This is a genomic window from Streptomyces sp. NBC_01142, assembly GCF_026341125.1.
Classification (GTDB): domain Bacteria; phylum Actinomycetota; class Actinomycetes; order Streptomycetales; family Streptomycetaceae; genus Streptomyces.
The window spans coordinates 1,657,646-1,715,316 of sequence record NZ_JAPEOR010000001.1; the positions used below are offsets into that span (position 1 = coordinate 1,657,646).

50 protein-coding genes and 1 pseudogene (2 of these 51 running past the window's edge) are annotated in these 57,671 nt (G+C 69.7%); 31 read left to right on the plus strand and 20 right to left on the minus strand.

The features are described 5' to 3' along the window. Positions 1–325: pseudogene (recX, locus tag OG883_RS07710) on the plus strand (recombination regulator RecX) (its annotated part extends 380 nt beyond the left edge of the window); the annotation flags it as partial. Between the two features lie 318 nt (positions 326–643). Here the strand turns inward: recX and OG883_RS07715 are convergent. From OG883_RS07715 to OG883_RS07745, 8 genes are all read right to left on the minus strand, one after another. After that, complete coding sequence (locus OG883_RS07715) at positions 644–1,051, minus strand: rhodanese-like domain-containing protein (RefSeq protein ID WP_266541337.1); 408 nt, start codon at positions 1,049–1,051, stop codon at positions 644–646. Then, positions 1,042–1,647 carry a cysteine dioxygenase gene (locus OG883_RS07720; protein ID WP_266536758.1) on the minus strand — a complete coding sequence of 202 codons (606 nt, stop codon included), beginning with the start codon at positions 1,645–1,647 and terminating at the stop codon, positions 1,042–1,044. Before OG883_RS07720 ends, OG883_RS07715 begins: the two co-directional genes overlap by 10 nt. A gap of 69 nt (positions 1,648–1,716) precedes the next feature. Continuing rightward, positions 1,717–1,803 (minus strand): putative leader peptide, encoded by an 87-nt coding sequence (locus OG883_RS46990; protein WP_311605579.1) that lies wholly within the window; start codon positions 1,801–1,803, stop codon positions 1,717–1,719. Between the two features lie 32 nt (positions 1,804–1,835). Then, a complete protein-coding gene (locus OG883_RS07725) occupies positions 1,836–3,431 on the minus strand; it encodes an FAD-dependent monooxygenase (protein WP_266541338.1) in 1,596 nt (531 codons plus the stop codon). Between the two features lie 235 nt (positions 3,432–3,666). Then, the gene (locus tag OG883_RS07730) at positions 3,667–4,608 is read right to left on the minus strand and encodes an amino acid ABC transporter permease (protein WP_266536760.1); all 942 of its coding nucleotides are present in this window, start codon (positions 4,606–4,608) and stop codon (positions 3,667–3,669) included. Then, positions 4,605–5,252: an amino acid ABC transporter permease gene (locus OG883_RS07735; RefSeq protein ID WP_266536763.1), complete on the minus strand. Its 648-nt coding sequence runs from the start codon at positions 5,250–5,252 to the stop codon at positions 4,605–4,607. Before OG883_RS07735 ends, OG883_RS07730 begins: the two co-directional genes overlap by 4 nt. Positions 5,253–5,340: 88 nt before the next feature. Continuing rightward, positions 5,341–6,258 carry a glutamate ABC transporter substrate-binding protein gene (locus OG883_RS07740; RefSeq protein WP_266536766.1) on the minus strand — a complete coding sequence of 306 codons (918 nt, stop codon included), beginning with the start codon at positions 6,256–6,258 and terminating at the stop codon, positions 5,341–5,343. Positions 6,259–6,292: 34 nt separating this feature from the next. Continuing rightward, positions 6,293–7,078, minus strand: a complete 786-nt coding sequence (locus OG883_RS07745) for an amino acid ABC transporter ATP-binding protein (RefSeq protein ID WP_266536769.1) — start codon at positions 7,076–7,078, stop codon at positions 6,293–6,295. 263 nt (positions 7,079–7,341) lie between these two features. Here OG883_RS07745 and OG883_RS07750 point away from each other — a divergent pair, with 263 nt between their 5' ends. Next, positions 7,342–8,049, plus strand: coding sequence for a response regulator transcription factor (locus OG883_RS07750; RefSeq protein ID WP_266536772.1), 708 nt, complete (start codon positions 7,342–7,344; stop codon positions 8,047–8,049). 15 nt (positions 8,050–8,064) lie between these two features. Next, on the plus strand, positions 8,065–9,459 hold the full coding sequence (locus OG883_RS07755; protein WP_266536775.1) for a HAMP domain-containing sensor histidine kinase: 1,395 nt from the start codon (positions 8,065–8,067) through the stop codon (positions 9,457–9,459). Here OG883_RS07755 and OG883_RS07760 read toward each other — a convergent pair. After that, the gene (locus tag OG883_RS07760) at positions 9,449–10,447 is read right to left on the minus strand and encodes a TAXI family TRAP transporter solute-binding subunit (protein WP_266536777.1); all 999 of its coding nucleotides are present in this window, start codon (positions 10,445–10,447) and stop codon (positions 9,449–9,451) included. The genes OG883_RS07755 and OG883_RS07760 overlap by 11 nt on opposite strands. A gap of 98 nt (positions 10,448–10,545) precedes the next feature. Here OG883_RS07760 and miaB point away from each other — a divergent pair, with 98 nt between their 5' ends. Then, entirely contained in the window at positions 10,546–12,066 is a 1,521-nt protein-coding gene (gene miaB, locus OG883_RS07765) for a tRNA (N6-isopentenyl adenosine(37)-C2)-methylthiotransferase MiaB (protein WP_266536779.1), read from the plus strand. Positions 12,067–12,083: 17 nt separating this feature from the next. Further along, positions 12,084–12,785, plus strand: a complete 702-nt coding sequence (locus OG883_RS07770) for a class III extradiol dioxygenase subunit B-like domain-containing protein (protein ID WP_266536782.1) — start codon at positions 12,084–12,086, stop codon at positions 12,783–12,785. Positions 12,786–12,874: 89 nt separating this feature from the next. Here OG883_RS07770 and OG883_RS07775 read toward each other — a convergent pair whose 3' ends face one another. Continuing rightward, entirely contained in the window at positions 12,875–13,111 is a 237-nt protein-coding gene (locus OG883_RS07775) for an antitoxin (RefSeq protein WP_266536785.1), read from the minus strand. 23 nt (positions 13,112–13,134) lie between these two features. Next, positions 13,135–13,419, minus strand: coding sequence for a hypothetical protein (locus tag OG883_RS07780; RefSeq protein ID WP_266536788.1), 285 nt, complete (start codon positions 13,417–13,419; stop codon positions 13,135–13,137). A 181-nt stretch (positions 13,420–13,600) separates the two neighbouring features. On the opposite strand from OG883_RS07780, the gene miaA reads away from it, so the two are divergent. The 6 genes from miaA to hflX all read left to right on the plus strand — a co-directional run bounded on the left by miaA (position 13,601) and on the right by hflX (position 21,536). Next, positions 13,601–14,539, plus strand: coding sequence for a tRNA (adenosine(37)-N6)-dimethylallyltransferase MiaA (miaA, locus tag OG883_RS07785; protein ID WP_266536790.1), 939 nt, complete (start codon positions 13,601–13,603; stop codon positions 14,537–14,539). Positions 14,540–14,646: 107 nt separating this feature from the next. After that, complete coding sequence (locus OG883_RS07790) at positions 14,647–15,087, plus strand: hypothetical protein (protein ID WP_266541341.1); 441 nt, start codon at positions 14,647–14,649, stop codon at positions 15,085–15,087. 97 nt (positions 15,088–15,184) lie between these two features. Further along, positions 15,185–16,111 carry a diaminopimelate epimerase gene (gene dapF, locus OG883_RS07795; RefSeq protein ID WP_266536793.1) on the plus strand — a complete coding sequence of 309 codons (927 nt, stop codon included), beginning with the start codon at positions 15,185–15,187 and terminating at the stop codon, positions 16,109–16,111. 139 nt (positions 16,112–16,250) lie between these two features. Next, positions 16,251–18,347, plus strand: coding sequence for a bifunctional (p)ppGpp synthetase/guanosine-3',5'-bis(diphosphate) 3'-pyrophosphohydrolase (locus OG883_RS07800; RefSeq protein WP_266536796.1), 2,097 nt, complete (start codon positions 16,251–16,253; stop codon positions 18,345–18,347). Between the two features lie 66 nt (positions 18,348–18,413). Continuing rightward, a complete protein-coding gene (locus OG883_RS07805) occupies positions 18,414–19,877 on the plus strand; it encodes a M1 family metallopeptidase (protein ID WP_266536798.1) in 1,464 nt (487 codons plus the stop codon). Between the two features lie 168 nt (positions 19,878–20,045). Continuing rightward, complete coding sequence (gene hflX, locus OG883_RS07810; protein WP_266536800.1) at positions 20,046–21,536, plus strand: GTPase HflX; 1,491 nt, start codon at positions 20,046–20,048, stop codon at positions 21,534–21,536. A 96-nt stretch (positions 21,537–21,632) separates the two neighbouring features. Here the strand turns inward: hflX and OG883_RS07815 are convergent, their stop codons facing one another. Both OG883_RS07815 and OG883_RS07820 read right to left on the minus strand, forming a co-directional pair. Next, positions 21,633–22,817, minus strand: a complete 1,185-nt coding sequence (locus OG883_RS07815) for a serine protease (protein ID WP_266536803.1) — start codon at positions 22,815–22,817, stop codon at positions 21,633–21,635. Positions 22,818–23,135: 318 nt separating this feature from the next. Then, on the minus strand, positions 23,136–24,311 hold the full coding sequence (locus OG883_RS07820; RefSeq protein WP_266536806.1) for a serine protease: 1,176 nt from the start codon (positions 24,309–24,311) through the stop codon (positions 23,136–23,138). Positions 24,312–24,613: 302 nt separating this feature from the next. On the opposite strand from OG883_RS07820, the gene OG883_RS07825 reads away from it, so the two are divergent. The 5 genes from OG883_RS07825 to OG883_RS07845 are packed head-to-tail and all read left to right on the plus strand — an operon-like array spanning position 24,614 to position 32,673. Further along, positions 24,614–25,990: a diaminobutyrate--2-oxoglutarate transaminase family protein gene (locus tag OG883_RS07825; protein WP_266536809.1), complete on the plus strand. Its 1,377-nt coding sequence runs from the start codon at positions 24,614–24,616 to the stop codon at positions 25,988–25,990. A gap of 30 nt (positions 25,991–26,020) precedes the next feature. Beyond that, on the plus strand, positions 26,021–27,922 hold the full coding sequence (locus tag OG883_RS07830) for an IucA/IucC family siderophore biosynthesis protein (RefSeq protein WP_266536811.1): 1,902 nt from the start codon (positions 26,021–26,023) through the stop codon (positions 27,920–27,922). Between the two features lie 41 nt (positions 27,923–27,963). After that, on the plus strand, positions 27,964–28,713 hold the full coding sequence (locus OG883_RS07835; RefSeq protein WP_266536814.1) for a GNAT family N-acetyltransferase: 750 nt from the start codon (positions 27,964–27,966) through the stop codon (positions 28,711–28,713). Positions 28,714–28,772: 59 nt separating this feature from the next. Next, the gene (locus OG883_RS07840; protein WP_266536816.1) at positions 28,773–30,650 is read left to right on the plus strand and encodes an IucA/IucC family siderophore biosynthesis protein; all 1,878 of its coding nucleotides are present in this window, start codon (positions 28,773–28,775) and stop codon (positions 30,648–30,650) included. A gap of 52 nt (positions 30,651–30,702) precedes the next feature. Then, on the plus strand, positions 30,703–32,673 hold the full coding sequence (locus OG883_RS07845) for an ATP-dependent DNA helicase (protein ID WP_266536819.1): 1,971 nt from the start codon (positions 30,703–30,705) through the stop codon (positions 32,671–32,673). A gap of 136 nt (positions 32,674–32,809) precedes the next feature. On the opposite strand, the gene lexA is transcribed toward OG883_RS07845, so the two are convergent. Continuing rightward, positions 32,810–33,595 (minus strand): transcriptional repressor LexA, encoded by a 786-nt coding sequence (gene lexA, locus OG883_RS07850; RefSeq protein WP_142213283.1) that lies wholly within the window; start codon positions 33,593–33,595, stop codon positions 32,810–32,812. A 522-nt stretch (positions 33,596–34,117) separates the two neighbouring features. On the opposite strand from lexA, the gene nrdR reads away from it, so the two are divergent. Both nrdR and OG883_RS07860 read left to right on the plus strand, forming a co-directional pair. Next, positions 34,118–34,630 (plus strand): transcriptional regulator NrdR, encoded by a 513-nt coding sequence (nrdR, locus tag OG883_RS07855; protein WP_266536822.1) that lies wholly within the window; start codon positions 34,118–34,120, stop codon positions 34,628–34,630. A 170-nt stretch (positions 34,631–34,800) separates the two neighbouring features. Next, positions 34,801–37,686 (plus strand): vitamin B12-dependent ribonucleotide reductase, encoded by a 2,886-nt coding sequence (locus tag OG883_RS07860; RefSeq protein WP_266536825.1) that lies wholly within the window; start codon positions 34,801–34,803, stop codon positions 37,684–37,686. Positions 37,687–37,767: 81 nt separating this feature from the next. Here the strand turns inward: OG883_RS07860 and OG883_RS07865 are convergent, their stop codons facing one another. The 3 genes from OG883_RS07865 to OG883_RS07875 all read right to left on the minus strand — a co-directional run bounded on the left by OG883_RS07865 (position 37,768) and on the right by OG883_RS07875 (position 40,054). Then, positions 37,768–38,187, minus strand: coding sequence for a nuclear transport factor 2 family protein (locus tag OG883_RS07865; protein ID WP_266536828.1), 420 nt, complete (start codon positions 38,185–38,187; stop codon positions 37,768–37,770). A 276-nt stretch (positions 38,188–38,463) separates the two neighbouring features. Further along, on the minus strand, positions 38,464–38,994 hold the full coding sequence (locus tag OG883_RS07870; protein WP_266536830.1) for a TerD family protein: 531 nt from the start codon (positions 38,992–38,994) through the stop codon (positions 38,464–38,466). A gap of 100 nt (positions 38,995–39,094) precedes the next feature. Further along, positions 39,095–40,054 (minus strand): DUF1152 domain-containing protein, encoded by a 960-nt coding sequence (locus OG883_RS07875; protein WP_266536832.1) that lies wholly within the window; start codon positions 40,052–40,054, stop codon positions 39,095–39,097. A 59-nt stretch (positions 40,055–40,113) separates the two neighbouring features. Here OG883_RS07875 and OG883_RS07880 point away from each other — a divergent pair, with 59 nt between their 5' ends. The 5 genes from OG883_RS07880 (at position 40,114) to OG883_RS07900 (ending at position 43,867) form a co-directional block, all read left to right on the plus strand. Beyond that, complete coding sequence (locus OG883_RS07880) at positions 40,114–40,935, plus strand: arylamine N-acetyltransferase (protein WP_266536835.1); 822 nt, start codon at positions 40,114–40,116, stop codon at positions 40,933–40,935. Positions 40,936–40,968: 33 nt separating this feature from the next. Then, complete coding sequence (locus tag OG883_RS07885; protein WP_266536839.1) at positions 40,969–41,574, plus strand: YdbC family protein; 606 nt, start codon at positions 40,969–40,971, stop codon at positions 41,572–41,574. Between the two features lie 144 nt (positions 41,575–41,718). Continuing rightward, the gene (locus OG883_RS07890; RefSeq protein WP_266536842.1) at positions 41,719–42,378 is read left to right on the plus strand and encodes a histidine phosphatase family protein; all 660 of its coding nucleotides are present in this window, start codon (positions 41,719–41,721) and stop codon (positions 42,376–42,378) included. A gap of 12 nt (positions 42,379–42,390) precedes the next feature. Beyond that, entirely contained in the window at positions 42,391–43,299 is a 909-nt protein-coding gene (locus OG883_RS07895) for an ADP-ribosylglycohydrolase family protein (protein WP_266536845.1), read from the plus strand. Between the two features lie 334 nt (positions 43,300–43,633). Then, positions 43,634–43,867 (plus strand): hypothetical protein, encoded by a 234-nt coding sequence (locus tag OG883_RS07900; protein ID WP_266536848.1) that lies wholly within the window; start codon positions 43,634–43,636, stop codon positions 43,865–43,867. Positions 43,868–43,936: 69 nt separating this feature from the next. Here the strand turns inward: OG883_RS07900 and OG883_RS07905 are convergent, their stop codons facing one another. Then, complete coding sequence (locus OG883_RS07905; protein WP_266536850.1) at positions 43,937–45,490, minus strand: MFS transporter; 1,554 nt, start codon at positions 45,488–45,490, stop codon at positions 43,937–43,939. Between the two features lie 120 nt (positions 45,491–45,610). Between OG883_RS07905 and OG883_RS07910 the strand changes: the two genes are divergently transcribed. From OG883_RS07910 to OG883_RS07920, 3 genes are all read left to right on the plus strand, one after another. Next, positions 45,611–46,237: a TetR/AcrR family transcriptional regulator gene (locus tag OG883_RS07910; RefSeq protein WP_266536852.1), complete on the plus strand. Its 627-nt coding sequence runs from the start codon at positions 45,611–45,613 to the stop codon at positions 46,235–46,237. Between the two features lie 73 nt (positions 46,238–46,310). After that, on the plus strand, positions 46,311–47,012 hold the full coding sequence (locus OG883_RS07915; protein ID WP_266536854.1) for a ribonuclease HII: 702 nt from the start codon (positions 46,311–46,313) through the stop codon (positions 47,010–47,012). Between the two features lie 83 nt (positions 47,013–47,095). Then, positions 47,096–47,716: a hypothetical protein gene (locus OG883_RS07920; RefSeq protein WP_266536857.1), complete on the plus strand. Its 621-nt coding sequence runs from the start codon at positions 47,096–47,098 to the stop codon at positions 47,714–47,716. Between the two features lie 89 nt (positions 47,717–47,805). On the opposite strand, the gene OG883_RS07925 is transcribed toward OG883_RS07920, so the two are convergent. Both OG883_RS07925 and OG883_RS07930 read right to left on the minus strand, forming a co-directional pair. Beyond that, the gene (locus OG883_RS07925; RefSeq protein WP_266536859.1) at positions 47,806–48,435 is read right to left on the minus strand and encodes a hypothetical protein; all 630 of its coding nucleotides are present in this window, start codon (positions 48,433–48,435) and stop codon (positions 47,806–47,808) included. Between the two features lie 229 nt (positions 48,436–48,664). Beyond that, a complete protein-coding gene (locus OG883_RS07930) occupies positions 48,665–50,836 on the minus strand; it encodes a RecQ family ATP-dependent DNA helicase (protein WP_266536862.1) in 2,172 nt (723 codons plus the stop codon). Between the two features lie 110 nt (positions 50,837–50,946). Here OG883_RS07930 and OG883_RS07935 point away from each other — a divergent pair, with 110 nt between their 5' ends. The 5 genes from OG883_RS07935 to OG883_RS07955 form a co-directional block, all read left to right on the plus strand. Next, complete coding sequence (locus tag OG883_RS07935; RefSeq protein WP_266536865.1) at positions 50,947–52,257, plus strand: DUF4192 domain-containing protein; 1,311 nt, start codon at positions 50,947–50,949, stop codon at positions 52,255–52,257. A gap of 283 nt (positions 52,258–52,540) precedes the next feature. Then, on the plus strand, positions 52,541–54,457 hold the full coding sequence (locus OG883_RS07940; RefSeq protein ID WP_266541343.1) for a glycogen debranching N-terminal domain-containing protein: 1,917 nt from the start codon (positions 52,541–52,543) through the stop codon (positions 54,455–54,457). A gap of 96 nt (positions 54,458–54,553) precedes the next feature. Beyond that, positions 54,554–55,318, plus strand: a complete 765-nt coding sequence (locus OG883_RS07945) for an NUDIX domain-containing protein (protein WP_266536867.1) — start codon at positions 54,554–54,556, stop codon at positions 55,316–55,318. Positions 55,319–55,443: 125 nt separating this feature from the next. Then, positions 55,444–57,204, plus strand: coding sequence for an ABC transporter ATP-binding protein (locus tag OG883_RS07950; protein ID WP_266536870.1), 1,761 nt, complete (start codon positions 55,444–55,446; stop codon positions 57,202–57,204). A gap of 159 nt (positions 57,205–57,363) precedes the next feature. Continuing rightward, positions 57,364–57,671: the beginning of a FadR/GntR family transcriptional regulator gene (locus OG883_RS07955; protein WP_266536873.1), read on the plus strand. 580 nt of this gene lie beyond the right edge of the window; the window shows 308 of its 888 coding nt (coding positions 1–308); the start codon lies at positions 57,364–57,366; the stop codon falls past the right edge of the window.

The following is a 57,671-nucleotide window of genomic DNA, read 5'->3' on the forward strand; positions in this document are numbered from 1 at the left end:
ATGGGTGGAGTCCCGGCACCACGGCCGGGGCCTCGCACGGCGCGCTCTCGCACGGGAACTGCGTACCAAGGGCGTGGACTCCGCCCTGATCGACGAGGCGGTCGGGCAGCTCGACTCCGATCAGGAAGAGGAGACCGCGCGCGAGCTGGTCGCACGCAAGCTCCGCTCCACCCGCGGCCTCGACCGCGACCGCCGACTGCGCCGCCTCGCCGGCATGCTCGCCCGCAAGGGCTACCCCGAGGGCATGGCGCTGCGGGTGGTCAAGCGTGCACTGGAGGAAGAGGGCGAAGACACGGAGGACCTCGACGAGGGCGGCGGCTTCTAGCGGGGGCGGGGCGGGGGAGTGGCCCGAGGTCGGCCGACTACGGGCTGAACCAGATGACTTGAGGGCGGGTGAGTGTCCTCGGGAAGACCGCCCTCCCGGGCCGCACGGCGCTCCGAGGGCCACACGGCGGAGGCGGCTGCGCCAAACGGAGACAGTCGCCTGCGCGTGAGCCACGGAGCCGGGCGTGCGCCCCGCCCCTCGTCCTGGGGCCGAGGCGCCACCGCATCCCCGCCACCGCATCCCCGTTGCCGCGGGCGGCGGTCCCGGCAGTCCCGGCAGTCCCGGGGTGCTACTCGGGCAGGGGGCCGGGGGCCGGGGCTACGCCGGCTCGGGCGGCGCCGACACCGGCAGTCCCGCGGCCTTCCACGCCTGGAAGCCACCGACGAGGTCGGTCGCGCGGTGCAGTCCCAACTGGCGCAGGGACACGGCCGCGAGAGACGACGCGTACCCCTCGTTGCAGATCACCACGACCCGCAGATCGTGACCGACCGCCTCGGGCGCGCGGTGGCTGCCCTGCGGGTCGAGACGCCACTCGAGCTCATTGCGCTCCACGACCAGCGCATCGGGAATCAGGCCGTCCCGTTCGCGCAGGGCCGCATACCGGATGTCCACCAGGAGCGCGCCGTCCGCCGCCGCATCGAAGGCCTCCTTCGGCTCGACGCGGTCGAGGTCCTCGCGCACCCGTTCCAGAAGTGCGTCGATCCCGGTCGGCTCGCTCACTGCCAGTCCTCCGGACGCTCGACCTGCTCAAGACGGAGCACCGCGCCGCTGCGGCTGAAGCGCCTCATCAGCGGCAGCGGCGGATAGTAGGCATGCACCGAGACGACGTGCTCGGCGACCGACTCGTTCAGCACCTCGTGCACATGGTGCTTCCCGAAGGCGCGCCCCTGACCCGGCCCCAGCTGCCGCTCGCGATCGACGCCGTCCTTCAGCTCCAGGGTCTTCCATCCGCTCGCGGGGAGCCGCACGGAGAGGGAGTTCTCCTTCAGCTCGCCGGAAGCCGTGGCGAACGCGCCGTGCGACTCGGCGTGGTCGTGCCAGCCGGTGCCCGTGCCGGGCGGCCAGCCGATCAGCCAGGCCTCACTGCCGGCCGGGCCTTCGAGGCGTACCCAGGTACGGCCCTCGGGGTCGAGCGGGAGCGAGGCGATGAGCTCGGTGTCGGCGGCCGTTTGCCGGACGAAGTCGAGCAGCTCGGCGGCGGTCGGCGGCGCCGGCGCTTCCGTCTGCTCAGGGGTGACCAGGGCAACAGGGGCAGCCTGGGCAACAGGGACTGAGGGAGCCGCTGAGGCACCAGTGACAGGGATGGAGGCAGGCTGGGACACGGAAACCGTCCTGGACGTTCGCTGGAAGGCGCGTGGGCACATCGGGCCACAGCGCGAGGAAAGGCGAATTCAGCAGGACGGGCGACACACGCAGCCCGCATAGCGGACGAGGTCCATATGGACCCTCCGCCACAGGCGCACATCGGTGTCGGTCACGCTCCGGAGTACACCATGCGGACCCCCGAGGGTCAATTGATGTCCGCAGTGCGGTCACTGCGTACCGCGGAGGGGGCGCCACCGCGCGCCGCGTCCGCCGCCGAGTACAGCTCAGCGGGCCGCACCCCCGCGAACGACGCGACAAGGTGCCCGTCCGGCCGCACCAGCAGCACGGTGTGCGCCGACGCTCCCGGATAGCTCTCGGTCACCAGCAGCTCGGCCCGTACCGGCAGTGCGGTGACGGCCGCCGCCAGCCGGGGCATCACACCCGCACTCACCCAGTGCCGCCGGTCCCACACCCCCGTCCCCGGCGCGACCAGCACCACCAGCAGCTGTCCCCGTCCCATGCGGTCCCGCAGCCGTGCACTGGTCCCGTCGGGTGCGGTCACCCACACATCCGCGACCGGCGCGCCCGCCGCCGTGCCGACGAGTGTCTGCGACGGGGCGTACTCGGGTGCGAGGGGGGAGTGCGTGTATGCGGGGGGCGCGCCGAGCGGACCGTGCCCCAGATGCCCGTCGGTCAGCAGGGCGTCGTGCCCGCGCGCGGCGCCCGGGAGGTAGGTACGCAGTGCGCTGCTGCCGCGCAGTATCGGCAGCGACTGGTCGGCGGCGCGCAGCCGAGCGGCGACCGCGGCACGCCGCTCCGCCTGATAGCTGTCGAGCAGCGGCTCGGACGGCCCGTGGTGCCAGACCTGCGCCAGCTTCCACGCCAGGTTGTCGGTGTCCCGCAGTCCCTCGTCGAGCCCCTGGGTGCCGAGCGCGCCGAGCAGATGGGCCGCATCACCCGCGAGGAAGGCCCGGTCCACGCGCCAGCGCCGGGCGAGCCGGTGGTGCAGGGTGTAGACGCCGGTGTCGAGGAGGTCGTACGGAGGTGTCTCGCCGCACCAGCCGGCCAGGGTGTCCCGTACCCGCGCCACCAGGGCGTCGGGGGTGACCAGCTCACCGCGGGGCGGCAACAGCCAGTCCAGCCGCCACACGCCGTCCGGCAGAGGGCGGGCCGTCACCTCGTCGCCGCCCGTGCGCCAGGGCGGCTGACGGTGCAGCAATGCCTCGTCGGGCCAGGGGAGTTCGGTACGCAGGGCGGCCACGGCATGCCGTTCGACGGCCGTACGTCCCGGGAACCGGATGCCGAGGAGTTTGCGGACCGTCGACCGCGCGCCGTCGCAGCCGACCAGATGACTTCCGCGCCACCAGGTCGGCTTGGGCCCGCGAGTGTGCACGCTGATCCCGCTTGCGTCCTGCTCCAGCGAGTCGAGGCGGCTGTCGGTGACAACCCGGACCAGTTGCTGCCTGCCGACGGCCTCCCGCAGTCCGCGGGCAAGAGCGTGCTGAGGGATGTGCAACGGCGCGGGAGCACTGTCGTCGCCGAGGGCGAGCTGCCGTACGTCCTGCCTGCGCCGCATCGAGCGCCAGCCTGCCCAGCGGGCCCCTTCGTCACGGACAGTGGCGCAGTCGAGCCGTTCCACCAGCGCCGCCGTGTCGGGCCGCAGCACGACGGTGCGGGCGGGGCGCACCTCGTCCTTGCCGCCGCCTTCGTCGAGCAGGACGGAGGGGACGCCCTGCGCCGCAAGGGTGAGGGAGAGAGCGAGACCGACCGGCCCCGCGCCGACGACGATCACCGGGTCCACGTCGTGACTCCTCATGCCCATGGGGTCGTGCGGGAGGGTGGGGACGGTCGGGAAGGTGCGGTGGGAGGCCGGTGCGCGATCACAGAACGTATGCAACCCACTGCGGTTGCTTGCGTCAAGTGACGGAGGCAGCGGAGCGCGCCGTTTTGGCCCCCCACCTGTCGATTCTGCGGCAGGGATCACAGCACGGCGGGCGGCATCGTGGATGCCGCCCGCCGTGTTTGCCGATGAACCGTCAGTCGGTCTGATTCCGGGGGCCGCCGGGCTCCTCGGACTGAGCCGTGCCGCCGTCGGCATGCGGTGCGAGCGGGCCGGAGGCGTCGAGGACGCCCGGCGCCTCGGCAGGCTCGGCGGCCGCGGCCACCGCGATACCGGTCTTGGCGCGCCGCCCCCGCTTCTCGATCCAGGTGGCGAGTGCGGAGAGGACCAGACACATCGCGACATAGATGGTGCCGATGACGATGATCGTCGAGACGTACGGGTACTGGCCGTTGACCTTGGTGTTGCTCGCGATCAGACGTGCCGTCTGGAGCAGCTCCGGGTACAGGATGATGAAGCCGAGCGAGGTGTCCTTGAGGGTCACCACCAACTGGCTGATGATCGTCGGCAGCATCGCGCGGATGGCCTGCGGCATCAGCACGCTGGCCATCACCTGGGTCTTGCTCATGCCCAGGGCGTACGCGGCCTCGCGCTGTCCCGTCGGCACGGAGTTGATCCCGGCCCTCAGCACCTCGGCCTGGACACAGCCGTTGTAGATCGACAGACCCAGCGCCAGCGCCCACATCGAATAGTCGGTGAGGAAGCCAACCCATACGGCGTAGATCGTGATCAGCAGCGGGATGGAGCGGAAGAGCTCGATGAAGCCGGTGGCCAGCCACCTGACCGGCTTGTGGTCGGAGAGCCGGCCGACGGCCAGGATCACGCCCAGCACCAGCGAGCCCACCGCGGCCAGGCCGAACGCCTTGAGCGTGGCGACGATGGCGTCGGCGATGTTCTGCCGGATGCCCGCGTAGTTGAAGATGTCCCACATCTCGGGGGCGAGATGCCCCTTCTCGGACAGCCGCAGCATGCTGATGACGATCAGGCCCAGGATGGCGAGGCTGCCGATGACGGCGTAGATCCGGTTGCGTACGACGGCCTTGGGACCCGGGGCGTCGTAGAGAACGCTGGCACTCATCGGGCGACCTCCATGCGGCGCTCGAGCAGCCGGAAGATGCCGCTGATGGTGAAGGTGATGACCAGGTAGCCGAGGGCGACCCAGATGAAGATGGGGACGATGTCGTAGCCCTGGTCGCTCAGCACCTTCTGCCAGCCGAACAATTCGGTGACGCTGAAGGCGCCCGCGATCGCGGAGTTCTTGGTGAGCGCGATGAAGATGCTGCTCAGCGGCGGGAGCACGGTCCGGGTCGCCTGCGGCAGCACGATCATCCGCAGTGTCTGCGCGAAGGTCATCCCGATCGAGCGGGCGGCCTCTGCCTGGCCGAGCGGCACGGTGTTGATGCCGGACCTGACGGCCTCGCAGACGAAGGCCGAGGTGTAGAAGCCGAGCGCCAGCGAACCGAGGACATAGGCGCTCATCCCCGGGAAGAGGATCTCCGGCACGACGAAGGCGGAGATCAGGAAGAGCAGGGTGAGCGGGGTGTTGCGCAGCAGCGTGACCCAGGCCGTGCCGAAGTAGCGCAGCGGCGGAACGGGAGAGACTCGGAATCCGGCGATGACGATGCCGAGTACCAGCGCGATGGCCGAGCTGAAGAGGGTGATCGACAGGGTTCCTATGAAGCCGTCACGGAATGCTGGGAAGTTGTCGAGCAGTACGTTCATGAGGTCTCCGCGTCGGCGGTCAGCGGCTGGAGGGCAAGGGGCGCAGCGCCCCGTACTCGCGTACGGGGCGCTTCACAGAGCGGGATGCTCAGTAGCGGACGAGCGCCGGCGGCTCGACGTACGTGGAGCCGGACAGGCCCAGCGTCGCCTCGTAGATCTTCTTGTACGTGCCGTCCTTGATGTGCTTGTCCAGCGAGTCGGTGATCGCCTTGCGCAGCGTCGCGTCGTCCTTGTTCATGCCGATGCCGTACGGCTCCTTGGTGAACGGGTCACCGACCACCTTGAGCTTCTCCGGGTTGTCGGCGGCGTAGCCCTTGAGGATCGCGTCGTCGGTGGTGACCGCGTCGACCTGCTTGGTCAGCAGCTGCTGGACGCAGTCGGAGTACTTGGCGAGCTCGACGACCTTCGCGCCGTACTCCGGCTTCTTGATCTCCTGGAGCGGGGTGGAGCCGACGATCGAGCAGACCTTCTTGCCCTTGACGGCGTCCTTGCCGGTGATCGAGGTGTCGTCCTTGCGGACCAGGAGGTCGGCGCCGGCCAGGTAGTACGGACCGGCGAAGCCGACCTGCTTCTTGCGCTTGTCGTTGATCGTGTAGGTGCCGACGTAGTAGTCGACCTGGCCCTTGGAGATCGCGGTCTCGCGGACACCGGAGTCGACGGTCTTCCACTCGATCTGGTTCTCGGCGAAGCCGAGGTCGGCGGCGACCATCTTGGCGAGCTCGACGTCGAAGCCGGAGCGCTTCTTGGTCGCCTGGTCCTCGAAGCCGAGGAACGGCTGGTCGGCCTTGGAACCGATGATGATCTTGCCGCGCTCCTTGGCTTCCTTGAAGGTCGGCGAGTCCAGGTTCACGTCCTTGGCGACCGTGTAGGTGGGCAGCTTGGGCGCGCCCGCCTCGCCGGGCTTCTTCGAGGACTTGTCGCCGGCCGAGCCTTCCTTGCCACCACAGGCGGTCGCGGTCAGCGCGAGCACAGCAACGGCCACTGCGGCCGTCTTGCGGAGCTTCATGGTGAACATCCCTTATGTCGTGGTTCGTTGGTCGTCAGTGGTGAAGGATCTTCGACAGGAAGTCCTTGGCCCGGTCGCTGCGCGGGTTGCTGAAGAACTGGTCAGGTGTGGCCTCTTCGACGATCTTGCCGTCCGCCATGAACACCACCCGGTTCGCGGCAGACCGCGCGAAGCCCATCTCGTGGGTGACGACCACCATCGTCATCCCGTCACGAGCCAGCTGCTGCATGACCTCGAGCACCTCATTGATCATCTCGGGGTCGAGCGCCGACGTGGGCTCGTCGAAGAGCATGACCTTGGGGTCCATCGCCAACGCCCGCGCGATGGCGACACGTTGCTGCTGCCCCCCGGAGAGCTGTGCGGGGTACTTGTCGGCCTGCGAACCCACGCCCACCCGGTCGAGCAGCGTGCGCGCCTTGCTCTCGGCGGCCTTCTTGTCCGCCTTGCGGACCTTGACCTGGCCCAGCATCACGTTCTCCAGCACAGTCTTGTGTGCGAAGAGGTTGAACGACTGGAAGACCATGCCGACATCGGCGCGCAGCCGGGCGAGCTCCTTGCCCTCCTGGGGCAGCGGCTTGCCGTCGATCGATATCGCGCCCGAGTCGATCGTCTCCAGTCGGTTGATCGTGCGGCACAGCGTGGACTTTCCGGACCCGGAGGGTCCGATGACGACCACGACTTCGCCACGGGCGATCGTCAGGTCGATGTCCTGGAGCACATGCAGCGCGCCGAAGTGCTTGTTGACGTTGCTCAGCACGACCAGGTCGCCCGCCGCAGGTACAGCGTCCTCGGCGCCCTTGGTCACTGAAACTCCGCTCATCGGCTTTTTGCTCCGTCCTCCTCGGTTGGGAGGACACTAATCACGCGGTTCGACCAGCGTCATTACATCTGAGCGGAAATTGAGCATAACGATCCGGCTGCAACCGGACACTATGCGTGAACAGGACGGCGCTCGGCGTACCGGGTGGGTAACGGAAACCCCGCTGTAACGGGAAGCCCCTTGACTGCTTGGGCGAGCATCGGCCTAGATGCCCTGGTACGTACGTCACACAACTGTCACGACCGCACGACCGGAGGGGGGCCATGAGACTGCTGCTCGTCGAGGACGACGACCATGTCGCCGCTGCCCTTTCCGCGGTGCTGGCCAAGCACGGCTTCGAAGTGGTGCACGCCCGCAACGGCGAGGAGGCGCTGAAGGCCGTCCTGCCCGCGACACAGCCGCAGAAGCAGCCGTTCGGCTGCGTACTCCTGGATCTGGGCCTGCCCGACCAGGACGGCTACCAGGTGTGCGGCAAGATCCGTAAGCTCACCTCGACCCCCGTGATCATGGTGACCGCGCGGGCCGACGTCCGCTCGCGGATACACGGGCTCAACCTCGGGGCCGACGACTATGTCGTCAAGCCGTACGACACCGGGGAGCTGCTCGCGCGTATCCACGCCGTCAGCCGCCGCACGACCACCGGTGAGGACGCCGCAGCGACCGCCGCCGAGGACGCCCTGCGGCTCGGTCCTGTCACCATCGAACTGCCCACCCGCCGCGTCAGCGTCGACGGTGAGGCGGTGCAGCTGACCCGCAAGGAGTTCGATCTGCTGGCGCTGCTCGCCCAGCGGCCGGGCGTCGTCTTCCGCCGGGAGCAGATCATCAGCGAGGTGTGGCGCACCAGTTGGGAAGGGACCGGGCGTACACTCGAGGTCCACGTGGCGTCCCTGCGCTCCAAGTTGCGGATGCCCGCCCTGATCGAGACCGTGCGCGGCGTCGGCTACCGGCTCGTCGCCCCTGCCGGCGCGTAAGGCCCGTTATCCCCGGTGCGTACCCGACTTCTCCCGCTTCTCATCGTCCTCATGGCGGGCGTGCTGCTTGCGCTCGGCTTCCCGCTCGCCGTGAGCGTCGCAGCCGCACAGCAGCAGCGGGTCGTCGTCGACCGGATCGACGACACGGTGCGCTTCGCGGCGCTCGCCCAGTTCGTCACCGAACGGGGCGCGTCGCAGGACGAGCGACGGGCCACGCTCCAGGAGCAGCTCAACCGCTACCACGACACGTACGGCATCAGGGCGGGCCTCTTCTACCGCGACGCCGACTCCATGGCACGCGCGCCCCGAACCTGGTCGGTGCCGGACACCGGCCAGGGCCGCGAGGCCTTCAAGGAAGCGCTCTCGGGGCGGCGCAGCCAGGACCCGCCGCAGGTCTGGCCGTGGCAGCAGGGCGGCCGGCTCGTCGTCGCCTCTCCGGTCGTACGGGACGGGGACGTCGTCGCCGTCGTGTTCACCGACTCACCCACCAGCGAGCTGCGCTGGCGTGTTCTGCGGGGCTGGCTGCTGATCGCGGCCGGTGAGGCCGCGGCGATGCTGGTCGCCGTCGGCGCGGCCTTCCGCCTCACGGGCTGGGTGCTGCGGCCCGTACGGATCCTGGACGCGGCCACTCACGGCATCGCGACGGGGCAGATGAACTCCCGTGTCGCCGCGGCGAGCGGTCCCCCGGAACTCCGGCGCCTGGCTCGTTCGTTCAACGAGATGGCGGACAACGTCGAGGAAGTCCTCGAACAGCAGCGGGCCTTCGTCGCCGACGCCTCCCACCAGCTGCGCAACCCGCTCGCCGCACTGCTGCTCCGTATCGAGCTCCTCGCTCTCGAACTCCCCGCCGGGAACGAGGAGATCGCCTCGGTCCGCACCGAGGGCAAGCGCCTCGCCCAGGTCCTGGACGACCTGCTGGACCTGGCGCTGGCCGAACATGCCTCCTGGGACCTCCAGCTCACCGACATCGGGGCGCTGGCGGCCGAGCGGGTCGCCGCCTGGCGTCCCCTCGCCGACGAGAAGGGCGTCCGGCTGACCGAACACCGTGCCGCGGTCACCGCGTGGGCCGACCCGGTCGCGCTCTCCAGCGCCCTGGACGCAGTGATCGACAACGCCCTGAAGTTCACACCGCAGGGGGAGGAGGTCACCGTCTCGGTCGCCTCCAACGGCGACACCTCGCGCATTGTGATCACCGACGGCGGGCCGGGCCTGACCGACGAGGAACTCTCCCGTATCGGCGACCGCTTCTGGCGCAGTGGCCGTCACCAGAACATCAAGGGCTCGGGCCTGGGCCTGTCCATCTCGCGGGCGCTGCTGCTGGCGGGCGGCGGCTCGATCGCGTACGGACATCGCGAGCCGCACGGTCTGAAGGTCACCGTCACGGTCCCGCGTACGGCTCCTACGGCTTGACCGAGCGGTAGTAGCGCCGGGCCCCTTCGTGCAGGTCCAGCGGGGCGGTGTAGACCGCGGTCCGCAGATCCACCAGCTGGGCCGGGTGCACCGTGTTGCCGATGCGGTCCCGGCTGTTGATCACCGTGCGAGTGAAGCCCTCGGTCATCGCCGGATCCATCCGGTCGGTGGTGACCAGCAGATTCGCTACCGCCATGGTGGGCACCGGTACCCCGCCCTGGGCCTTGAGGTAGGCGTCGGCAGGCATCACCGCCGAGCGGTAGTAACTGGTCGTCCCGCCGGTGGCGTGCAGCTTCTCGACGAGTTCGGACTCCAGCGGCACCAGCCGGATCTCGAAGCGCTCGGACAGCTCCTCCACGGTGTTGGTCGGCAGTCCGCCCGACCAGAAGAAGGCATCGAGCTCGCCCGCCTCCAGCCGCCGCGGCATCGTGTCGATCCCGGCCGGGACCGGGTTGATGTCCCGCACCGGATCGATCCCCGTGGCCGTCATCAGCCGGTCGGCGACCAGACGCACCCCGGACCCCTTCTGCCCCACGCCCACCGTCTTGCCGCGCAGATCGCGGGCCGACCGCACGGGAGAGTCCTTGGGCACGATCAGCTGCACATAGTCGTCGTACAGCCGGGCGCAGCCGCGCAGCCGGTCGGCGCCGGGCCTCCCGTCCCGCTTGTACTTGGCGACGGCGTCGGCGGTGGCGATGGTGAAGTCGGCCTCCCCGGCCGCCACCCGCTCGAGGTTCTGCTGCGACCCCTCACTGGTCCGCAGATCTATCGTCACCTCCGGCAGATCACGGGCGAGTGCCTGCTTCAGCAGTACGCCGTAGCGCTGGTAGACGCCGCTCTTCGAGCCCGTACTGAAGGTGAGCTTTCCGCGCGGCGACGACTCGCCAATGGGCAGCAGCCACCACATCAGCAGCCCGAACACCACCAGGGCGGCGGCCGAGCCCTGCAGGGCATGGCGGCGGCTGATACGGGAGAGGGCCGGGAGCATGGCGCGATCCTGCCAGCTCACTCCCCGTAATGGCCAGGCCCTGCCGCACGGAAGCCAGGGGCGGAGGGCCGGTGCGACCCCGTACCCTGGTGGGCGCGATGAGTGCCAAAACCTACGAGGTGCGCACCTACGGGTGCCAGATGAACGTCCACGACTCCGAGCGGCTGTCGGGCCTGCTGGAGGGCGCCGGCTATGTGCGCGCGCCCGAGGGCGCCGACGGTGACGCCGATGTTGTCGTCTTCAACACCTGCGCGGTGCGGGAGAACGCCGACAACAAGCTGTACGGCAATCTCGGCCGGCTTGCGCCGATGAAGACCAAGCGGCCCGGCATGCAGATTGCCGTCGGCGGCTGCCTGGCCCAGAAGGACCGCGACACCATCGTGAAGAGGGCGCCGTGGGTCGATGTCGTCTTCGGTACCCACAACATCGGCAAGCTGCCGGTGCTGCTCGAGCGCGCACGCATTCAGGAAGAGGCGCAGGTCGAGATCGCGGAGTCGCTCGAGGCCTTCCCGTCGACGCTGCCGACCCGCCGTGAGTCCGCGTATGCCGCATGGGTCTCCATCTCGGTCGGCTGCAACAACACCTGCACCTTCTGCATCGTCCCGGCGCTCCGCGGCAAGGAGAAGGACCGTCGGCCCGGCGACATCCTGGCCGAGGTCGAGGCGCTGGTCGCCGAGGGGGTCTCGGAGATCACCCTGCTCGGCCAGAACGTCAATGCGTACGGCTCCGACATCGGTGACCGCGAGGCGTTCTCCAAGCTGCTGCGCGCCTGCGGCAAGGTCGAGGGCCTGGAGCGGGTCCGTTTCACCTCGCCGCACCCGCGCGACTTCACGGACGACGTGATCGCGGCGATGGCCGAGACGCCGAACGTCATGCCGCAGCTCCACATGCCGCTGCAGTCCGGCTCGGACACCGTCCTGAAGGCGATGCGCCGCTCCTACCGGCAGGAGCGTTTCCTCGGAATCATCGAGAAGGTGCGCGCCTCGATCCCGCACGCCGCCATCTCCACCGACATCATCGTGGGCTTCCCCGGCGAGACCGAGGAGGACTTCGAGCAGACGATGCACACGGTGCGTGAGGCGCGCTTCGCGAATGCCTTCACCTTCCAGTACTCCAAGCGCCCCGGGACCCCGGCCGCGGAGATGGAGGGGCAGATCCCCAAGGAGGTCGTCCAGGCGCGCTACATGCGCCTCGTCGCCCTCCAGGAGGAGATCTCCTGGGAGGAGAGCAAGAAGCAGGTCGGCCGGACGGTCGAGGTCATGGTCGCCGAGGGGGAGGGCCGCAAGGACGGCGCCACCCACCGGTTGTCGGGCCGCGCGCCCGACAACCGCCTGGTGCACTTCGAGCCGAGCCTGCGGGGATCGGACGACCAGCACGGCGGGAAGCCTGACAAGGAGGTACGCCCGGGCGATGTGGTGACGGTCGAGATCACCTACGCCGCCCCGCACCACCTGCTGGCCGAAGGGGCCGCCCTGGCCGTACGCCGCACCCGTGCCGGCGACGCCTGGGAGAAGCGCAACGCGGCTCCCCGGCCGGCACCCGGCGTGATGCTGGGGCTGCCCTCCGTCGGGGTGCCCGCACCCCTGCCGTCGGCTACGGGCGGCTGCGCCATCGGCTGACGGCTAGGCTGCCGATCATGCTTGTCGCCGCCGCCATGTGCCCGTGTCCGCCGCTGCTGGTCCCCGAGGTCGCCTCCGGTGCCGCTGCGGAGCTCGATTCTCTGCGCGCGGCGTGCGACGAGGCGTTGCGCACCGTGCTGGCGGCCGGGCCGGACCTCATCGCTGTGGTCGGCACGGGCGCTTCGACCGCGGTGCATGAGCAGGGCACCCCGGGCTCGTTCCGGCCGTACGGCGTGGACCTGGACGTGCGCCTCGGCCTGGGCGACGCCGCGGGGGAGCTGCCTCTCTCGCTCACCGTGGGCGCCTGGCTGCTGGAGCGGGCCGGCTGGACCGGCGCCGTGCGCGGCCTGGAGGTGCCCGACGGTAACGACTGGCCCGCCAACGGCGAGCACGGCGTCCATGTCTCTGAGTGGGCGCCCCGCCTGGGGATGCTGGTCATGGGCGACGGCAGCGCCCGCCGCAGCCTGAAGGCGCCGGGCTATCTCGACGACCGGGCGGAGGCGCTCGACGCCGAGATCGCCGCGGCTCTCGCGAACAACGACTCCGACGGCTTCTTCCCGGATCTCGATGCGACCACTGCCCGCGAGCTGATGGTGTCGGGCCGATCGCCCTGGCAGGTTCTGTGCGGAGCCGCACGGGAGGACTTCCGGTGCCGACTGCTCTACGAGGACGCCCCGTACGGAGTCGGCTACTTCGTCGCCACCTGGTCGGGGCAGTAGCAGTAGCAGGGGCGGAGCAGGGGCAGTAGTCGGCAGGGCGACGGCGGACGGCCGCAGAACAGAGTGTTCCGCGGCCGTCCGCCGTGATCTCAGGAAGCCGGCGGCGCAGTGCCGTCGTCCTTGTGGGCGACGCGGTCCAGGGCCTGCTTGGCCCTGCCGGTGCCAGACTCGATCTTGCTGCTGTACTTGCCCTTGGTCTTTGTGTCGACCGTCTTCGCGGCTTTGTCCAGACCGTGCTCGATCTTCTCGCCATGCTGCTGTGCGAGGTCAGAGACCTTTTCCTTGGCCGGGGCGAGCTTGGCCTTCAATGTGTCCATGAAGCCCATGGGTCACCTTCCCTCGTACGGCACTACTTCCGGGCGCCCTCGCCGGCCTCGTTGTCCGCCGCTTCGTCGGCCGACTGCTGCTTCGGAATCTCCACGCCTTCGGCCGCAGCAGCCTCGCCCGCCTCGGCCCCTTCGGCTTCGGTGACCTCGGCCGCCGCTTCCTTCGACGCCTCGGACTCCGACCCCGACTCCGACCCCGACTCAGAATCAACCGGGGACTCGGCCGTCAGAGTGCTGCCGGTCGCCTCCTCGGTTGACGCCTCGGCAGTCGCCTTGGACTTGCGACGAAACCGTGCAAAAACGCCCATATCTACTCCATAGCCTACTCGTGTGGGCGAAGTCCCGCGCCGCCCGGAGCGTCCCATTGCGCCGCCCGCGGGCCCCGGTCCACAACCGGCGCTCGAAACCTCGCAACAGCCAACGAACCCGCCCCTGTGCCGTTACCTCGCTCGTTCGGGGACGCGTCCTGAGGTTTGCGAGACTGGGGCAGTGAGAACAGCAGCTCCCGCACCGCGGGTCATCGCCGTCGTCGGTCCCACCGCAGCCGGAAAGTCCGATCTGGGGGTCTTCCTTGCCCAGCGGTTGGGTGGTGAAGTCGTCAACGCCGACTCCATGCAGCTCTACCGGGGGATGGATATCGGCACCGCCAAACTGACGGCCGACGAACGCGGCGGTATCGCGCACCAGCTGCTCGACATCTGGGACGTCACCGAGACCGCGAGCGTTGCCGAGTACCAGAAGCTGGCCAGGGCGGAGATCGACCGGTTGCTGGCCGAAGGTCGTACACCCGTCCTCGTCGGGGGCTCCGGGCTCTATGTGCGCGGCGCCATCGACGCCCTCGAATTTCCCGGCACCGACCCCGAGGTGCGTGCCCGGCTCGAGGAGGAGCTGACGGCAGACGGCTCCGGAGCCCTGCATACCCGGCTCGCCGCCGCGGACCCGGAGGCCGGGAAGGCCATCCTCCCCAGCAACGGCCGGCGCATCGTCCGGGCGCTCGAGGTCATCGAGATCACCGGCAAGCCCTTCACCGCAAACCTCCCCGGTCATGACGCCGTGTACGACACCGTCCAGATCGGTGTCGATGTCGCCCGTCCCGAGCTTGACGAGCGCATTGCGCTGCGCGTGGACCGGATGTGGGGAGCGGGCCTCGTCGACGAGGTGCGCGCACTGGAGGCGCAGGGCCTGCGCGAGGGGCGCACGGCCTCGCGCGCGCTCGGGTACCAGCAGGTGCTCACGGCGCTCGCGGGGGAGTGCAGCGACCAAGAGGCGCGCGAGGAGACCGTGCGCGCCACCAAGCGCTTCGCGCGCCGCCAGGACTCCTGGTTCCGGCGCGACCCGCGGGTGCACTGGCTGAGTGGAGCGGCTGAGCACCGGGGGGAACTTCCGCACCTGGCGCTGGCGTTGGTCGAACGAGCGGTCACAGCCTGATCACGTGATGGCATCGGGACGCCCTGGCCGTCATTCCGGCACCCGGGAGCGTGCCATCATCGAGCATCGATCGACCAGTGGAGTCCGAATTGGGAGGGCGCGTGGCGATGGAGGCCGGCCCTCGCGACAGAGAACAGGACAGAAGGGACGCAGCGGAGAGCGCGTCCCGGCTGAGTCCGGACGGTCCTGACGACCAGGACCTGACCGCGGACGAGGTGGAGGTCGAACTGCGCCCGCAGCGACGGCTGCGGATCTGGCAGCTCGCCCCCATCGTGGGACTGGCCGCGGTCGGCTCCCTGATGTTCGCTTTCCCCCTCGCCTTCGGCACCGGCGACGGCGGAGCGGTCGTCGCCATGCTGGGGCTGCTGATCAGCTGCTGCGCCGCGGGCTGGGGTGTGATGGCCGCCCGACGCGTCGGCCACACCTGGCCCGGCCTGCCGCCCCGCGGCTCCGGAGAGCGGCCCGACTGGCGCGTCATCGCCCTGTACGTCGGCGTGGGCGCGTTGCTGGTCGGGCTCGCCGTCTGGCGAGTGGCCCGCCTCCGCTGAACCCTGGCTCCCGGCTCCGTCCCGTCGGCGCCCGCTTTCGCCCATCCCGTTCTTCTCCGGCGCCCGCCTCCGCAGACTGTCGGACCGTCCTCGTACGATGGACGACGTGAGCACCTCGCAGACCGCCCAGACCGCACCGCACACCGCGCCGATCGCCTTCCTCAAGGGTCACGGGACCGAGAACGACTTCGTGATCGTCCCCGACCCGGACAACGCCGTCGAGCTGCCCGCCTCCACTGTCGCCCGGCTCTGCGACCGCCGGGCCGGCATCGGCGGTGACGGTCTGCTGCACGTCGTACGGTCCGCGGCGCACCCCGAGGCGCAGCTCATGGCGGACGAGGCCGAGTGGTTCATGGACTACCGCAACGCCGACGGCTCGATCGTCGAGATGTGCGGCAACGGCGTACGCGTCTTCGCCCGCTACCTCCAGCGCGTCGGCCATGTCGAGGCCGGAGACCTCACCGTGGCGACCCGCGGTGGTGTCAAGAAGGTGCACATCGCCAAGGACTCGAACGGAGACATCACGGTCTCCATGGGCCGGGCGCTGCTCCCCGAGGCCGGTGTCACGGTCGCCGTCGACGGCCGCAGCTGGCCTGCCAGGAACGTGAACATGGGCAATCCGCACGCGGTCGCCTTCGTCGAGGACCTGGACCACGCGGGTGACCTGTTCACGATGCCGCCGTTCACCCCGGCCTCGGTCTACCCGGACGGGGTGAACGTCGAATTCGTCGTCGACCGCGGCGAGCGGCATGTCGCGATGCGCGTGCACGAGCGTGGCTCCGGCGAGACCCGCTCCTGCGGCACGGGCGCGTGCGCCGTCGCCGTCGCAGCGGCCCGCAGGGACGGCGACGACCCCTCGGTCACCGGCGTCCCTGTCACCTACACCGTGGATCTTCCCGGCGGGCGTCTGCTGATCACGGAGCGGCCGGACGGTGAGATCGAGATGACAGGACCGGCCGTCATCGTCGCCGAGGGGTACATCGATCCCGCTCTCCTCGTACAGCCCGAAACCGTGATCGCATAGAGCTTCGCTCGAATGGGTGATCCGGTTCACGCTGAGCGAGAGCCGGACTGCGCCACGTGGTGGGCTCGGTAGCATCAAGCACCGGCCCGGAGGGCATGCCTGCCCTTCCACCGCCGGTCGAAGCTGCCGGAGGTGCCCCATGAGTGCAGAGGCCACCAACCCAGGTGCCCACAGCCGCAGGCGCGGCCGTCCCAGGATCGACCTCCGCAGGCTGGGCCGCGCCGCACTGATGGGCCCCGCGGCCCGGGACCGGCTGCCCGACGCGATCGGCCATGTCGCCGAGGCGCATCGCGCGCACCACCCCGACGCCGACCTCACCATCCTCCACAAGGCCTACGTCCTGGCAGAGTCCTCCCACCGCGGACAGTCCCGCAAGAGCGGCGAGCCGTACATCACGCATCCGCTCGCCGTCACCCTGATCCTCGCCGAACTGGGCGCGGAAACGACCACGTTGACCGCCTCTCTCCTCCACGACACCGTCGAGGACACGGAGGTGACACTTGATCAGGTCCGGAGGGAGTTCGGCGCCGAGGTCTGTTATCTGGTCGACGGCGTCACCAAGCTGGAGAAGGTCGACTACGGCGCGGCCGCCGAGCCCGAGACCTTCCGCAAAATGCTCGTCGCCACCGGCAACGACGTCCGGGTGATGTCGATCAAACTCGCCGACCGGCTGCACAACATGCGCACCCTCGGCGTGATGCGGCCCGAGAAACAGGCCAGGATCGCCAAGGTCACCCGCGACGTACTCATTCCGCTCGCCGAACGGCTCGGCGTACAGGCGCTCAAGTCCGAACTGGAGGATCTGGTCTTCGCGATCCTGCACCCGGAGGAGTACGAGCGCACCCGCGCGGTCATCGCAGAGAACGCCACCGCCTGCGACGCGCTCGCCGCCATCGCGGTGGACTTCAGGGCGGTCCTGCGGGATGCCGGCATCGCGGCCGAAGTCCTCATCAGACCCCGGCATTTCGTCTCCGTGCACCGCGCCCGGCTCAAACGCGGCGAGCTGCGCGGCACGGACTTCGGAAGGCTGCTCGTGCTGGTCGGCGAGGACGCCGACTGCTACGGCGTCCTCGGCGAACTGCACACCTGCTTCACCCCGGTGATCTCCGAGTTCAAGGACTTCATCGCGGCCCCCAAGTTCAACCTGTACCAGTCGTTGCACACCGCCGTCGCAGGACCGGACGGCGCCGTCGCCGAAGTCCTCATCCGTACACACCAGATGCACAAGGTCGCCGAGGCCGGAGTGATCGCGCTCGGCAATCCGTACGCACCCGTGATGCCCGTCACCACCGCCGAAGGGGCGGAACCGGCCGACGGCGAGCGCGAGGACCCGACGCGGCCCGGCTGGCTCTCCCGCCTCCTGGAGTGGCAGCAGTCCACCCCCGACCCCGACACCTTCTGGATCTCCCTGCGCGCGGATCTGGCGCAGGACCGTGAGATCACCGTCTTCCGCGCCGACGGCGGCGCCCTCGGGCTGCCGGCCGGCGCGAGCTGTGTGGACGCCGCGTACGCGCAGTACGGCGATCAGGCGCACACCTGCATCGGCGCCCGCGTCAACGGCCGTCTGGCGACGCTGAGTACGGTGCTGCGCGACGGCGACACGGTGCACCTGCTGCTCGCCCAGGACACCACGTCCGGACCCTCCCCGGACTGGCTCGACCATGCCCGTACCCCCGCCGCGCGCATCGCCATCGCCGGCTGGCTCGAGGCGCACCCGGAGGGCGCGAAAGTCCCCGCGGCCGCCCCCCGCAGACCCGCCCCGTTCACCGTCGGCCGCCCGGCCGCCGCCAACGCCGTTGTCGACCTGCCGGACGCGACCGTGCGGCTCGCGGGCTGCTGTACGCCGGTGCCGCCCGACGCTGTCACCGGTTTCGCGGTACGCGGCGGCGCCGTGACCGTCCACCGCGAGGGATGCCCCGCCGTTGACCGGATGAAGGCCCTGGACCGCGAGCCCATCGCCGTGAGCTGGGGCGACGCCGCAGAGTGCCGGGTCTCCCTGGTCGCCGAGGCATTCGGCCGCCCGCGCCTGCTGGCCGACCTCACCGAGGCCATCGCCACTCAGGGGGCGGCCATCGTCTCGGCCACCGTCGAGCCGCCCAGCGAGCAGCGCGTACGGCACACGTACACCCTGCAACTCCCGGACGCCGCGGGTCTTCCCGCCCTGATGCGTGCCATGCGTGATGTGCCAGGGGTGTACGACGTGAGCCGCACCCAGCATCCGGCGGCCACCACCTGACCTCGTTCGGGTGGTGCGGGCGCGCGGCATCACGGCCCGCGCCGGGCGCGCTGATAGCCGTAGTGCATGCTCCACACCTCTCGGCGCCGCTTGCGTGCCGCCCTGCTGGCCGCCGCCTCGGCCACCCTCGTTGCCGCGGTCCTTCCCCCGCCCACACCGCTCGGCATCGGCGATGCCCTCTTCCCTCAGCTGGGCAATCCCGGCTACGACGTCCTCGCGTACGACATCGGCTTCACCTACCGCGGCAGCAACAGCAAGCCGCTGGACGCCGTCACAAGGATCGACGCACAGGCGACGCGGCGGCTGGACCGCGTCAATCTCGACTTCGCGCACGGCACTGTCCGTACGGTCGAGGTGAACGGCAGGCCCGCCGAGTTCGCGACCGCCGGAGAGGACCTGGTCATCGACCCGGCCGACGCCGTCCCGCAGAGCTCACGGATGCAGATCACGGTCACGCACACCAGTGACCCGACAGGCCGACCGAGCACAGGGGGATGGGTCCGTACCGGCGACGGACTGGTGATGGCGAACCAGGCCGACGCCGCGCACCGGGTATTCCCGTCCAACGACCACCCGGCCGACAAGGCGTACTTCACCTTCCGTGTCACCGCGCCCAAGGACTTGACGGTGGTGGCCAACGGGGTGCGGGTGGCGAAGGCCGCGGCCGGCACCGCCGCCACCTGGACCTACCGGACCGCCCACCCCATGGCCACCGAGCTGGCCCAGGTGTCGATCGGCCGCTCGGCCGTCATCAACCGCCAGGGACCGCACGGCCTGCCCCTACGCGATGTGGTGCCCGCCGCGGACCGCACGAAGCTCGAACCCTGGCTGAAGAGAACGCCCGGCCACCTGGAGTGGATGGAGCAGAAGGTCGGCCCCTATCCCTTCGAGACGTACGGAGTGCTGATCGCCGACGCCGAGACCGGCTACGAGCTGGAGACACAGACGCTCTCGCTCTTCGAGCGCGGGCTGTTCGCGAACGACGCCTACCCGGAGTGGTACATCGACTCGGTCATGGTGCACGAGCTCGCACACCACTGGTTCGGTAACAGCGTCACCCACCGCACCTGGTCGGATCTGTGGCTGAACGAAGGGCATGCCAGCTGGTACGAGGCGGTGTACGCGGAGGAGAAGGCGCAGCAGTCGCTGGAGGAGCGGATGCGTGCCGCGTACAGGCAGTCCGACCGGTGGCGGGCGGCGGGCGGACCGCCGGCGGCTCCTGCCCCGCCGGAGCAGGGCCAGAAGATCAGCCTCTTCCGGCCGGTGTTGTACGACGGCAGCTCGCTGGTTCTGTACGCGCTGCGACAGGAGATCGGAAAGAGCGCCTTCGAGCGGCTGGAGCGACAGTGGGTGCACCTGCACGCGGACGGGACGGCGAGCACCCAGGACTTCACCTCGCTCGCGGCGCGAATCGCGGGGCGTGACCTGACGGCGTTCTTCAAGGGATGGCTGTACGGGCAGCGGACACCGGCAATGCCCGGGCACCCCGAGTGGCGCAGGGCGGCTCCCACGGCCTCCACAGCCCCCTGAAACTGGGATGACGGCCCCAGCAGGGCCGTGCGACCATCAAGGGGTCGGCGACGCGGCCGGCGCCGGTGTCCCTCTCGGGAATCATCCGGTTCCATTACGCGTTGTGACTGGCGTACCGGATTTTCTCCGGCATTTTCTCATCGAGTTTCCCATCGACGTAAGGATCCAATGACCTCCTCTTCATCCCCTTCCCAGGACGAGCAGAGCTTCGCGGAGACGCGCACCGAGAGCCTTCGGGCCGATGCCCTGATGGAAGAGGACGTCGCCTGGAGCCACGAGATCGACGGAGAGCGGGACGGCGACCAGCTCGACCGCTCCGAGCGCGCCGCACTGCGGCGGGTGGCGGGTCTCTCCACCGAGCTCGAGGACGTCACCGAGGTCGAGTACCGCCAGCTGCGCCTGGAGCGTGTGGTGCTGGTCGGTGTATGGACCTCGGGGACAATGCAGGACGCGGAAAATTCCCTCGCAGAGCTTGCGGCGCTTGCCGAGACGGCCGGCGCGCTGGTGCTCGACGGCGTCTTCCAGCGTCGTGACAAGCCCGATTCCGCCACCTATATCGGCTCCGGCAAGGCGCAGGAGCTGCGTGACATCGTGCTCGAAACCGGGGCCGACACCGTCGTCTGCGACGGTGAGCTCAGCCCCGGCCAGCTGATCCATCTCGAGGACGTCGTCAAGGTCAAGGTCGTCGACCGCACGGCCCTGATCCTCGACATCTTCGCCCAGCACGCCAAGTCCCGAGAGGGCAAGGCACAGGTCGCCCTGGCACAGATGCAGTACATGCTGCCGAGGCTGCGCGGCTGGGGTCAGTCGCTGTCCCGGCAGATGGGCGGCGGCGGCGGTGGCGGCATGGCCACGCGTGGTCCCGGTGAGACCAAGATCGAGACGGACCGGCGCCGGATCCGCGAGAAGATGGCGAAGATGCGCCGGGAGATCGCGGAGATGAAGACCGGCCGCGAGATCAAGCGGCAGGAACGCCGGCGCAACAAGGTGCCCTCGGTCGCGATCGCCGGCTATACCAACGCCGGAAAGTCCTCACTGCTCAACCGCCTCACGGGCGCCGGCGTCCTGGTGGAGAACTCACTGTTCGCCACCCTGGATCCCACCGTCCGCAGGGCCGAAACGCCCAGTGGCCGGCTCTACACCCTCGCCGACACCGTCGGGTTCGTACGGCATCTGCCGCACCACCTCGTCGAGGCGTTTCGCTCCACGATGGAGGAGGTCGGCGACTCCGACCTGATCCTGCATGTGGTGGACGGATCGCACCCGGCGCCGGAGGAGCAGCTGGCCGCCGTGCGCGAGGTGATCCGCGATGTGGGCGCCCTGGACGTGCCCGAGATCGTGGTGATCAACAAGGCGGACGCGGCCGATCCGCTCGTCCTGCAGCGACTGCTGCGCCTCGAGCGGCACGCGATCGCGGTGTCGGCGCGGACCGGCAGGGGGATCGACGAGCTGCTCGCGCTGATCGATGCCGAACTGCCGCGGCCGAAGGTCGAGATCGAGGCGCTTGTGCCGTACACCCAGGGCGGTCTGGTCTCCCGGGTGCACGCCGAGGGCGAGGTGATCTCCGAGGAGCACACCACGGAGGGCACGCTGCTCAAGGCACGGGTGCATGAGGAGCTGGCCTCGGCGCTGGCTCCGTATGTACTGGTGGCCAGCTGACCACCGGTCGCTGAACCGAACACGGCGGAAGGCCCGCCCCCTCATCGAGAAGGGGCGGGCCTTCCGGCTGCGCGACGTCCCACGGGTCCAACAGGCTCAGCGGCCTGCGAACTTGTCGCTCATCATCGTGTAGATCTGCTGGGCGCCCGCGTCCAGGCGCGGACCCGCCAGCCAGCCCGAGGTGACCGGGCCGATGGAGGTGTTGGAGACCAGCGCCAGCTTGCCGTCCGGCTGCTCGGCGAACCAGCCGCCACCGGAGGAACCGCCGGTCATCGTGCAGCCGATGCGCCACATCGTCGGCGTACCGGGAGCGATCGACAGACGGCCGGGACGGTCGACGCACTTGTGCATGATCGCACCGTCGTACGGCGGGGCAGCCGGGTAGCCCCAGGCACCCATCGCGCTGATGTCCTTCGCCTCGGGAGCATCGAACTTGACGTCGAGGGCGACGCCCACCGTCTCCTCCAGAGACTTGGTGCCCTTCTCCGGCTTCACATGCATCACGGCATAGTCGTACGGAGCGCCCGTGCCGCCCGTCGGACCTCCCTGGCTGATCCACTCACCGGAGGTCGAGACCCAGTCGGCCCAGTAGAGGCCGTACGGAGCGACCTCCTGCGGCTGCGCGGTCTCCAGCGCAGCGGGGGACTTGCCCGTGTCGTTGTAGGCGGGGACGAAGGCGATGTTGCGGTACCAGCCGCCCGCCTTACCCGCGTGGACGCAGTGGCCCGCGGTCCACACCATGTTGGACTTGCCTGGGTTCTTGGGGTCCTTGATGACGGTGGCGGAGCAGACCATCGAGCCCTCGGGGGCGTCGAAGAAGACCTTTCCGACCGGCGCCGCGTTCTGGTGGTACGGCTTCTTCTCCGCCACGGCCTGGACCGGGCGGGGCTCCGGGTCGGTGACGTCCTGGTCGCCCGAGATGTCGCCGGCCGCGAGCGTCTTCGTCGGAGCCTTGGCCGTCGTCATCCGCTTCGGCTTCCACAGGCCGTCGATCACCGGGTTGACGAAGTCCTTGGCCTCACGCAGCCATTTGTCCTTGTCCCAGTTCTTCCACTCGCCGTTCTTCCACTTCTCCGGGTCGACACCGTGCTCCTTGAGCTTGTCGGCCAGATCGGCGGGAAGGCCGGCGCCACCGTTGTCCGCACCGCCGTTGTCCGCGGCAGGACTGGAAGAGGCGGCGTCGGCAGCCGCCTTGTCGTCGCTCGGGCCACAGGCCGTCGCCGTCAGCGCGAGGGCCGCGGCGACGCCGGTGGCAGCCAGCAACGGACGTATGGAACGCATGGAAACGATTCCCCCTGAAGTGCTGTGGATATGTGCCATGAACCGTCGTGCATCAGCGTGATGCCATACGCGTGAGGGCCATGAGCGCGATCTGCAGTGCGACCTGCACGGTGCAACTGCGGCGCAATTTGCCATGAGCGTGTCACGCGAAAGGGTGGCCTTCCGGGGCCGCCCCTTGCTGCGGCACCACTCTATGCGGGGCGCGGAGCTGTGCAGTTGAGAAGGGCTCTACCTGCACGGAGTCTCCACGAGGAAGGCGACAGGGGCCCTCGGCCGACCGGCCGCAGGCCCCTGTCCTTCCATCGGTGCGTGCTGTGACTACTGGCCCGCGAACTTCTTGCTGACCGCGTTGTAGACGCCCTTGGCCTCGTCGCCCAGACGCGGGCCGGCCAGCCAGCCGGCCGTCACCGGGCCGATGGAGGTGTTGGACACCAGGGCGGGCTTGCCGTCCTGGCCCTTGGCCACCCAGCCGCCGCCGGAGGAACCGCCGGTCATGGTGCAGCCGATGCGGTACATCGTCGGGTCACTGGCCTTGAGGGACAGCCGGCCCGGCTTGTCGGCGCACTGGAAGAGCTTCTGGCCGTCGAACGGCGGCGCCGCCGGGTAGCCGGTGGCGGTCATGTTGCCGATCTTCGGCACGGCCGGGGCGCTGAAGTCCACCGGAAGCGCCGAACCGACCGTCTCCTCGAGCGACTTGCCGGTCCCGCCCTTCTCGGGGGTCACGTGGATCACGGCGAAGTCGAAGGGAGCGCCCTGGCCGCCGGTCGCGGCACCCTGGGAGATCCACTGCTCGGAGGTCTGCGCCCAGTCGCCCCACCACACGCCGTACGGAGCGACCTGCTCCTTGGGCGCCTTCTCCAGCTCGGGGACGGACAGGGCGCTGTTGTTGTACGACGGCACGAAGGCGATGTTGCGGTACCAGCCGCCGCTCTTGCCGGCGTGCACACAGTGGCCCGCGGTCCACACCATGTTGGACTTGCCGGGGTTGGCCGGGTCCTTCACCACGGTCGCGGAGCAGACCATCGAACCCTGCGGGCCGTCGAAGAAGACCTTGCCGGCCTCGGCGGCGCTGGAGTGGTACGGAGCGTTCACGGCCTGCGCGTCGACGGGCGCGGGCGTCGGGTCGGTGACACCCTCGTCGCCCGAGATGTCGTTGTCGACAGGCTTCTCGGGGGGCTGCTCGGCCTCGCGCATCCGGTCCGGGTCCCAGAGGTCCTCGATGATCGGGTTGACGAAGTCCTTCGCCTCACGCAGCCACTTGTCCCTGTCCCAGTTCTTCCACTCGCCGTCCTTCCACTTGTCCAGGTCGATCCCGCGCTCCTTGAGCCGGTCCTTGAGATCGTCCGGGATGGTGATTTTGCCGTCGGTGGACTGGCTGGCGGGCGCGCTCGGCTTGTCACCCGCGTTGTCCTCGCTCGGACCGCAGGCGGTGGCAGCCAGCGCGAGCACGGCGGCGATGGAGGCCGCTGCCAGCGTCGGGCGAATGGGTCGCATGTCGTGATCCCCCTGGGACTTCAGTGCTTCGGAACCGTCGGAACTGCAGTACTCGTTACTCACCCCGGCCGTGGCGCTCGGAGCCGGGTGCGGCCCCCACTATGCCGGTGCCGATGGGGACGGCGCGCAGCAGGTCCGCGGTTCCGATGGCCGCAAGGATCTTCCGACTGCCCGTGATCCCCGGCTCCCGGCGTCGTTGGTACGTACGGGGGACACGCGGTCAGCCTTCAGCCCTGGCTGGTGGCGATACGAGCGCTGTGCCGATGTGAAACGCAACTGTTACAGCTGGAGGACCAACAGCCGTGGCCGTGACCGAACCTGCTCCGGTGGCGCTGCCCGCCGCGCACGAGGGGATTCTGCGTCGGCAGTCCCTGCGCGAGTCGGCAGCGCGTACGTATGCGCGCTCGCTGCCCATTGTTCCCGTACGGGCCCGAGGGCTGACGATCGAGGGGGCGGACGGGCGGCGGTACCTCGACTGCCTTTCCGGCGCGGGGACTCTGGCGCTCGGGCACAACCACCCCGTTGTCCTGGAAGCAATCAGGAAGGTCATCGACTCGGGTGCACCGCTGCATGTCCTCGACCTCGCGACACCTGTCAAGGACGCGTTCATCACCGAGCTGTTCTCCACGCTGCCGCGGGAGTTCGCCGACAACGCGCGCATCCAGTTCTGCGGACCCGCAGGCACCGACGCGGTCGAGGCGGCCCTCAAGCTCGTCCGCACCGCGACCGGCCGCAGTGGCCTGCTCGCCTTCACCGGCGCCTACCACGGGATGACGGCCGGTGCGCTCGACGCCTCCGGCGGTGCGACGGACGTACGGGTGACCCGGCTGCCCTTCCCCCACGACTACCGCTGCCCCTTCGGCATCGGCGGCGAGCGCGGTGCCGAACTCTCCGCGCGCTGGACCGAGAACCTCCTCGACGACCCCAAGAGCGGCGTTCCCGCACCGGCCGGGATGATCCTGGAACCGGTGCAGGGGGAGGGCGGAGTGATCCCGGCCCCCGACGGGTGGATGCGCAGGGTGCGTGAGATCACGGCGGCTCGCTCCATCCCGCTGATTGCCGACGAGGTGCAGACGGGAGTCGGGCGGACCGGCACTTTCTGGGCGGTCGAGCACAGTGGCGTCGTGCCCGATGTCATGGTGCTCTCCAAGGCGATCGGCGGCTCCCTTCCGCTGGCTGTGATCGTCTACCGGTCCGAACTCGACGCCTGGCAGCCCGGTGCCCATGCCGGCACCTTCCGCGGCAATCAGCTCGCCATGGCGGCGGGCGCCGCCACCCTCGCGTTCGTACGCGAGAACCGGCTCGCCGAACGCGCTGCGACTCTCGGCGCGCGCATGCTGGGACAGCTTCAGGGGCTGGCCGCGGCCCACCCCGGCATCGGAGACGTACGCGGCAGGGGCCTCATGATCGGCATCGAACTCGTCGATCCGGACGCCGCCGCCCCCGACGCCGTGGTCCCGCCGCCCGCACCCGCCTTCGCCGCCGCCGTCCAGCAGGAGTGCCTGAACCGCGGGCTCATCGTCGAACTCGGCGGACGCCAGGCCGGTGTCGTGCGGCTGCTCCCTCCTCTGACTCTCACCGATGAACAGGCGGCGGCTGTCCTCGACCGCTTCGCCGACGCCCTGGCCTCCGCCGAGCGCTCCACGCAACGCCGCACCGACAGCGGGCAGTCGTACTGACCGCGGACAACATCCCAAGGAAGCCCCTCCGTGAACCCCACCCCCGCACCCGATGCGCCCGAGGCCGACGGCCGTTCCACCCCCCACCACCGAGGAGGGTCCGGAACTCTTGGCCCCTTTGCGGTCGAGACGGCGACGGTGCCCCGCCAACAGACGGGGGGCCACGGTGAACAGCACGCCCCCACGGCAATCGGGCTCGCCGGCGCCAGAGCGGCCGAGCTCCTCGACCATCCCGACCCGCACCGCGCGGCGGACGCGGCGGCCGTCGAGAATCTTCTCCGCTGCTGGGTACGGGAGAACAACCTCTCCAGGCCCGACGGAAGTACCCTGCGCATCCCGTTGCACGCCAGCGGCACCGCGCTTCTCGTCCCCGTCCGGTACTGGTCGGCCACCGGATGGCACCGCTTCGGCCTGCCCGCACTGGAGGGAGCGCTGCGCGACGCACCGGGCGCCGATGCCGTCACCGTCGCCGCGCTCATCGGCAGAGAAGCCGGCCAGACCGATGGAGCCGACCTGGTCGGCCGGGTCGCCGACTCCGTACGGCGCACCGCCGGCTTCATCACCGACCGCCGCGAACGCCCCGCCCCGACGCCCGAGGCGGACCTCTTTCTCACCGCCGAGCAGTCACTCCTGCTCGGCCACCCGCTGCACCCGACGCCCAAGAGCCGCGAAGAGCTCTCGGATGCCGAAATCCGGCTTTTCTCCCCCGAGTTGCACGGCTCCTTCCCGCTGCACTGGATGGCCGTGGACCGGTCCGTCATGGCTGCCGAATCTGCGTGGACCGAACAGGGACGCGCCCTGCCCGCCGAACAGCTCACCGCCCGCCTCAGCGGGGACCTCCAGCTCCCCGACCACACAGTCCCTTTGCCGCTGCACCCCTGGCAGGCGCGCGAACTGAAGCACCGCCCTGCCGTCGCCGCCCTCCTCGATGCCGGTCTGCTGCACGACCTCGGTCCTCACGGGGACCCCTGGCACCCCACCTCCTCGGTCCGTACCGTGCACCGTCCCGGCGCACCGGCCATGCTCAAGCTGTCCCTCGGCCTACGCATCACCAACTCCCGTCGTGAGAACCTCCGCAAGGAACTCCACCGCGGCGTCGAGGTTCACCGCCTGCTCCGCACCGGCCTCGCCGAGCAGTGGCGAGCGGCTCACCCCGGCTTCGACATCGTGCGCGACCCCGCCTGGCTCGCCGTCGACACCGCCGACGGCGAACCACTGCCCGGCCTCGACGTCATGCTGCGCCACAATCCGTTCGGCCTCGGCGACGACGCCGTCTGCATCGCGGGACTGACCGCACCCCGTCCCTGGCCCGGTCGCACAGGGATGCATTCGCGTCTCGCCGACATCGTGGACCGACTCGCCGCGCGCACCGGCCGGCCCACCGGTGCGGTCGCAGCCGAGTGGTTCCTGCGCTACCTCGGCCATGTCGTACGCCCTGTGCTGTGGCTGGACGCCGCAGCGGGTATCGCTCTCGAAGCCCACCAGCAGAACACCCTGGTGATTCTCGACCCCGAGGGCTGGCCCGTCGGCGGCCGCTACCGCGACAACCAGGGCTATTACTTCCGCGAGTCCCGCCGCGCGGAACTCGACCGCCGCCTTCCCGGTATCGGCTCGATCAGCGACACCTTCGTGTCCGACGACGTCACCGACGAGCGCTTCGCCTACTACCTCGGCATCAACAACGTCCTCGGTCTGATCGGAGCCTTCGGAGCGCAGCGTCTCGCCGACGAGCGCGTACTCATCGCCGCTTTCCGGCAGTTCCTCACGGCGACTGCCGCCCTCGGCTCGCCACTGCCCGCGCAACTCCTCGAAGCGCCCACCCTGCGGACCAAGGCCAACCTCCTCACCCGGCTGCGCGGCCTCGACGAACTCGTCGGCCCGGTCGACACCCAGTCCGTCTACGTCACCATCACCAACCCCCTTCGTCCCTGAGAGAACACAAGCCGACAGAACTGCGAGAGGAGATCTCCACCGTGCCTCCCACCGATGCGAGCACCGGGACCGGCACCGACGCCGAGACTGGCGCCGGTCTCACCCCCGAGCCCGGCGGGGGCATTGAGGACACCCTGGACCTGAAGCTTCCCGACGAACTCCTCGCGCTGTTCGGGGAGGACGAGCCGGTCCTCGCCCCACAGGCGAACGACACCGTCGGCGGTCTGCTGGACAACCCCGCCTACTGGGGCCCCGTCACCACCCCGGTCGGGGCCTTCCAGCTCGTCCCCGTACGCATCGACCGCGATCTGGCACTGATCAGCCGCTGGATGAACGACCCTGCCGTGGCTGCCTTCTGGGAACTGGCGGGACCCGAGTCCGTCACCGCTGCCCATCTGCTCGCCCAGCTCGACGGCGACGGACGCAGCATCCCCTGTCTCGGGGCACTGAGCGGTGTCCCCATGAGTTACTTCGAGATCTACCGCGCCGACCTCGACCCACTGGCCAGGCACTATCCGGCCCGCCCTCACGACATTGGCCTCCACCTCCTGATCGGCGGCGTCACCGACCGCGGCAAGGGAACAGGATCGACCCTCCTCAAAGCCGTCGCCGACCTCGTTCTCGACAATCGGCCTCGGTGCGCCCGTGTCATCGCCGAACCCGATCTACGCAACACCCCCTCCGTATCAGCCTTCCTGAGCGCCGGCTTCCGCTACTCCGCCGAACTCGACCTCCCCGACAAGCAAGCCGCCCTCATGGTCCGCGACCGCGCCCTTCGCACCGTGTTGTGAACGACCCGCTGCCTTACTTACACCGCTCGACCCGCATCGGTTCCACACGAGGAGTCCCCGTGCCGAAGTCCCCTGTCACCCATGACTCCGCGCAGCCGCCCGCGGTCCCGTTCACCCCGCCCGGGCTGAACCCGCAGGTCTGGGACCGGGCGGCCGGCCGCCTCCTCGCCAAGATGCTCGGTGAGTTCGCGTACGAAGAGATCATCGAGCCGGTCCTCGTCCCGGCCCCCGGCGAACACGGCACCCTCGCGGGCGAACACTGCACTCCGGCGGGCGCCCACGGCACTCCCGCCGATGGCCACTACACCCTCGCGCTCGACGACGACGGCAGCCTGTCCTTCCGGGCCCGGCGCGGGGCGTACGGCAGCTGGCGCGTCGATCCGGACTCCCTCACCTGCCGCGGCCGTCCATTCTCCGACCCGCTGGCCTTCCTCGCCCGGGCGCGCCGTCTCCTCGCCCTCGACGGAGCCACCCTCGGCCATCTGCTGCGCGAGCTGACGATCACCCTCGCCTCCGACACCAGGCTCGATCACAAGGCGCTGACCGCGGCCGAGCTCGCCGACCTCGGCTACGCCGAACTCGAAGGCCATCAGACCGGACACCCCTGGCTCGTCCTCAACAAGGGCCGCATCGGCTTCTCCGCCATCGACACCGCACTCTGGTCACCCGAGGCCCGCAGAGCAGCCAGCCTCCCGTGGATCGCGGTCAGCACCACCCTCGCGGCCTATCGCGGAGTCGCCGGCCTTGCCGACCCCGAGGACCTGTACGCCCGCGAACTGGACGCTCCGGCACGCGAGTCCTTCGCCGCCGCGCTGCGCGCCAGGGGCCTCGACCCCGACACGTATCTCTTCCTCCCCGTTCACCCCTGGCAGTGGGACGAGGTGCTCCTGCCCCTGTTCGCCCCCGCCATCGCCCACGGGGACATCGTTCCCCTGCCCCCCGACGGCGACATGCGACTGCCTCAGCAGTCCATCCGTACGTTCGTGAATCTGGACCGCCCCGACCGGCACACCCTCAAGCTGCCGCTGTCCATCCTCAACACCCTGGTCTGGCGCGGCCTCCCCACCGAACGAACCCTCGCCGCCCCCGCCGTCACCGCCTGGGTGCACGGCCTGCGCGACGGGGATCCCTTTCTGCGCGACGAGTGCGGCGTGATCCTCCTCGGTGAGGTCGCCTCCGTCACCGTCGAGCACCCCCTCTACGACCACCTCCCCGAGGTGCCGTACCAGTACAGGGAACTCCTCGGCGCGATCTGGCGCGAGCCGCTGCAGCCCCGCCTCGCCCCCGGCGAGTGCGCCCGCACACTCGCTTCGCTCCTCCACACGGACCCGCAGGGCCGTGCCTTCACCGCAGAGCTGGTCGCCCGTTCCGGAGTCACCCCCACGGTCTGGCTCCAGCGGCTCTTCTCTGCCCTGCTGCCCCCGCTGCTGCACTACCTCTACCGCTACGGCACTGTCTTCTCCCCGCACGGCGAGAACGCCATCGTCGTGTACGACGACCAGGACGTTCCGGTTCGTCTCGCGATCAAGGACTTCGTCGACGATGTGAACGTCAGCGCCCAGCCCCTGCCCGAACACGACGCGATGCCCGACGACGTACGGGCGATCCTGCTCAGCGAGGAGCCCGCCTTTCTCACGCAGTTCATCCACTCGGGGCTCTTCGTGGGAGTGTTCCGTTTCCTCGCACCGCTCTGCGAGGAGCAACTGGGCGTACCGGAGGAACAGTTCTTCTCGCTCGTACGGGCGGAGATTCTGCGCCATCAGGCCCGTTTCCCGGAGCTCAAGGACCGCTTCGAGATGTTCGACCTGCTCACACCGCGTATCCAGCGCCTCTGTCTCAACCGCAACCGGCTCCATCTCGACGGCTACCGTGACCGTCCCGAGCGGCCCCACGCTGCCGTCCACGGCACCGTCCCCAACCCCCTGGGGCCCTCCTGATGAGCCGGTGTGTGGTCGCGTTGTCAGTGGTGCCCCGTAGGGTGGACGGGCTATGACGAAGCCATCCCTCCCCGAGCTCCTGCACGCCGCCGTGACCGCCGTCGGCGGTGTGGAGCGGCCCGGCCAGGTCACCATGGCCGAGGCCGTCGCCGAAGCCGTCGACGACAATTCCCATCTCCTGGTCCAGGCCGGTACCGGCACCGGAAAGTCTCTCGGCTATCTGGTCCCCGCCCTGGCGCACGGGGAGCGCGTCGTCGTGGCCACGGCCACCCTCGCCCTGCAGCGCCAGCTCGTGGAGCGTGATCTTCCGCGTACGGTCGACGCGCTGCATCCGCTGCTGCGCCGCAGGCCCGAATTCGCCATGCTCAAGGGGCGTTCCAACTACCTCTGTCTGCACCGCCTGCACGAGGGCGTTCCACAGGAAGAGGAGGACGGCCTCTTCGACCAGTTCGAGGCCGCCGCACCCACCAGTAAGCTCGGTCAGGATCTGCTGCGGATGCGCGACTGGTCCGACGACACCGAGACCGGGGACCGCGACGATCTGACCCCCGGGGTATCCGACCGGGCCTGGGCGCAGGTCTCCGTCTCCTCCCGTGAGTGTCTCGGCGCATCGAAATGCGCGTATGGCGCGGAATGCTTCGCCGAAGCCGCCCGCGAGCGTGCCAAGCTCGCCGATGTCGTTGTCACCAATCACGCACTTCTCGCGATCGACGCCATCGAGGGTGCCCCGGTGCTCCCGCAGCACGAGGTGCTGATCGTCGACGAGGCCCATGAGCTGGTCTCCCGGGTCACCGGCGTCGCCACCGGCGAGCTCACTGCCGGCCAGGTCAACCGTGCTGTGCGCCGCGCCGCCAAGCTGGTCAACGAGAAGGCCGCGGACTCACTGCAGACCGCTGCCGAGACCTTCGAGCGGCTGATGGAGCTTGCGCTCCCCGGCCGGCTCGAAGAGATCCCCGAGGATCTTGGGTATGCACTGATGGCGCTGCGCGATGCGGCCCGCACTGTCATCTCGGCCCTCGGCTCCACACGGGACAAGTCCGTCCAGGACGAGGACGCCGTACGCAAGCAGGCCGTCGCAGCCGTCGAGAACATTCATGATGTCGCCGAGCGCATCACGCAGGGCTCCGAGTACGACGTCGTCTGGTACGAGCGCCACGACCGTTTCGGTGCCTCCCTGCGAGTGGCTCCGCTCTCCGTCTCCGGGCTGCTGCGCGAGAAGCTCTTCGCCGAACGCTCGGTGGTGCTGACCTCCGCCACGCTCAAGCTCGGCGGCGACTTCAACGGGGTGGGCGCGTCGCTCGGCCTGGCCCCGGAAGGAACGGCCGACGAGGACGTCCCGCAGTGGAAGGGACTCGACGTCGGCTCGCCCTTCGACTATCCCAAGCAGGGCATCCTCTATGTCGCCCGCCACCTGGCGACGCCCGGCCGCGAAGGGTCCCGCGGCGACATGATGGATGAACTCGCCGATCTGGTGGAGGCGGCAGGGGGCCGCACGCTCGGCCTCTTCTCCTCCATGAGAGCCGCCCAGGCCGCGGCCGAGGAGCTGCGCGGCAGGCTCGACAAGCCGATCCTGCTCCAGGGTGAGGAGACCCTCGGCGAGCTGATCAAGACGTTCGCCGGTGACCAGGAGACCTGCCTGTTCGGCACGCTCTCCCTCTGGCAGGGCGTCGATGTGCCGGGAGCCAGCTGTCAGCTGGTGGTGATGGACCGGATCCCCTTCCCCCGCCCCGATGATCCGCTGATGAGTGCCCGCCAGAAGGCGGTGGAGGAGGCAGGCGGCAATGGCTTCATGGCCGTCGCCGCAACGCATGCGGCCCTGCTGATGGCCCAGGGCGCGGGCCGTCTCGTGCGGGCCACTGGCGACCGCGGGGTCGTCGCCGTACTCGACCCTCGGTTGGCCAATGCGCGGTACGGCAGCTATCTGCGGGCCTCGCTGCCCGACTTCTGGTACACAACGGACCGTAACCAGGTGCGGCGCTCGCTGTCTGCGATCGATGCTGCTGCCAAGGCGGACGGCAGGTAACTCACCCGGACCTATGGCCCTGTAACCCCAGCAGTCACCAGGCAGGGAGCGGCAGGCAGGGGGCATGGAGGCGACATGGCAGGGCCCCGGGACCGGCGCAGTGGGTCCCGGGGCCCGGCCAGAGCCGGCGGGTCTGTCACACCCGCCGCAGCACCGCCACCACCTTGCCGAGGATCGTCGCCTCGTCACCGGGAATGGGCTGGTACGCAGCGTTGTGCGGGAGCAGCCATACATGGCCGTTCTCCCGCTTGAAACGCTTGACCGTGGCCTCGCCGTCCAGCATGGCGGCCACGATGTCGCCGTTCTCCGCGACGGGCTGGCGGCGCACGGTCACCCAGTCCCCGTCGCAGATCGCGGCTTCGATCATTGAGTCGCCGACGACCTTCAGTACGAACAGCTCGCCGTCGCCGACCAGCTGGCGGGGGAGCGGGAACACATCCTCGACCGACTCCTCGGCGAGGATCGGACCGCCGGCCGCGATCCGGCCGACCAGCGGTACGTACGACGCGGCGGGCTTGCCGGTCGTGTCGGTCGGCTGAGTGCTGGGCTGGTCGGAGCCGCGCACTTCGTAGGCCCTGGGCCGGTGGGGGTCCCTGCGCAGGAAACCCTTGCGCTCCAGCGCCATCAGCTGATGGGCGACGGAGGACGTGCTGGACAGCCCGACCGCCTGACCGATCTCGCGCATCGACGGCGGGTATCCCCGACGCTGCACGGAGTCACGGATCACCTCAATGACACGCCGCTGCCGATCCGTGAGTCCGGAGCTGTCGGCCCGGATCCCTGGAGGTCGGCCGGGCAGCGAACGCGTGGGCTTGGGACCCTCGGGGGTCGTGGCTGCGTCATTCATGGCATGCACCGGCTCGAATCGGTTCTGGGAGCGGTCCTGGGCAGTGATGGTGGCACTGTCTGCGGTGGTGGTCACGTCGGCCCCTCTCGAATGGTCTCCCTAGCTGGACAACGGTAGTTGGTTTCGAAAGGTTGCGCCAAACACACGTTCGAGTGAAAAATCGCAGATTGCCTGACGTGGGCTTCTGGCTGGGTGTATGTGCGAACGATCGGATCGCAAGGCAATTCGGGCCATTACGGTAGCCTTCACTGCCGGGCTGCAGTGGGGCGGGGTGATTCCCAGTCTGGCATCCGGGGACCCCAAAGCTGCGGAGCCGCGCGACTCCGTACCCTCGTGGCCGGTCCGGCGCCGCTCGCGCACCGCGCCCGTACGGCCGTTGGGTCATCGGCCCCGCGCTCCCGCCACGCGACACGCGCTGAGAGCCCAAAGTGCGGCCAAACCCCCAGATCTAGTGGTTGGATTGTGTCCGCCGCCCACAAGTTGTGGTCCCCGGTCTTTCAAGGCCCCGGCCATCGCCTATGCTTGGGGCTGCTTCGAAGGGGCCTCGACCGGCCCGTCGAGGCTATTCAGTCGTGCTGTGAAGGAGGGTTGGGAGCCATGCACTGCCCCTTCTGCAGGCACCCCGACAGCCGCGTCGTCGACAGTCGCACCACCGACGACGGAACGTCGATCAGGCGTCGCCGGCAGTGCCCCGACTGCTCCCGTCGCTTCACGACGGTGGAAACCGCCTCGCTGATGGTGATCAAGCGCAGCGGAGTGACCGAACCCTTCAGCCGTACCAAGGTCATCTCCGGCGTGCGCAAGGCGTGCCAGGGGCGGCCGGTCACCGAGGACGCCCTCGCCAAGCTCGGCCAGCGGGTCGAGGAGGCGGTGCGCGCCACCGGCAGCGCCGAGCTGACCACCCATGACGTGGGTCTGGCCATACTCGGCCCCCTGCAGGAACTCGACCTCGTCGCCTACCTGCGCTTCGCGTCCGTGTACCGGGCGTTCGATTCACTCGAAGACTTCGAGGCCGCCATCGCGGAGCTCCGCGAGCAGCGGCCTCCCGCAGAGGAATGCGGGACCGGCGAGACCCATCAGGTCCCCGTTCCCGCCACCGCCGCCGACTGAGCGACACCGGCTGAGCGGATCGGGCCCGCCCCGTCGGCCCGCCGGTCGTCAGCAGGGCGGCAAAAGACCTGTCACGGGCGCTGTACGCGGCGCCCGGGCATCAGACACAGACTGTGCCACGGGAAGATCTGGGCACTTCAGGGCGTTTTTGCCCATGTATGGGAGGCGGCATGACCGAGACGACGAGCGGCCCGGCACGAGGTTCCCGCGCCAAGGGATCCAAGGCGAGCAAGGGCCTGCGTATCGAGCGAATCCACACGACCCCCGGCGTGCATCCGTACGACGAGGTGGTCTGGGAGCGCCGTGACGTCGTCATGACCAATTGGCGCGACGGCTCGGTCAACTTCGAGCAGCGTGGCGTCGAGTTCCCCGACTTCTGGTCGGTGAACGCGGTCAACATCGTCACCAGCAAGTACTTCCGCGGGGCCGTCGGCACCCCGCAGCGCGAGACCGGTCTCAAGCAGCTCATCGACCGGATTGTGAAGACGTACCGGAAGGCCGGTGAGGACTACAACTACTTCGCCTCGCCCGCCGACGCCGAGATCTTCGAGCACGAGCTGGCGTACGCCCTCCTGCACCAGATCTTCAGTTTCAACTCGCCGGTGTGGTTCAACGTGGGCACGCCCCAGCCGCAGCAGGTCTCCGCCTGCTTCATCCTGGCCGTCGACGACTCCATGGAGTCGATCCTCGACTGGTACAAGGAAGAGGGCATGATCTTCAAGGGCGGCTCCGGTGCCGGCCTGAACCTCTCCCGTATCCGCTCCTCCAAGGAGTTGCTCTCCTCCGGCGGCAACGCGTCGGGCCCGGTCTCCTTCATGCGCGGTGCCGACGCGTCTGCAGGAACGATCAAGTCGGGCGGCGCCACCCGCCGCGCGGCAAAGATGGTCATCCTCGACGTAGACCACCCCGACATCGAGAACTTCATCGAGACCAAGGTGAAGGAAGAGGAGAAGATCCGCGCCCTGCGTGACGCGGGCTTCGACATGGACCTGGGCGGCGACGACATCACGTCCGTCCAGTACCAGAACGCCAACAACTCGGTCCGGGTGAATGACGAGTTCATGAAGGCCGTCGAGTCCGGCGGCAAGTTCGGACTGCGCGCCCGGATGACCGGCGACGTCATCGAAGAGGTCGAGGCCAAGTCCCTCTTCCGCAAGATGGCCGAGGCCGCCTGGGCCTGCGCCGACCCCGGCATTCAGTACGACGACACCATCAACCACTGGCACACCTGCCCGGAGTCCGGCCGGATCAACGGCTCGAACCCGTGCAGCGAGTACATGCACCTGGACAACACCTCGTGCAACCTGGCCTCGCTGAACCTGATGAAGTTCCTCAAGGACGACAGCGAGGGCCACCAGTCCTTCGAGGTCGAGCGCTTCGCCAAGGTCGTCGAGCTGGTCATCACCGCGATGGACATCTCGATCTGTTTCGCGGACTTCCCGACCCAGAAGATCGGCGAGAACACCCGCGCCTACCGTCAGCTGGGCATCGGCTACGCCAACCTCGGCGCCCTGCTGATGGCCACAGGTCACGCCTACGACTCCGACGGCGGCCGCGCGCTCGCCGGCGCCATCACCTCCCTGATGACCGGCACGTCGTACCGGCGCTCCGCCGAGCTTGCCGCGGTTGTCGGTCCGTACGACGGCTACGCCCGCAACGCCGAGCCGCACCAGCGCGTGATGAAGCAGCACGCCGATGCCAACGCCGTGGCCGTCCACGTGGACGACCTGGACAGCCCGGTCTGGGCCGCCGCCACTGAGGCCTGGCAGGACGTCATCCGCCTCGGCGCCAAGAACGGCTTCCGCAACGCCCAGGCCTCGGTCATCGCGCCCACCGGCACCATCGGTCTCGCGATGTCCTGCGACACCACCGGCCTCGAGCCCGACCTTGCCCTGGTCAAGTTCAAGAAGCTGGTCGGCGGCGGCTCGATGCAGATCGTCAACGGCACCGTCCCGCAGGCCCTGCGCCGGCTGGGCTACCAGGAGGAGCAGATCGAGGCGATCGTCGCCCACATCGCCGACCACGGCAATGTGATCGACGCCCCCGGTCTGAAGACCGAGCACTACGAGGTCTTCGACTGCGCCATGGGTGAGCGCTCCATCTCCGCGATGGGCCACGTCCGCATGATGGCGGCCATTCAGCCGTGGATCTCCGGTGCGCTGTCCAAGACGGTGAACCTGCCGGAGACCGCCACCGTCGAGGACGTCGAGGAGGTCTACTTCAAGGCGTGGAAGATGGGTGTCAAGGCGCTCGCGATCTACCGCGACAACTGCAAGGTCGGCCAGCCCCTCTCCGCGAAGAAGAAGGAAGCGGAGAAGGCCGAGGTCACCGAGAAGGCCGAGGAGACGATCCGGGCCGCGGTCGAGAAGGTCGTCGAGTACCGTCCCGTCCGCAAGCGCCTCCCGAAGGGCCGTCCCGGCATCACCACCTCCTTCACCGTGGGCGGCGCCGAGGGCTACATGACCGCCAACTCGTACCCGGACGACGGTCTCGGCGAGGTCTTCCTGAAGATGTCGAAGCAGGGCTCCACCCTCGCGGGCATGATGGACGCCTTCTCCATCGCCGTATCGGTGGGTCTGCAGTACGGCGTCCCGCTGGAGACGTACGTCTCGAAGTTCACCAACATGCGCTTCGAGCCGGCCGGTATGACGGACGACCCGGACGTGCGGATGGCGCAGTCGATCGTCGACTACATCTTCCGCCGCCTGGCGCTGGACTTCCTGCCCTTCGAGACGCGCTCGGCGCTCGGCATTCACTCGGCCGAAGAGCGCCAGCGGCACCTGGAGACGGGTTCGTACGAGCCCTCCGACGACGAGATGGACGTCGAGGGCCTGGCCCAGTCTGCGCCTCGTCAGCAGGAGCCCCTGAAGGCCGTCGTCGCCCCCAAGGCGGAGGTTCCGGCTCCGAAGCAGGCGCACACCTCGGCGGAGCTTGTCGAGATGCAGCTGGGCATCAGCGCGGACGCTCCGCTGTGCTTCTCCTGCGGGACGAAGATGCAGCGGGCCGGCTCCTGCTACATCTGCGAAGGATGCGGCTCGACCAGCGGCTGCAGCTGAAACTGAGCGCCCCTTGGGCGTGAAGTAACTGCTCGGAGTGGGGAGTCGGCGAAACGCCGGCTCCCCACTCGGCAGCCATGGCTATCGGGGCTTCATGTCGCCCGGTTCCCCCAGCGTTCTGGCTATCAGGTCGGTATCGCAGTATTCGGTCAGTGCTTGCAGTTTTCCGTCTTTGATCTGGCAAACCCAGCAGTACGTGTTGTTGTAGGGCTTCCCGTCCACGGTTGTGGCGCGGCCGCTGCACTCAACCACCACGTAGTCGTCGGCGGCGATGAAGCGTTGTGGGGTGTTCGTGTATCTGTCTGTGAACTGGGCGAGCAGTGGACGAAAGAGCTCGTCGAGGACGGCCTGTTTGCCTTCGTAAGTTCCGGACCACTTCGTCGTGCCGATGATCGTCCAGCGAAAATCGTCGGCGAGACTCTCGGCGAGTGGGCGGCCGTCTCCCTTCACCAGCGCGGCGAAGATGCGCCGCATCAGTCGTGTGCCCTCGGTATCGCTCATGGCTGCTCCGTCGCTTCGCGCCTCAAGTCCGGCCTGCCATTCAACAGGCCGGGGTGCTGTCTCGGGCGGCGTTCGCTGCGACAGGCCGAGCAGAATGACCGAGCCGTAGGGCGAGGAATGGAGCACGTCCGGAACGAGTGCTCTCCGCCAGTAAACTGACCTCCCCTCGGGCGTGAAGCAGCGGTCGCGGCGGGGAGCCGGCGGAATGCCGGCTCCCCGTTCTGCTGTCGACTGCCGGCGCTTCGCGTCGCCGCGTTCCCCCAGCTTCCCGCGTGCTCAGTAAGTACTGCTGCCCATCACCGCGACGAAGGCCTGCGGGTCGGCGTCGAATCCGCGGACGATCTCACGGAATTCCCACTCGCCCGCCCCGCTCCGGGTGAACTCGCCGACGACCGCGGCGGTCGATCCGGAGACACTGGCGAAGTCGTACTGCGCCAGCTCCGTGTGCCCCTCAAGAACCCGCACGAGGGTGTTCCCTATGTCGCCGAACACTTTCCGGCCGTCCCGCTGTTGGATGACCACGCCCACGACGACCCGCCCGTAGGCGGTCGCCAGCCGGTCGAACTCCAAGGTCATGACCTCGTCGGAGCCGAAGCCCTGACCGGTACGGCTGTCCCTGGTCAGGATGATGGTGCCGTCGGGCGAACGGCTGTCGAAGTGCACGACGTACGAGGGCTCGCCCTGAGGGGCGTCCGCCTGGTACGTCGCGGCGACGATGTCGAGATCATGGGCCGACTCGCCCAGGGGGCTGGGATCCCACCTGAGTGTCACCTCGGCCTTCCGGACCCCCTTGTTGATACTGCTCACCGGATTCCCCTTCCCCGTACTGGCGCAACTGCCGGGTGTTTCAGGTTGGTTGCCCATGTTGCCACGTTCACACTTCCGCACCTCGGGATGTGGCGTCCGCTCAGTGCGGGATACGGCGCGGCGGCCGCTGCCGTACGACCTCGTCGCGAAAGGCCTCGATCGCGCTGCTGACCTGGCGGATCAGGTGTGTGTTCTCGATCCGGTCCAGATACAGGCAGCGGCGCGCCAGGCCCTCGAGTTCGAAGGCGAAGTAGATCGACATCAGCGGGTTGATGAAGAGCTCGCTGCCGCGGGTGCGGGAGGTGAACTGGACATCTCCGAAGGCACCCTGGACCGCGGCGGCTATGGAGCCGTTCACGATGCTGGGATGGTCAGGGGTGTGCGCCTGGGCGTGTGCCACCGCGTCGAGGAACAGGGCGCCCTCCCGCGTCGTACGCGGCACGGAGAAGGCACCGAGATATGCGCCGTCGGCCTCGAGCGCGGCGATGTTCTCCAGGACGAGGCCGTGGCTCACTCCGTGGTGGGCGTCGACCCCGAAGCCGAGGGAGAGGACCAGGCGCTGCGACATGTCGATCCCATGGAGCGCGGCCACGCTGGTCATGTCCTCCTCAGGTGTGCCCAGCCCGGATTCGTCGCCCCGCATGAGGATGTCCGTGCCGCCGTCCACGAGGACGACGGCATCGATCTCGTACCGCTCGAGCAGCGCCCGATAGGCGGCGCGCAGCGGCTGTACGCCGACACGCGCGAAGGCGTGGACGGTGCTCGGGTAGCCATGGAGGGCGAGCCACTGGGCCAGGGTGCGCTCGGGGAAGTACGTCTGGTGGGGCGCCGATTCGGGGGTGATCGCGGCGACGTCGGGCGCGAGCCATGCCTCCAGGGGCAGCCCTTCGACCGCGCTGAACGAGAGGTTGGCAAGGTGGACTTCCTTGCCCTGGTGGAGGAGGGAGAGGGCCAGAGGCAGTCCCGCGTACACATCGAACCCGCCCCCCGCGCCGGCGACGAGAATGCGCTCGGCGTTCTCCAGGCGGGCGAAAACAGGGTTGGCGTGCAGCGCGGTCATGACGATCATTGTGCAGGGCCGGGGCCGCGGGCGCCGTCGGCATGTCAGGGGTGGGGACAATGACGTGGAACGGCGCGGAGCTGGATCTGGACGCCTACTTGTCACGGATCGAGTACGACGGGGAGATCGCGGCGGACGTGGAGACGCTGCGCGCGCTGCAACGGGCGCATGTTGCCGCGATACCTTTCGAGAACCTTGAAGTGGCACTCGGGCGTGAGGTGCCGCTGGATCTGAAGAGCGTGCAGGCGAAGCTGGTCGGGCGGCGGCGCGGTGGCTATTGCTACGAGCAGAACTCCCTGTTCGCCGCCGCGCTGGAACGGATCGGATTCACGGTGGCGGCGCGAGGGGCCCGCAACCGTGCGAGCGGCCGTGGAGTGCGACCGGTGACTCATGCAGCCCTTGTGGTCACGGTCGACGGCCAACCCTGGCTCGCGGACACGGGGTTCGGTGCACTCGGAATCCTGGAGCCGATGCCGTTGCGGGACGGCGTCGAGGTGAGGCAGGGCGCGTGGACCTATGGGATCGCGCTCGAGGACGAAGGGATTCACGTACTGCGGACGCTCGGTGAGGAAGGGTGGGCCGATCTGTACGCATTCGCTCCCCAAACACTCTTTCCCGGAGATTTCACGGTCATGAACCACTACAGCTCTTCCCATCCGCAATCGAAGTTCGTCGGGCAGGTCGTGGTGCAGCGACCGGGCCCCGAGGTGCGTCGCACCCTCGTACGGAGCGAACTCACCGTGTCGCGCGCGGACGGTACGAACGAGCACCGCACGGTCTCGGCGGGTGAGTTGGCAGAGGTGTTGGAAGGCGTCTTCGGCATCGAACTGGATGCCGCGGATTCCGCGGCGCTGGTACGGATGCACTCCGCCGGAGAGTGACCCGGGCCACTCTCCTGGCCGTACGATGGCGCGGTGCTGGTCAAGTGGATTCGCTGCACCGTGGTGGACCGTCGAGGGTTCGAGCGGGGACAGCGGAAGTGGGCGGGGCTGCTGGGTGAGCCGGGATTTCGGGGACAGGGCGGTGGGTGGAGCAGGGGGCGGCCGCATGTCGCCCACATCTTCGCGTTCTGGGAGAGCCGGGCTTTCTACGACTCGTTCATGGCGCGCTCCCACGCCCGGCTGGCAGCCGGGCAGTCGGGGACATACAAGGATATTCAGGCCAAGTTGTTCGACTATCGCTTCGATGTGAAGACGGGGTTCGAGCCACGGTTCACGGACGCGGATGTCGTGCGGGTCGCGCACTGCAGGGTGCACGAGGACCGCGTAGAGCACTACGCGCTGATGCAGGAGAAGGTGTGGAACCCGGCGATGGCCGGGTCGCCCGGAATGCTGCGCGGGGTGTTCGGAGAGGCGCCGGGGAGCGAATTCCTGGTGATGTCGATGTGGCGGTCGGCGGCGGAGCACGGGAAGTACCGCAGGGAGCGCGTGGAGCGGCTGCTGCTCCGCGCGCAGACCGAGGCGGATGTCGCGGCGCTGGCCGGTGACGTCGTGGAGCTGGAACCGTCGTGGACGGTCTGACCGGGCAGGGGTCCTTGGTGGGCCTCGGTGGCGTCCGTGGCGTCGGTCTTGACCATGTGACCGAGATGATCGGACGGCGACCGGGATACCGGATGGCCTCGGGCCGACTGCTCGGCCGAGTCCGGACCGATCTACTGTCGTGATATGGCACGACCGCGACGCATCGTCCTCGTCCGGCACGGAGAATCGGCGGGAAACGCTGATGACACGGTGTACGAACGCGAGCCCGACCATGCGCTGCACCTGACCGCGACCGGCTGGTCCCAGGCAGAGGAGACGGGGGCGCGGTTGCGTGAGCTGTTCGGACGTGAGCGCGTCAGCGTCTATGTCTCGCCCTACCGTCGCACTCATCAGACTCTCCGTGCGTTCGCGCTCGATCCGCAGCTGGTCAGGGTCAGGGAGGAGCCGCGGCTGCGCGAGCAGGACTGGGGAAACTGGCAGGACAGGGACGACGTAAGGCTGCAGAAGGCCTACCGCGACGCCTACGGTCACTTCTTCTACCGCTTCGCCCAGGGCGAGTCGGGGGCAGATGTGTATGACCGGGTCGGCGCGTTCCTGGAGAGCCTGTACCGGAGCTTCGAGGCCCCCGATCACCCGCCGAACGTATTGCTGGTCACGCACGGACTGACGATGCGGTTGTTCTGCATGCGCTGGTTCCACTGGTCGGTGGCGGATGTCGAGTCCCTGTCCAACCCCGGCAACGCCGAGACCCGGATACTTCAGCTGGGGGAGGACGGGCGCTACACACTGGACCGTCCGTTCGAACGGTGGTGTACCCCTGAGTCGTACGGCGTCACCGGATAGAGTGGCAGGAAGATGACCGCTGACTCCTCTCGCGACCGGCGCTTCGAACGCGCCCTGGACAGCCTGCGCGGACTGTCCGTGGGAGACGCCCTGGGCTCCCAGTTCTTCGTACCCTCGAACTATCCACTGCTGAAGCGGCGCGAGCTGCCGCCCAGCCCCTGGCAGTGGACCGACGACACCGAGATGGCCTGCTCGGTGGTGGCCGTGCTCGCCGGCCTCGGCCGCGTGGACCAGGACGCACTCGCGCGCTCCTTCGCCGAGCACCACGACTTCGACCGGGGCTACGGCCCCGCAGTCAACCGGATGCTCCGGCTGATCAGGGAGGGCGGCGACTGGCGCGAGCTGGCCGCCGGGCTCTTCAAGGGCCAGGGCTCGTGGGGCAACGGCTCGGCGATGCGTATCGCGCCTCTCGGCGCCTGGTACGCCGACGACCCTGAGCAGGCCACCCACCAGGCCGAAATCTCCTCGTACACCACGCATCAGCACCGCGAAGCCGTCGTCGGCGCGATGGCGGTGGCGGCGGCTGCCTCTCTCACGGCGGCTCCGGGTGGACCGCCGACGCCCACGGACCTGCTCGACGGTGTGATCGCGCTCGTGCCGCGCAGCGCGGTCGGGGCCGGCCTGCGCCGGGCGCGGGACATGCTCGACTACAACGACGCCGGGACAGTCGCCGCCGTGCTCGGCAGCGGCCGGCGCACCAGTGCGCATGACACCGTGCCGTTCGCCCTGTGGTCGGCCGCTCGCGCGCTCGGCGACTTCGAGCGGGTCTTCTGGACGACGGCCCAGGTGGGCGGGGATGTCGACACCACCTGCGCCATCGCGTGCGGAGTGGTCGCCGCGGGCAAGGGCGGACAGCCGCCCACCCACTGGCTGGAACAGACCGAGGCTCTCCCGGACTGGATTCCCGCCCCGGCCGGCTGAGCCGCGGTTGCGGTCGGCGGACCGTCGACCGACTCGTGTCCCGCCCGGGGGGCCGACTCAGGTCTCCTGGGCGGTCCGGGGGTGCGCGGTACCCGGCCGAGAGGGGCCCGTGTCACCGGCCGGGGCCTTCCTCGCCATCGCCATCGCCGTCGCCGCGACGCCGGCGCCGCTCGCCCTGCCCGGGGCCGCACCTGGCCGGGCGTACTCCTCGGCTCGCTGTGCCCGTGGACTCGGTCGGCAGGCCCTGCCGGGGCCGGCAGGGCCTGCGTCGCGAGCAGACGGGGATGGAGCTGTGACTCGGCCCGGCGATCGTCCTGATCATGATGGCGGGGTCTTGGCCCGACGCGGCTGCCGCGTGCTGCGTGCCGCTGCCGAGAGCGGCGTCGCCGCTGTCCACGTTTTCGGTGTTTTCGGTGTCTTCGGTCTGCTCTCCCCGGGCGGGACGGTCGCCGAGCGGAATTACGGCGCTGCCGCCGCACCGGAAAGATTCGACGTCGGCTGCTTCCAGGAGCTGTCCGCCGATGCCGTACCCACTCTCGAAAGGCTGCCGGAGCCTCCGCGCTCCTGAGTGCCGGACACCTTCTCTGAGGGCTGGGTACGGGCCGTCCCCCCCCGCATACGGCCCGTACCCCGGCACCTAGGCGGCGGGCCCGCCCGGGCCTGCCGCTCCGCTGAGCGCCTCCAGGTCGCTCTTGCGCACCCGGATGACTGCCACCGCGGTGAGCACGGCGAGTCCCACCAGGCCCACCCCGGCCCAGAACGACGTCGCGATGCCTTCGGCGAGCACCTGGTGGCCCCACGGAGGCGGCAGCTCGTGCGTCTTCGAGAAGGCTTCTTTCTGTGCCGGTGTCGACTTCGCGAGGAACGAAGGCAGTTGGCGTTCGGCCTCGTTGCGGCTGGCGGTGCTGAAGACGGTCATCAGAATCGACAGTCCCAGGGAACCTCCCACCATCTGTGTGGCGTTGAGCAGACTGGAGGCCGCTCCCGATTCCTGCTGTGCCACGCCCGAGACCGCCGTGAGTGTCGCCGTCACGAACACCAAACCCATGCCGAATCCGAAGAGCAGCATCGGACCGAGCACCCCGCCCAGGTAGGAGCTGCCGGGGTCGAGCGCGGTGAGCCATGCCATCCCGGCCCCGCTGAATACCGCACCCGCGGCGAGGAACGGCTTGGGGCCGAGGACCGGCAGCAGCTTCGAGGAGAGTCCGGCCGCGGCCACGATCATCACCGTGACCGGCAGGAACGCGAGACCGGAGGTGATGGGGCTGTAACCCAGCACGTTCTGTACGAAGAGAACGATGAAGAAGAACATGCCGAACATCGCGGCGGAGAGACTCGTCATGATCAGATACGTGCCGGAGCGGTTGCGGTCGGCGAACATCCGCAGTGGAGTGATTGGTTCCCGGGCCCGCCGCTCGATCAGTACGAACGCGGTCAGCAGGACGATCGCCGCCGCGAACGCGGCCAGGGTGAGCCCGTCGCTCCAGCCGTCCTCGGAAGCCCGGATGAAGCCGTAGACCAGGGACGCCATGCCCACGGTCGAGGTGAGCGCGCCCGCGATGTCGAACCGGCCGGACTGCCGCTCGGATTCATTGATGAACACCGGTGCCAGGATGGCGATCAGGATGCCGATCGGCAGGTTCACATAGAACACCCAGCGCCAGTCCAGCCACTCGGTGAGCATGCCGCCGGCGAGCAGACCGATGGCCGCGCCGCTGGCCGAGACCGCCGCGAAGATACCGAACGCGCGGTTGCGCTCGGGGCCTTCGCGAAAGGTGGTGGTGATGAGGGCGAGCGCGGTGGGCGAGGCGATCGCTCCGCCGACGCCCTGGAGCGCGCGGGCCGCGAGCATCTGCCACGGTTCCTGCGCGATGCCGCACAGGAGTGAGGCAAAGGTGAAGAGCAGTACGCCGAAGACGAACACGCGCCGACGGCCGAGGATGTCGCCCGCACGGCCTCCGAGCAGCAACAGCCCGCCGAAGGTGAGGGTGTAGGCGTTGACGACCCACGACAACTGGGTGGTGGTGAACTCGAGAGCCCCTTGGATGTGCGGGAGGGCGATATTCACAATCGTGGTGTCGAGGACCACCATGAGCTGCAGGGCGGCGATGACGGCCAGGGCGATCCCGGGGCGTCCCTGCCTGCGGGCCGTCCCCGGACTGCTTGGAGATGTTAACTGAGTGGTTGTCACTGTGGGTCCCCCGCAAGTGAATTAGTGAACGCATCCGTTCACTGTCCCGCCAACCGTAAGAGTCCCCATCAGTGAACGCAAGCGTTCACTGGACCTCTTGTCCCCAATGGAGAGATGCACATGGCCACTTCGCGCTGGACCGCCGCCGCTGAGACGCCCCCGGTCTCACTGCGCCGTCGGGGAGCCGTGCTGGAGCGCGCGATCCTGGACGCCGCGCTGGATCAGTTGAGTACGGTCGGCTGGAGCGGGCTCACCATGGAGGGGGTGGCCGCCGGGGCGCAGACGGGGAAGGCCGCCGTCTACCGCCGCTGGCCGTCGAAGGAGGACCTCGTCGCGGACGCGCTGCAGGCCGGACTGCCCACGCTCGACGAGACCGCCGACCACGGCAGCATCCGTGAAGACCTCCTTCAGCTCTGCCGGCGCGTGCGGGACGCGATGTACTCCAGGTCGGGCTTTGCGCTGCGTTCGGTGCTTCACGAGTGCGACTCGGCAGCCGCTGAACGGTTCCACGGGGTGATCGTCCGGCAGTTGATCGAGCCGTCCACCCGGCTCTTCCGTGAGGTGGTCCGCCGTGGTGTCGCGCGTGGCGACGTCCGTCCGGATGCCACCTGTGACCTGGTGTTCGACGTGATTCCAGGCCTGATGATGTACCGCTCCAAAGTGTGCGGCAGCGAATGGCCGGACGAGGACATTGCCGAGATGATCGACCACGTCATGGTGCCGCTGCTCGCTCCGCGGACCGGCTGACCGCCGCTGTGGAGCCCATGACCAGAATCCGGTTGTCGCGGGCGGGGTCCGGCGGCGTACGCTTGCTGGCGCCATGCCGTACGAACCACCCACACACACAGTCGAGCGCTCGATCAGAGCCATCACCGGCGCCAAGATCGTCGCTGGTGTCGACGAAGTCGGACGCGGAGCGTGGGCCGGTCCCGTCACGGTGTGCGCGGCGGTCACCGGACTGCGCAGACCGCCTGCTGGACTCACCGACTCCAAGTTGATCAGTCCGAAGCGCCGTACGGAGCTGGCCGGGCTGCTGGAGCAGTGGGTCACGTCGTACGCCCTGGGGGACGCGTCACCCAGGGAGATCGATGAACTGGGGATGACCGCGGCGCTGCGGCTGGCCGCAGTCCGGGCACTGGAGGCGCTTCCGGTACGTCCGGACGCCGTCATCCTCGACGGCAAGCACAACTATCTGGGACTGCCCTGGCAGGTCCGTACAGTGATCAAGGGGGACCAGTCCTGTGTCGCGGTCGCGGCCGCCTCGGTGATCGCCAAGGTGCGCAGGGACGCGATGATGGCAGAACTGCAGGGGGAGTTCGCCGACTTCGGCTTCGAGGCCAACGCCGGCTACCCCTCGCCCGTGCACAAGGCGGCGCTCAAGGAACGGGGGCCCACGCCATACCACCGGCTCTCGTGGTCCTATCTCGATGGGCTGCCCCAGTGGCGGCACCTCAAGAAGGTCCGCGTCTCCGCGGAGGCGGCCGCACTGGAAAACGGGGGCCAGCTCGGCTTCGAATTCTGAACCTGCCCTCCCCACAGTACGGTCGCACCTTTGTGCCCCACCCGCCGATGCGTTCGTCACCGGCGTTTGATAGACATCCACTCATGCCTCTCACTCCCGAGGAGCCTCAGATTCACGAGAGCGCCCAGGGTCCCCGCGCTACTCCGGCCGCAGGCCGCACCGCGCCGACCCCTCGTCCCGTACCCGGTCCGCGTTCCGCGGCCTCGCCGCGTCCCGGACATCCGGGCCCCGCTACGGCCAGGCCCGCGCCGCCGGCACAGCGCGCACACACTCCTTCCGGACAGCCCCAGGCGCCCCGGTCGGAGAAGCCGTCCGTGCCGCAGATCCAGCTGATCCCCGCCCCGGCCGACGGCGCGCTCGACGCCGCCGACGAGGCGGTCGACCTGCTGCTCGACTCCGGCCGAGCACCGGGCGACGTCCTGGTGCTCACCACCGGTGAACAGCACCCGTGGGCAGCGCACGAACTCACCTTCGGCGAGGACGCCTACTGGGCCCAGCACGCCGCCGGTGACGACGTCTTCTACGCGGATGCCGCTGCTGCGGGGCGGGCTTCTGCCCGGCCCGTGGTGGTCGTCGCGGTCAACGGAGGCGCCGACGATGCCGCCGCCCGCGCGCTGCCGGCGGCCATGCAGAAGGCGGCTGCGCTGCTGATCGTGTGCGGCGACCCCAAGCGGATCAACACCGTGCTCGGCGCGGGCATCTGATCCGTACCCTCCGCGCGGCGTCCATGGATCGCACGGTCCGGCCGTAACCCGGCTGCCCAGCCTTGTGGGCAGCCGGAGGGCGGCACGGCTCAGCGAGCCGCCGTGCGCCGAAGGGCTTCCACCGCGCCGCTTGCGGTCCGCAGGTGCAGCGGGTCGGCTTCCCTTGCGACGTCGGCGAGATCACCCGGTGACGAGGTGGAACTGGGCCGACGGCCGCCCCGGCCTTCGCCCAGCACCTGCCAGCCGCCGTGCGTCAGCGTGATGTACGCCCCGCAGCGCAGCCCGTGCAACGTGCACGCGTCCCGCAGCCCCCACATCCACGCCCCGTCCTCCTCCGTCCAACGCTCGTCGCCCTCGCGGCAGTAGAGCAGCACCGCCGTACGCACGGGTGCGCGGCGGCGCAGATCGTGCGGGATGACCCGGCGCAGATGTGCCAGCAGTACGTTGCGGAACTCCCAGCCGTCCGCCGGAGTGGGGCGGCGGGAGAACGAGGCACTGGCAGCGAGCCGTTCCTCGTGATCGAGCACAGCAACGACGGCTGTCGCCGGTGCCGGCAGGTGCCGGGTGTGCAGTCCGCTGACCACCTCGCGCGGGTTGCGCAGCAGCGGGATTCCGGCTGCTGCCCACTCGGCTGGCTCGAGCATCCTGGCAAGTCGGCTGGCGGAGTTGGCCGATGTGGTGAGCGAAGTGGCTGCGGACGATGCGAATCCGAAGGTCACGGTCCTCCCTTCGCATACGCGCCCACAGTGCGGGCAGGGTCGGGTGAGGGCGCACCGCGGCACAGCCCTTCCGGACCGCGAACGAGCCGTGCGGGGGAGCGTTCCAATTCTTGCTGGCGCGTGAGGATGCGGCAACGAGCAATTTGGCGCCACCGATGGGAATCGGCGGGTATTCGACGGGTATGACGCTCATATCCTTGCCCAGTCGCGCCGCAAGTGATCCCTCGTGTCACGCCTGAACAGCAAGGACCAGCGGAAACACTCCCTCCGCGCCTGCCCTGCGCAGCAGCCGCGCCGCCACCGCGAGGGTCCAGCCACTCTCGGAGAGATCATCGACCAGCAGCACGGGCCCGCCGGCCGCGGCCAGCACCCGGGCCAGCTCCGGTGGCACGGTGAACGCCTCGTGCAGCGCCCGCACCCGCTGCGCGCTGTTGGTACGTGGGATGCGTGCCTCGACTGCCTCCGGCGCATACTCGACAGAGCCCAGCAACGGCATCCGCCCGACCTCGGCGATCCGTTCGCCGAGGGACCCGACCAACCGGGGCCTGCTGCGCGAGGCAACGGTGACGACACCGACCGGCCGGGGCGGGGCGTCGGCCTCGCCGGACGCCCAGCCGCCAGGACCTCTGGCCCAGTCGGCGAGCACGGTGACCACGGCGTTCACCACATCGTCCGGAACTGGACCGTCCTGTGCCTGCGGGGCGAGCATCGGCCGGAGCCGGTTGCCCCAGCCGATGTCGGAGAGCCGCCCCAGTGCCCGCCCGGTGAGGGACTGCTCCCCTTCTGGGATACGGCCCTTGAGGTTGATGCCGACCGCCGCAAGACCGGTCGGCCACATCTTGCGGGTCTCCACCTCCACCCCTGGCCTGCCCAACTCGCCGCGTGCGGCGTCCAGGGCCGCTGCCGACACCTTGTCGCTGAAGCGGGCTCCCGAGCAGTTGTCACAGCGACCGCACGGCGCGGCCTCCTCGTCGTCCAGCTGCCGCCGCAGGAACTCCATCCGGCACTCCGTCGACCTTGCGTAGTCGCGCATCGCCTGCTGCTCGGAGGCCCGCTGACGCGCGACCCAGGCATATCGCTCGGAGTCGTACGACCAGGGCTGTCCCGTCGTCGTCCAGCCGCCCTTCACCCGGCGCACTGCACCGTCCACGTCGAGCACTTTGAGCATGGTTTCCAGCCGTGTGCGCCGCAGCTCGACGAGCGGCTCCAGCGCGGGCAGTGAGAGCGGCTTGTCCGTCTGCGCCAACACCTCCAGCGTGCGCCGCACAAGCTGCTCGGGCGGGAAGGCGACCGAGGCGAAGTACTGCCAGATCGCCTCGTCCTCCTTGCCCGGGAGCAGCAGCACCTCCGCATGCTTTACACCACGGCCTGCACGGCCCACCTGCTGGTAGTAGGCGATGGGGGAGGACGGCGAGCCCATGTGCACGACGAAACCGAGGTCGGGCTTGTCGAAGCCCATGCCCAACGCGGATGTGGCGACCAGCGCCTTGACGCGGTTGGCGAGCAGGTCCTCCTCGGCCTGCTGCCGGTCGGCGTTCTCCGTCCGACCGGTGTACGAGGCAACTGTGTGCCCGCATTGGCGCAGGTAGGCGGTGACCTCCTCGGCCGCCGCGACTGTGAGGGTGTAGATGATCCCGGAGCCCGGCAGCTCGCCGAGATGGTCGGCGAGCCAAGCCAGCCTGTTCGCCGCGTCGGGGAGCCGGAGGACGCTCAGACTGAGGCTCTCCCGGTCCAGCGCGCCCCGCAGCACGAGCGCGTCGGTGCCCGCCCCTGTGCCCAGCTGCTCGGCGACGTCCGCGGTCACGCGCGCATTGGCCGTGGCGGTGGTGGCGAGCACCGGAACCCCGGCCGGCAGGTCCGCCAGCATCGTGCGCAGCCTGCGGTAGTCAGGCCGGAAGTCATGGCCCCAGTCGGAGATGCAGTGGGCCTCGTCCACCACCAGCAGCCCGGTCGCGGCGGACAGTTTGGGGAGCACCTGGTCCCGGAAGTCAGGGTTGTTCAGCCGCTCGGGGCTGACCAGCAGCACATCCACCTCGCCCGCGGCGACCTCGGCCTGGACGGTGTCCCACTCTTCCGTGTTGGAGGAATTGATCGTCCGGGCGCGGATACCGGCCCGCGCCGCGGCCTCCACCTGGTTACGCATGAGCGCGAGCAGCGGAGAGACGATCACGGTCGGGCCGCTGCCGCGCTCGCGCAGCAGCGAGGTCGCGACGAAATACACCGCGGACTTGCCCCAGCCGGTCCGCTGCACGACCAGAGCCCGGCGCTTGTCGGCGACGAGGGCCTCGATCGCCCGCCACTGGTCCTCACGCAGCCGGGCCGTGCCCGTGGTGTCCGAGACGAGGCGGGCGAGAACGGAGTCGGCCGAGGTCCTGAGGTCTGCGCGGTCTGCGTTGGTCATGCCCCCATGCAACCTGATGACGCCGACAATGCGCGAACGAGGACGCGAGCCTGTGGATAAAGTTATCCACAGGGGTCGCGGAGTCGAGGCCGTCGCGAGACGGTCATGCCATGAACAAGCACCACGAACCCACCGGACCGGCCGCCGACGAGCAGATCACCCTGCGTGGCCCTGCCGAACTGGCCGACGCCCTCCCGTACATGATGGGCTTCCACCCCAACGATTCGATCGTGCTCGTCGCGCTGCACGGCAGCCGCGGCCGCTTCGGCGGGCGACTGAGGCTCGGCATTCCACGCTCGTCGCACGAGTGGCCGCCCGTGGCCGAGCAGCTCGCGGAGTGTCTGGTCGAAGGCAGCGAGCGGCGGGGCTCCCGACCCGACGGCATTGTCGTCTTCCTCTGCCAGGACCCTGCCGAGGGTGAGACGAGCCGCCGGGTCATGGAGCGCCTGCGCCCCCTTGCGCAACGGCTGCGTACTGCCTGCGGCACCCTGGAGGTGCCCGTGTACGAGGCGCTCTGCATCTCGGACGGCCGCTATTGGTCCTACTGCTGCCCCGACGCGCGCTGCTGTCCGCCCGAAGGGAGTGCGCTTGCTCTGCCCGGCACCTCGGTGATGGCCGCGGCCGCCGCCTACGCAGGGATCCAGGTGCGTGGATCGCTGCGGGAGATGGAGGGTCGGCTGGCACCCTGGACGACCCCTGCCGCCTCCGACCAGGAGGAGGCGCTGGACGCTGCGGGTGCCGCTCTGGTGCCCAGGATCCTGGCCGAAGAGGGGCGTGAGCAGGTCGCCACGGAAACCCTTGAGCTGGCCAGCCGACTGATGAAGCGCATTGCGGAGACACCGCGGGCAGTGGGCTGGTCCGAGGCGGATTTTGCGGACGACCGGCTCATCACGCACGACGAAGCCGCCGCCGTGATCCTCGGTCTGCAGGACCGGGACACCCGGGACCGGGCGGCGCACTGGATGGAGGGGCCGGCCGCGGATCCGGCGCTGCGGCTCTGGCGGGCGCTGGCCCGCAGGTGCGTCGGCTCCTACTCCGAGCACGCCGCCGCACCACTCACGCTCGCCGGCTGGGTCTGCTGGTCCACCGGCGACGAACCGGGCGCGCGGGTCGCCCTAGGACGTGCTCTGTGCGTCGACCCCGAGTACGTCTTTGCCCGGCTGCTGCACCAGGCCTGCAACGAGGGTCTCGATCCGGAGGCGTTGCGCAGCTGTCTGCGAGAGGAGAGCGGCGCGCGAGCCGCCTCCGAGACCCCCGGGCCCAGCGGGCGTCGGCATCGGCCACGTTCCCGCAGGATCCGGCCGGCCGCCGGCAGGAAGGATCTCCGGCCCGCGCGGAGGCGTCCCGGCACCGCGGCGGCCGGGAACCGCACCCGTGCGAGCAGGCGCAGCGGGCAGCGCGGCACCAGGAGCGGACGGTGACGGCCGTGACCCAGCCGCCCGTGGCACCGTTCATCGTCGTGGCGGAGTCGTACGACCCGTGCCGTCGTATTCGTAGCGGCTGTCCGGAGAGCACGGAAGGCACAGCAGACCCACCATGGCCCCCACCGCTCCTCGTCGGCCCCTCGTACCGCAGACCGGACAGAACCACGGGCGGAGCTCCGGACAGAACTCCAGGCCGGGTTCCGGGCAGAACCCCGGGCCGGGCCCCGCACCGCCGGGAGCCGGACGGCGGGGCGATCTTCCGCCGGTGCACTCCTCGCTCATGTGTGTGGCACTGCCGAACCTGGCAGTCTCCCCCGAGCACGGGCAGCTCACCGGCCAGGGGCTCGAAGGTGTCTACCAGTCGGGCCGACGGCTGCTCTCGCGCTGCCAGTTGCGGGTGGCGGGGCGCGAACCGGTCGCAGTGCAGGGCAGATTGGTCTCCGCCGACAGTGCCAGATTCGTCGCCGTGGTGCGCACCCCCACCGACACCGGTCCCGACCCGGAGGTCGGCGTGGAGCGGTCGCGCGACGCCTACGGCACGGAACGGATCACCCTGCGCAGCTCGGCTGCCAGACCCCTCAGGTTCCCGGTCGAGATCGCGATCGGCACCGATCTCGCGGATCTCGGCGCGGTGGCGGCCGGCCGGCCCGGTCCCGAACTGCCCGCCAGCGTCCATGCCTCAGGCATGCGCTGGTCGGCAGGGGGAGGCACCCACGCGGTCGTCACGGCCGAGCCGCCCCCGAACGACGCCCTGGCTTCGGCAGGACTGCTGCGCTGGGAGGTGGAGTTGCTGCCCGGCGGCTCCCGCACCATCGAGCTGCGTGTCCGCTCCGATCGCCCCTCCCGGCTGTCGGCCCGGACTCGCAGCGGGACGCTTCCCGAGGCGCGGGCCGAAGGGGACGATGCCCGCATCGAGCCACTCCTCAGGACCAGCCTGGGCGATCTCAGGGCGCTGCTGCTGCGGGACCCCGGCCACCCGGCGGACGTATCCCTGGCAGCGGGAGTGCCGTGGCGCTGCGGTCCGGCCCCCGCCGAGGCCCTGTGGGCCGCGCGGATGGCGCTCCCGCTCTCCACCAGGCTGGCCGCGGCCACCCTGCGCACGCTCGCCCGTACCCAGCATTCCGGTCCGGGAGCGGACTTCGGACGCATCCCCGGTCCCCTCAGGGACGCGGGCCCGCATCTGCCGCCGAGTTGTACCGGCGTCGAGGCGACCCTCGCCTTCCCGGCGGTCCTTGCGGAGGCATGGCGCTGGGGAATGCCCGAGCAGGAGCTGACGGAGCTGCTCCCGGCGGCCGAGCGCTGTCTGCACTGGCTGCGGCAGGCCGCGGGTGAGGACGGGTTGCTGCCCGAGCCCGGTCCGTTCGGAGCCCGGCGCGCCGAGACTCAGGCCCACGCCCATCGGGCGGCACTGCTCGGGGCCGATCTGCTGGAGGCTCGTGGCCGTCCGGGCGCCGAAGGCTGGCGCGAGTGGGCGAGAGCGCTGCGCCACCGTTTCCGGGAGCGCTTCTGGATCGACGACAGAGCGGGCGGCCGTCCGGCGGCGGCCCGGATGTCCGACGGTCGGCCGGTGCCGCACCTGAGCGGCGGCGCCGCGCACCTCCTGGACGCCGGCCTGCTCGGCGGCGGGCAGCTCGCCCCCGGCCTGCTGGACAAGGTGCAGACCGAGCAACTGGCCAGACTGCTCGGCAGCCCGGCGATGGACTCCGGCTGGGGGTTGCGCAGCTTGGGGACGAAGGAGCCGGGGCACAACCCGTTCGGGCATCGCGCAGGCGCCGTACGGGTGCATGAGACGGCAGTTGCGGCAGGGGGCCTGGCGGCCGCCGGATACGAGAAGGAGGCGGTCTCTCTGCTTCGTGGCCTCTTCGACGCAGCAGAGGCCTTCGGGCACCGGCTGCCCGAGATGTACGCGGGGGAGCAGCGCACGGGGGACAGTGCGCCGGTGCCGCACCCAGCCGCGTGCCGCCCCGCGGCGCTCGCCGCGGCCGCCGGGATTCAGCTCCTCGCCACCACCCTCGCCGGCATCCGTCCCGACGCTCCGGCCCGGACGGTTGCGCTGCACCCGGTCCGCTGCGCTCCGCTCGGCGCCGTACAGATCGCCGGCCTGTGCGTCGCGGGTGAGCCGTTCGCCGTACGGGTCAGCAGGCTCGGGCTCGGGATGGTCGAGGAGGCCGCAGACGGACTCCAGTTGGGAGTGTGAGCCGGGTGGGTGCGCGGCACGGATATGGACCAAGAAACAGTCGCCGCAGGAGGCGAAGGGAGTGTTTATCGTCAGGCAGACGACTATGATCGCGGCATGTCGCCCTACGACCCGTCGGCCTATCCGCCCTTCGCTGTCACCGTCGACCTGGTCGTGCTCACCGTGCGCCGCCATGCGCTCTGCGCACTGGTCGTACGCCGCGGAGAGCAGCCGTTCCAGGGACGGTGGGCGCTGCCCGGAGGGTTCGTCAGAGGCGACGAGGATCTGGCAGCGGCGGCGGCCCGCGAGCTCGCCGAGGAGACCGGCCTGTGTGCGCACGACCCGGCGTCTCCCGCACCCGGGAACGGCGCCCATCTCGAGCAGCTCGCGACCTACGGCGACCCCAAGCGGGACCCCCGGATGCGGGTCGTCAGCGTCGCCCATCTGGTGCTTGCCCCAGACCTTCCCGCGCCCCGCGCGGGCGGTGACGCGAACAGCGCGCGCTGGGCTCCCGTGGAGGACCTCCTCGGCCAGGAGAGCGGGTTCGGCCGCGAGGCCGAGCAGCCTGCCGCACTCGCTTTCGATCATGCGCGAATCCTGGCGGACGGGGTGGAACGGGCCCGTTCCAAGATCGAGTACTCCTCGCTGGCCACTGCCTTCTGTCCGCCGGAGTTCACGGTCGGCGAGCTGCGCCGGGTGTACGAAGCCGTGTGGGGGGTCGCTCTCGATCCCAGGAACTTCCACCGGAAGGTGACCGGTACGCCAGGGTTCCTGGTCCCGGCCGGCGGTACCACCACCCGCCAGGGTGGCCGCCCCGCCCAGCTTTTCCGGGCAGGCGGCGCCACCGTCCTGAACCCGCCGATGCTGCGTCCCGAGGTCTGACGGAGTTCGGTCAAACGTCTGACACCCGGTGCTCTGCCAGCTGCGCCAAAAGTCCGAAATGTCGCGTTATCTTGCTGCGGTACCCACCTGCCGCCGAGCGGTTCTCACCTTCCGCGAGAGAAGCGATGCTCCAGGCCATCGGACTCACCAGTACCCACCGCCGAGACCACCCCTCCGCAGTCGACGACCTCACCTTCGAGGCCGGGCCGGGCCGTGTCACGGCGCTGCTCGGCGCGCCGGGCTCCGGAAAGACAACGGCACTACGGCTGATGCTCGAACTCGAGTCCGGCCGCGGTGTGACGTATTTCCGCGGCAACCCCCTCCACCGCATCGCCCACCCCGCCCGCGAGGTCGGGGTGCTCCTGGGTGACGTACCGGGTAATCCCGTACGGACCACCCGGGGTCAGCTCCGCATGCTCTGCGCCGCCGCCGGAGTGCCCGCCGGGCGCGCCGACGAGATGCTCGAAGCGGTCGGCCTCGCGGGCCTCGGCAACCAGCGTCTCGGCACGCTCTCCGTCGGTATGGACCGCAGACTCGGGCTCGCATCCGCACTGCTGGGCGACCCGCAGACGCTCATCCTCGACGAGCCCTCCAAAGGGCTCTCGCCACGCGAGAGCAGCTGGCTCTTCGGGCTGCTGCGTGCCCATGCCGCACAGGGCGGAACCGTCCTGTGCACCACCAGTGACCCCAAGGAGGCAGCCCGCAACGCCGACCGCGTCGTCACTATCGACGAAGGCCGCCTTGTCGCCGACCAGAACGCCGCCGCCTTCTCGCGCACCAGGCTCCGCCCCCGCGTCGCGGTCCGTACCCCGCACGCCGCCCGCCTCGCCCACGTCGTCAACCGGGAAGCACGTGCCGCCCAGCGCTCTGTCGAGGTGGTCGCCGAGGAAGGCAGTCTCCTCTCCGTCTACGGCAGCAGCTGCGCCGAGATCGGCGAAACCGCCTTCCGGCACGGAGTGCTCGTCCACCGGCTCTCGGACGAGGTCGGCGACGCAGGCCCCGCAGCGGGGGCGGTGCCCGCCCCCACACGCGCCACCGACGCCGAGAATCGGCCCGTCCCGGCCGCGCCGCAGCCACCCGGCCCCAACCTGCCCCCGACGCCTCCGAGCCCCGCACGCAGCCCCCTGCGGCCCCTGCGCTACGAACTCCGCCGTCTCCTCGGCGTCCGCACCGCCCCGTTGATCGCGGCTGCCGTGCTCGTCGCTTCCCTCGCCCTGTGCATCCTGCTCGCGCGCACCGGCAGTACCCCGCTGCCGAGCCTGCTCGTTGCCTGGCCCGAGGTGCTGCCGCTGCCGCCCGCGGCCTTCGGGGCGGGCCTGATCGGGGCGCTCTCCTTCGGCGAGGAGTACCGCTACCCCGCGCTCGCCGCCGCCCGCGGCACCGTCCCTCGCCGCCTTGGCCTCCTCCTCGCCAAGCTGGCCGTGACCGCCACGGTCGCCCTGCTGCTCGCGCTTCTCGTCGTGCTGGCCGACGCCCAGGCCCTCCGTCTCGTCTACGGGACGGATGTGACACCGGCAGCCCGGAACTGGCCGGTCATGGCAGCCGGTTGGGGCGGACTCACGGTCGGCTGCGCCTGGGCCGGGCTGCTCGCCGCCGGTGTCTTCAAGGTCACGGCCGCCGGAGTGGCCGCGGTACTCGCCGTACCGGTCCTCATCGCCCCTCTCGTACAGAAGGCGCTTGTCGTTCCGGCAGCCCGTTCCATCGCCGGACTCCCGGGCCGGCTGCGCGAGCTGGCCTGGGTCGAGTTGCCGCAGCGGGCCGACAGCTGGCTGATGACCGGGGTGCGCCTCGTCGCCCAACCTGTCGGCGCCGCACTGACGTTGTCGCTGTCGGCCCTGATCTGCGCATATCTGTTCACTGGACTTCGCCGCAGAGCCCGTTGGTGATCAAGGTCGACCGAGACTCGGCGAAGTGTTCACAACTCCCTTGAGGTCGCCCGTTTCTTTCCGATAAGGCGTCAATTGTGAGGCGAGCGCCGATCACCCTTTCGTGTGCTTTTCACCAAAGACCTCAAGGGCCGCCGGAGCCACGCCGACAAAGGATGCGTGAGTACCCTTGCGCACACCATGATGACCGCCGCCCGCCCCGTCGAGTCCTCCCTCGCCGGCCCGGGTGAACTCGACCGATACCCCTACGCGGAGTCGCCCGGCGCCGACCGCGTCGGCCCTCCCTCCTGGGGCGGTGCCGACGTGGAGTTGGGCCGGGTCGGCCGCCGTGCGGCAGGCAGCCGGGGCCGCGGACTGCACGGTCAACTCGTCCAGCAGCTTGGCCAGATGATCGTCTCCGGCGACCTCGGCGCCGACCGTCCGCTCGTTCCCGAGGAGATCGGGCAGCGCTTCGAGGTCTCCCGCAC

Excerpts from the sequence above, each read along its gene's own strand:
- OG883_RS07745 (WP_266536769.1), bottom strand. The coding sequence starts at position 7,078 with ATGAGCGGAGTTTCAGTGACCAAGGGCGCCGAGGACGCTGTACCTGCG.
- OG883_RS07775 (WP_266536785.1), bottom strand. The coding sequence starts at position 13,111 with ATGGGCTTCATGGACACATTGAAGGCCAAGCTCGCCCCGGCCAAGGAA.
- OG883_RS07800 (WP_266536796.1), top strand. The coding sequence starts at position 16,251 with ATGAGTGCAGAGGCCACCAACCCAGGTGCCCACAGCCGCAGGCGCGGC.
- OG883_RS07730 (WP_266536760.1), bottom strand. The coding sequence starts at position 4,608 with ATGAGTGCCAGCGTTCTCTACGACGCCCCGGGTCCCAAGGCCGTCGTA.
- OG883_RS07945 (WP_266536867.1), top strand. The coding sequence starts at position 54,554 with ATGTCGCCCTACGACCCGTCGGCCTATCCGCCCTTCGCTGTCACCGTC.
- OG883_RS07920 (WP_266536857.1), top strand. The coding sequence starts at position 47,096 with ATGCCTCTCACTCCCGAGGAGCCTCAGATTCACGAGAGCGCCCAGGGT.
- miaB (WP_266536779.1), top strand. The coding sequence starts at position 10,546 with ATGAGTGCCAAAACCTACGAGGTGCGCACCTACGGGTGCCAGATGAAC.
- OG883_RS07760 (WP_266536777.1), bottom strand. The coding sequence starts at position 10,447 with ATGCTCCCGGCCCTCTCCCGTATCAGCCGCCGCCATGCCCTGCAGGGC.
- OG883_RS07875 (WP_266536832.1), bottom strand. The coding sequence starts at position 40,054 with ATGACCGCGCTGCACGCCAACCCTGTTTTCGCCCGCCTGGAGAACGCC.
- OG883_RS07880 (WP_266536835.1), top strand. The coding sequence starts at position 40,114 with ATGACGTGGAACGGCGCGGAGCTGGATCTGGACGCCTACTTGTCACGG.
- OG883_RS07735 (WP_266536763.1), bottom strand. The coding sequence starts at position 5,252 with ATGAACGTACTGCTCGACAACTTCCCAGCATTCCGTGACGGCTTCATA.
- OG883_RS07770 (WP_266536782.1), top strand. The coding sequence starts at position 12,084 with ATGCTTGTCGCCGCCGCCATGTGCCCGTGTCCGCCGCTGCTGGTCCCC.
- dapF (WP_266536793.1), top strand. The coding sequence starts at position 15,185 with ATGGACGACGTGAGCACCTCGCAGACCGCCCAGACCGCACCGCACACC.
- OG883_RS07790 (WP_266541341.1), top strand. The coding sequence starts at position 14,647 with ATGGAGGCCGGCCCTCGCGACAGAGAACAGGACAGAAGGGACGCAGCG.
- OG883_RS07865 (WP_266536828.1), bottom strand. The coding sequence starts at position 38,187 with ATGAGCGATACCGAGGGCACACGACTGATGCGGCGCATCTTCGCCGCG.
- hflX (WP_266536800.1), top strand. The coding sequence starts at position 20,046 with ATGACCTCCTCTTCATCCCCTTCCCAGGACGAGCAGAGCTTCGCGGAG.
- OG883_RS07915 (WP_266536854.1), top strand. The coding sequence starts at position 46,311 with ATGCCGTACGAACCACCCACACACACAGTCGAGCGCTCGATCAGAGCC.
- OG883_RS07860 (WP_266536825.1), top strand. The coding sequence starts at position 34,801 with ATGACCGAGACGACGAGCGGCCCGGCACGAGGTTCCCGCGCCAAGGGA.
- OG883_RS07750 (WP_266536772.1), top strand. The coding sequence starts at position 7,342 with ATGAGACTGCTGCTCGTCGAGGACGACGACCATGTCGCCGCTGCCCTT.
- OG883_RS07895 (WP_266536845.1), top strand. The coding sequence starts at position 42,391 with ATGACCGCTGACTCCTCTCGCGACCGGCGCTTCGAACGCGCCCTGGAC.
- OG883_RS07910 (WP_266536852.1), top strand. The coding sequence starts at position 45,611 with ATGGCCACTTCGCGCTGGACCGCCGCCGCTGAGACGCCCCCGGTCTCA.
- OG883_RS07940 (WP_266541343.1), top strand. The coding sequence starts at position 52,541 with ATGTGTGTGGCACTGCCGAACCTGGCAGTCTCCCCCGAGCACGGGCAG.
- OG883_RS07820 (WP_266536806.1), bottom strand. The coding sequence starts at position 24,311 with ATGCGACCCATTCGCCCGACGCTGGCAGCGGCCTCCATCGCCGCCGTG.
- OG883_RS07930 (WP_266536862.1), bottom strand. The coding sequence starts at position 50,836 with ATGACCAACGCAGACCGCGCAGACCTCAGGACCTCGGCCGACTCCGTT.
- OG883_RS07890 (WP_266536842.1), top strand. The coding sequence starts at position 41,719 with ATGGCACGACCGCGACGCATCGTCCTCGTCCGGCACGGAGAATCGGCG.
- OG883_RS07950 (WP_266536870.1), top strand. The coding sequence starts at position 55,444 with ATGCTCCAGGCCATCGGACTCACCAGTACCCACCGCCGAGACCACCCC.
- OG883_RS07805 (WP_266536798.1), top strand. The coding sequence starts at position 18,414 with ATGCTCCACACCTCTCGGCGCCGCTTGCGTGCCGCCCTGCTGGCCGCC.
- OG883_RS07780 (WP_266536788.1), bottom strand. The coding sequence starts at position 13,419 with ATGGGCGTTTTTGCACGGTTTCGTCGCAAGTCCAAGGCGACTGCCGAG.
- OG883_RS07935 (WP_266536865.1), top strand. The coding sequence starts at position 50,947 with ATGAACAAGCACCACGAACCCACCGGACCGGCCGCCGACGAGCAGATC.
- OG883_RS07740 (WP_266536766.1), bottom strand. The coding sequence starts at position 6,258 with ATGAAGCTCCGCAAGACGGCCGCAGTGGCCGTTGCTGTGCTCGCGCTG.
- OG883_RS07845 (WP_266536819.1), top strand. The coding sequence starts at position 30,703 with ATGACGAAGCCATCCCTCCCCGAGCTCCTGCACGCCGCCGTGACCGCC.
- nrdR (WP_266536822.1), top strand. The coding sequence starts at position 34,118 with ATGCACTGCCCCTTCTGCAGGCACCCCGACAGCCGCGTCGTCGACAGT.
- OG883_RS07815 (WP_266536803.1), bottom strand. The coding sequence starts at position 22,817 with ATGCGTTCCATACGTCCGTTGCTGGCTGCCACCGGCGTCGCCGCGGCC.